Origin of the sequence: Gilliamella sp. Choc5-1, assembly GCF_001690595.1 — a bacterium.
In the GTDB taxonomy this organism is placed as follows: domain Bacteria; phylum Pseudomonadota; class Gammaproteobacteria; order Enterobacterales; family Orbaceae; genus Gilliamella; species Gilliamella apicola_M.
In genome coordinates, this window is the sequence record NZ_LZHH01000123.1 from 57672 (window position 1) to 111611 (window position 53940).

Genomic DNA, 53940 nt, shown 5'->3' on the forward strand with positions numbered 1-53940 from the left:
GGAGCTAATCATGGCTTCGATATAGGAAGGTAAAATAAATTGTTTTTTTAATAACGGCTCAGCAGCAATTTTGATCGCTTGTCGCCAATCTGAACTATCTTGCTGCAATATGATGTCATCATCAGTAAGAATATCTTTCAACATAGGCTGAATTTTCCTTTTATTGATTTTAAGATTATTGAGCGCTAAACACTTTTCTAGTTGGTTATAGATAGGAGCAGACACAATACCGCCACTTTCTTTAATTAAATCGACAAGTGAATAAAACAGATCGGTCGCATCTACTAAATGCTTTACAACCCGTTGATTAGTGCTGTGTTTAGCTAAAAAATCAGTAATAATAGGGTGATTTTTTTCTTTTAAAATCGGTTCTAACACCAATACAGGGTGACCTGAGTGCTGTAATGGAAATGTAGAAAATATCAAATCAAAATCAAGTTGATCCAACAAAACCAGATCATTACGGCCTAAAATTGCCAAAATATCGATACTAAAAAATTCCTTGAGCGTCTGAGCAAGTAAGTTAGAAGTTGCAATGCCATGATCACATAACACTACAGCTTTAAAATAATAACTACGATCTTGATTAATTGCGCTAGCAAAAGTCGAAAAATGGATAGTTAAAAATGCGATCTCATCATCTGAAATTTTATGACTCAACGTTGTTTCAAAATCGTGCATAAAAGTGGTAATAACGGCGTGAATTTCGCTGTAGTTTTGTTTAACGCTATCGAGCAATGGATTGATAATGTGAATATTATTATTTACTCTAGCGATAAGCCCAGCTAAGTGTTTGCATAGGTTCTCGTATAATTGCTCTTGTTTGGTCGAAAATGGAATTTGTGTTTTATCTTCCACATAATTAACTAGTTTTATAGCTAATAACTGGGCATTTAACCATTCGACATAATTATTAATATCCTTGGTATTAAACGCTTCTAACATATAAATGATGTATTGTTGCTCTTGCCTGCTTATCTGCAAAGCAATCTGTTGACAAGTTAAATGAATAAACTTAGCTATTTCACCCAAATCATTATTATTAAAATCAGTTCTTATCATGGTGAGATGATGATGTTGTTGGTTTCGAACAACCCAAATAGCAGTAAAAATCACAAGTTGTTGAACATAAATTTCATCATGAATTCGATTAATAGTTTGATGAGCTAATTGCAATAATTTATGAAAAAGTGATTGAGGAATATAATTAAACAATTGCTGTTGTATTAAACTTAATTCATGTAAAGGTCTATTTAGTTCCAAATTACCTGCATACTGATTAATAGCTTCATACATCATTAAACGAATAGAGCGCTCTAAACCAATGAACTGCATACCTTGCTTCGGTTGGCTAATTAACTCAATGTCATATTTCTTTAATCGAGCCTTGATTTTACGAATATCATCATCTAAAACACTTTTCGATACAAAATATACATTTTCTTTATGGCTTAAAATGGTAGGAGAAGCAGAGAAAGCAATGGACAATAACAAATCAAACTGACGTTCATCTTTATTTAAAATCGATGAGATTGGTATGCCCAATAATGCATTATAAATTAACTGTTTTTCATCTTGTGACGCATTGATTATAAAACCTTTACTACGTACTGTTGAAATTAAAGGTAACTTTTTTTGTGTTAAAAACTGATTAATTTCCTGAATTTCGTTACGAATAGTTCGCACACTAATCTGAAATTCTTCTGACAACATTTCGACAGTAACTGGATAGTCGATTGAAATAAATTTTTTAAATACTTCAATGGTTCTTGTTCGCATAGAGTTATTCACCTATTTACTTCATAGATTAAGTATAAGTGAGATAGATTTGCTTACCTAGTTGGTATTTTTGCCAATAAAAATGGCAAAAAATTGGATGATGTCTATTTGTATCATGAAAATAAACATTTTATGAAAGAGTATAAGTAGGAATATGCTTAATAAAATTACAATTTACTGAATTAGATAACTAATTGAAAGATAATAACTTTATACTTAAACGTAGGGTTTTCCTGAAACTTTTTAACAAACGATACTTATCGGCTTATTTAGCTTTTTAAAGATGAATGAAAAATTCAAGCTAATAAAAATGATATTTAATTATATATTTTTATGACGGTTTTAACCGTATTGGCTTAACACAACATATTGATTTAATATAAAATTTAAATCGTTAGATAAGTAATACGGTTATAATTATTTAAATTAAGTTATAACAAGGGATTTTTGCCGAACAATTTCAAACAAGCATACACCAGTTGCTACCGATACATTTAGTGATGACACAATACCCGCCATTGGAATGCTGACTAATTCATCACAGTGTTCTTTGGTTAAACGACGCATGCCTTCACCTTCAGCACCCATTACCAATGCAAGTGTGGTTTGTGTTGATGTTTTATAAAAATCGGTTTGATAAAGCGTCTTATCTGCTTCGCCTGCGGTACCCACAATCCAAACTTGATACTCGTCTTGCAGCATTCGCATAGTACGTGCCAAATTGGTTACTCTAACCACAGGCACGCTTTCAGCTGCGCCACAGGCAACTTTTTGTGCGGTGGAATTTAGCGGTGCGGAGCGATCTTTTGGCACAATAATAAAATCAACCCCAGCGGCATCGGCAGTACGAATGCAAGCGCCTAAATTGTGTGGATCAGTCACACCATCTAAAATTAAAATAACTGGATTTGGCTGTTGTTCCATGAGCAAAGGTATATCATTTTCTTGATAACCTCGATTCGGCGTAACCATGGCTAAAATACCTTGGTGCACGCCGTTTTTTGACTTTTCATCTAACCATTGACGATTAGCAATTTTTACAGGCAAGCCAAGTTGTTCTAATTGACGCACAACGGCAAGAAGGCGTTTATCTTCACGCCCTTTAATAATAAATACTTCAATAATTCTTTCTGGCGAACGTGCTAATAATGCTTCAATGGCGTGCAGGCCATAAACTGTTTCACTCATTTATTTGTTACTCTTTTATTTTATTAACTATTTAGTTTTATTGGTTGATTTAGATTTACTACGTTTTTTACTTTTGGCTTTCACTTCAACTTTAGCACTTGCTTTCATGCTTGATTTAGCGTTCGATTTTGCTTTTTTGGGGTACTTGATTTAGTACTTGGTTTAGTATTTTGCTTAGTATTTGGCTTCGCGCTACTTTTTTTACTGGTTGATTTTTTGCCTTTTCGTTTTATTGGTAAATCGGCAATTTGATCGTTTTTGACTTGTTTGGACTTATCTTTTGCCGTTTTACCCAGACGTTTTGGCTTATTATTACTGCCAACCAATGAAAAATCAATTTTACGTTCTTCTGGATTAACATTATCGACTTTCACTTGCACTTTATCACCCAAACGGTAAACAAAACGCGTATTTTCACCAATTAAACGATTGCGCGAACCGTCAAACGTATAATAATCATTTTCTAGCGATGATACATGTACTAAGCCATCAATAAATAGATCGTCTAATCGCACAAAGAAACCAAAGTTTACCACGCTCGAAATCGTACCGTTAAAAACCTCGCCGACATGATCTTGCATGTAATCACATTTTAGCCAATCAACTACATCACGCACCGCTTCGTCGGCACGTCGTTCGGTCATGGAACAGTGCTCGCCAAAATAGAGCATTTCGCTAGTGGTATAACGGTAGCCACCTGTTTTACTGGTTTTTTGTTGTTCATCAGCTAAAATCCATTTAATCGCACGGTGCAAAAGTAGATCAGGATAACGACGAATTGGTGAAGTAAAATGTCCATATTCCTCAAGCGCTAAACCAAAATGGCCGCGGTTTTCAGGATCATAAATAGCCTGCTTCATGGAGCGCAAAATAACCGTTTGTAGCATATCATGATCAGGACGCGTTTCAACCACGGTCATTAATTCAGCGATATCTTTAGGTTTAGGATTAGCTCCGCCCCCAAGCGACAACCCAAGTTCGCTTAAAATACTACGCAAATTATTAATGCGATCTTCATCAGGCCTGTCATGCACACGGAATAATGAAGGAATATCTGCTTTAATCACTAATTTTGCCGCAGCCACATTGGCTAAAATCATACACTCTTCAATAATTTTATGTGCCACATTTCGCTGTGCCAGTTCAATACTTTCAATACGTTTATCGGCATTAAAAACAAATTTCGGCTCTTCTGATTCAAATCCTATCGCACCACGAATAACCCGTGCTTTATCAAGCACATTATAAAGTCCATAAAGATTTTCAAGATGAGGTACCAAATCACGGTAATGCTCACGAAGTTCTTCATCGCCCTCTAAAATCTTCGCCACTTTGGTATACGTTAACCGAGCATGTGAGTTCATTACCGCTTCATAAAATTCATACCCCGTCAAACGCCCACGATTAGACACCGTCATTTCACAAACCAAACATAAGCGATCCACTTGCGGATTTAATGAACACAGCCCATTAGATAAAACTTCAGGAAGCATAGGCACCACGCGCGACGGAAAGTAAACCGACGTACCACGCAAACAAGCCTCTTTATCTAATGCTTTACTAGGGCGAACATAATAACTCACATCCGCAATCGCCACCCATAACCGATAGCCACCACCACGATTTTTTTGGCAATAAACCGCATCATCAAAATCACGGGCATCTTCACCATCAATTGTTACCAAAGGTAATTGTCGCAAATCTCTTCGCCCTTTTTTAGCGCTTTCTGGCACTTGTTCAGTGAATTTGCTTACCTCTTTTTCAACAGCCTTTGGCAATTCATAAGGGATTTCATGATTACGTAGGGCAATATCAATGGCTAAATTTGTGCCCATCATTTCGCCAAGCACTTCTTTAATCACACCCACCGCTTTTTGACGACGCTCTGGTCGCTGTTGTAACTCAACGACTACAACCGACCCCATGCGCACGGTGCGATCGGGTTTACCTGTTATTAAAATATCAAAGTTTAAACGACTATCATCAGGCACCACAAAACCAACGCCTTGCTCGATAAAATAACGGCCAACAATTTGATTACTACGCGGCTCTAAAATTCGCACTACCCTAGCTTCGGTTTTACCTCGGTATTGCGTGCCGATAGGCTGGGCTAAAATTACATCGCCTTGTAGGACTTTTTTCATCTGTTCTGGTGCTAAAAAATAGTCCTCAGGATTACCCTCTACCCGCAAAAAGCCAAAACCATCACGGTGGGCAATAACCTTACCTTTGACCATGTCGAACTTTTCGGGCAAGGCATAACACTTACGACGTGTAAACACCACCTGACCATCGCGCTCCATAGCACGCAAACGCCGGTGCAATGCCACTTTTTGCTCATCATTTTTAATATCAACAGCTTGAGCAATTTTTTCTAAACTGGCAGGCTTTGCTTCTTGTTTAAGGTAATCTAAAATAAGCTCTCGACTGGCAATTGGGGAATCATACTTCTCGGCTTCGCGGTCAAAAAATGGGTCTTTTATCATAAAGGAATATCCTGTGACTAATATTAGCGCTAGCATAACATAGAGTGGTATAAGTTAACATCAACATTCTATTTAATAAGCAAGAATCAATGGATTATTAGCTTAGTTTTAAAAGAATATTTCAGTATCTGAGTTATAGTAAAATAATAACAGTTAGAAAAAAGGAAATAAAAAACATTAATAAAATCAATGTAATTACTAATCTGTTTTTTGTAAAAAACAAGGTCTTTTTTGTTAGTGGATACAGTGGATTGGGTGCGGTGGCTTCGGAGTGATTAAGTTATAGTTACCTTTTCTAACGGATCTTTGTCGCAACCAATAAGAAGGAACACAAAGACAATAGCGATAATCAAACGTATATTCATTTCAATTTTTCATCCATGAATTCATAGTTCTTAATCGGCTTGATGGGGATTAATGTTCTGTGTTTTACTTCACATACAGAATTATTACTTGAAACAATTATAATCTGTCCTCTTTCTAAATTAAAATCTAAAAGTGGAAATGGCTCTACGAAACCTAAAGGAGAAAATTCCCTGTCCCTGTTATCCGGAGGAAATTCGTAATAAACAACTTTTTTATTATATACATACACTACGGCATCAGAATGCTCTTGATATTTTCCATATTTCCTTTTAGGTCTTTCTACTTTTTTGACATCAATATTTTGTTCTCGCATTAATATGATATACCTTCCACCAATACTGCCACTGATTAACCAAACTTCGTCCCATTTAAAATTAGTATAATCAGATAAGGTTATGGTTTTAGGGTGATTTTCTTCTATATCTTTTAATACTTTTTCTAAAGGAGTTTTGCTACAATTGGTTAGAAATAAACACATAAGTAACAATAGTATGATTTTTTTTCATTATTTAATACTTTTTTGCTTTAGAAATGCTTTTTTTCGCTTCCCATAAACCATGTTCATGATAATAATCTAAAACTTTGCTTGCTAATTCATTATCGGTTTATTTCAATTTTTTATACATGTTTTTATATATCATTGTGAGTAAAATAATTTTTTATCATTTACACTATTTAATGTTAGGCTCTAATTTATAATAAACAGATGAAGTTCCATATCTTTTGACATTAAAAATTGCTTGATTTTTTAATAATATAATGAATTCTTTGTCAAACAAATTAAAAGTAAGAGAATAATACCAATCAATACCTCTTCCTCTACAAGGTAAATGTTCATAATACACGGCTTTTTTATTATATACATATATAATTATGTAACTTGACAATTCGCCACATGTTCCACCTAGACTATGATCTAATTCTTTTACATCTATATTTTTTTGTTTCATTATTAAAGGAAAAAATTTTGACCATATATCAGCATCGACTATCCAAACTTCGTCCCATTTAAAATTAGTATAATCAGAGAGTGTTATGGTTTTAGAATTACTTTTATCTAGATAAGTTACTGCTTTTTCTAAGGGTGTTTTGTTGCAACTGGTTAATGCTACTATTGATATAAACATTAATAATAGAATGATTTTTTTCATTATTTTGTGTTCCATGCCAATTTTGTTTTATATTCTTGTTCAGAAACACCTCCCATCCCATCAATTTTATTTGACCAACTTTGCTTTCTCTCTCTCAATACGGCTTTTACTACTAAATCATTTTTAAAATAAAGATCTAAATAAGCTAACGTTTCCGGTTCAAAATCAATATTCCATCCTTCAGATTCCTTAACACAATATATTCTTTTATTATCAGTAATTATAGTTATTGTCCCTACTTTTGCTTCCAGTAATTTTTCAACAATATCTTTTGTAGTTTTTCCTTGAAACCAATTATTTTTTATCATCAAAATTGACATATCATATCTTCTATTATCAATATTTGTATCTGATGAACCCCAAATTCTAGAATCAAGAGGTTCGCCTTCTTGGCATCCTGATAATATGAAAAATAATAATAAAAGAAGTAACTTTTTCATAATTTAATGATCCAATCATTTTTATAATAACTATAACAGTTGATTTACTCATCGCCCAAATATTAAGCAGTGTAAACCTCTATTATTTTATCGTTTTGATAATATTGTTGTTCATTTTGTATTTATATCATAGAGGAGGGTTGTGTCCACTTTTTGGGATAGGATCTTTATTTCACTTCAATTAATCATTTCCATTTTTTCCTTTTTATGTATCTACGTGGTGTTTCAAGAAAGCTAATAAAAAATACATACAATATAAAAATAAAAACAGCTGACCAGAAAAAAATAATATTTGAAAAAAAACCTTCTCCTGGCTGACTTATAATTAACAGGCTATATAAAGAAATAAAATAAAAATAAGAAAGAGCTAAACGTCGTTTACGATTTAAAGTTTTGTCATTATTGTAGTCCATTGCAATATATTCCGAAAAATAGCGCCGAATAAAACACCCAACAATAGCAAAAAAATAATAGCTAATCCATATTTCAACAGCCATGCAAATCTCCTTATTTTATAATATTACCGTCTCTATCTTTTCTATATGTTGAACCATCACTACTTTCACAGCTATAATAATCTGGTGCATCATCATTACCTATTGTGATTATCAATGAACAATTCTCGACAATTTGTCCTGTATTAATAATTGTTTCTGGCTCTTTAACAACCATGCTGACTTGTTTAGTATCTTTATTAAGTATAAAAGCTTTTTTTAACTGATTAGCTAGTTCTCTAAGAGAAATAGCATCACCAAGAATTTCCACAGTTAATAATTTCTTACTCATTTGTTTGTAAGCGTTTTCTAAATCACGGCGACCATATTTAAATAATTTAAATATTGGATTACCAAACTTATTCAGTTTCGGCACTAATTTCAACTTAGCCCCTACTGACATACTTAAATCTAAACTATCATAAGCAATATCACCAATTGAAGAATCAAAACCTAAAGACTCGGCAGCATCTTTATACCAACTTCTTAAAGGTCCATCAACGTCCATACTTCTGTTGCCGTCATCAATTTCGTTCATAACACCATTAACAATGCCAGCGGTTCCTTCATATATTCCATTTCCTCCATGCGCTATCATAGGAGCTCCAATAAGACATGACCATCCCGCAGAACAAAGTGCTAACCCAGTTTGAATCATTCCTACACCACCAAAAATAGACAAACCATTTTTCACCCATACAAGACTTTGTTCCCACAAATTATTTTCTTCAGTCTTTATTTTCTTTGCACCCTCCTCATAACTCATCTCACCATTTTCTACTTTATCAACGATATTCATAGCAAAGTTATCTACATCATCAATAAAAGCTTGTTTTATTTCGCTGTAATAAAGGTGTTTTTCGCATACTTCGTGAGCGCAGTCCATTAAGCGTTTGGCGTCTCCAATCGAATTTTTGATGTGTCGTCACTCATTTCAAGTGATGAGTCACTTTGCGTATACATCAGGTTTTGAAAGATAGGTAATGAGGTTTCTGAAGAGCTAGGCATTTTAAAACTTGCGCTTTTTGCTGATGAAGAGCTTGCAATATTCACATAAGCAAAGCTTTTAGTGGCGATAATTCGATTATTTCCTATTGGGCATCCACAAGCGACAATGCAACTATCATAGGCAGCCGGTTTACCATCTACAATACAATCATATGTTCCTTCAATAATGGAACCATATCCTTTTGTACATTTAGGACAACTTGCGTAATCGCCTAAGCATGCGATACTTTGACCTTGAGAAAAACCACTATTTGATGCAGAAATCACTTTACCACCTGTTGTCGTATCATCGCCCAACACTGCTAATAATTTGTTCACTCCCTTCCCCCATTTTTTTATTAAAAATTTAATAAGAATTGATGACCATTGCGTTAATTATTCGTTCACACCTACTATGGCGTCATTAAACGCCATAATTAATTAACTTTAGAAATTAAGATTTGTGGCCGTTTTGCTCTCGCTCAATTGCACGGTAACCAATATCATGCCGATAAAAACAACCATGCCAATAGATGTCTTTGGCTTGCTGATAAGCGCGCTGTTGTGCTTCAAGTACTGTGTTGCCAAGTGCGGTTATGCACAATACTCGTCCACCATTAGTGTAGACACGCCCTTTTTCAAAGCTAGTACCCGCATGGAAGATTTTGCAATCTTCGCTTGATTCACTAGGAATACCAAGGATGACATCTTTGGTATTATATTCGCCTGGGTAGCCACCAGCTGCAAGCACCACACCTAATGCTGGTCTTGGATCCCATTTTGATTTGACGGTGTCTAATTTGCCTTCTACCGCTGCAAGGCAAAGTTCTGCCAGATCGGATTGCATTCGCATCATAATGGGTTGTGTTTCGGGATCGCCAAATCGGCAGTTGAATTCAATAACTTTGGGATTGCCGTCTTTGTCAATCATTAAGCCAGCATATAAAAAGCCGACATAGACGTTGCCTTCTTGCGCCATGCCGTTAACGGTTGGGTAGATGATCTTATCCATTACTTTTGCAAAAACCGCATCAGTTACAACAGGAGCTGGCGAATACGCGCCCATGCCACCTGTATTTAAACCTGTATCGCCATCGCCAACACGTTTATGATCTTGGCTAGTTGCCATTGGCTCTACATGTTTGCCATCAACCATGACAATAAAGCTAGCTTCTTCACCTTCTAAGAATTCTTCAATTACAACGCGATGCCCTGCATCGCCAAAGGCGTTACCTGCTAACATGTCATGCACGGCATCTTCGGCTTCTTTTAAGGTCATGGCAACAATCACCCCTTTGCCAGCAGCTAGCCCGTCAGCTTTAATGACAATTGGGACGCCTTTTTCATGAATATAGTTAATAGCTGGAGCAACTTCGGTAAAGTTTTGATATTCTGCTGTGGGGATGTTGTGGCGAGCTAAGAAGTCTTTAGTAAAGGCTTTTGATCCTTCAAGTTGTGCAGCCGCTTTGCTTGGGCCAAAGATTTTTAATCCAGCTTTTTGGAAGCTATCAACAATGCCAATCACTAATGGGGCTTCTGGGCCAACTATAGTTAAATCAATTTGTTCTTGTTGAGCAAAACTAAGCAGTCCTCCGACGTCGGTCGCTTTGATGTTGATATTTTCTAAACTAGGTTCTAGTGAAGTACCTGCATTACCTGGTGCAACAAAGACTTTAGAGACTCGCGGTGATTGTGCAATTTTCCAAGCAAGCGCATGTTCACGCCCGCCATTACCAACGACTAAAACTTTCATAAAAGATCCTTTAACGATGTCTTTTTTAATAAAAAGATAAATATAGCTAATTTATTTTTAATAATAAGCAAAATTGCCATATTATTCATATCAAAATTAATGCCTAAAATGACGCATATCTGTAAATATCATTGCAATATTGTGTTCATTTGCCGCTTGGATCACTTCGTCATCACGAATCGAGCCACCGGGCTGAATTACACACGTTACCCCCGCTGCTGCTGCTGCATCAACCCCGTCTCGAAACGGGAAAAACGCATCTGAAGCAACAACAGAACCTGCAACTTCTAGATTTTCGTCTTGCGCTTTGATTCCAGCGATTTTGGCGGAATAAACTCGACTCATCTGTCCTGCGCCAATACCAATTGTCATGTTGTTTTTGGCATAAACGATGGCATTGGATTTAACAAATTTGGCCACTTTCCAACAAAATAAAGCATCAGACAGTTCTTGCTCTGTTGGTTTGCGTTTGGTGACGACCGTAAGCTCGTTTGGCGATACCATGCCTAAATCACGATCTTGCACTAATAAACCGCCATTAACACGCTTAAAGTCTAGACTGGCTGTTGTAGAGGTTGACCATTGGCCACATTCTAGTACTCGTACATTTTTTTTCGCTTCAATAATGGCTAATGCGTCTTGATTGACAATTGGAGCGATGATAACTTCAACAAATTGTTGTTGAACAATCGTTTGAGCCGTTGCCGCATCTAATGGGCGGTTAAAGGCAATAATGCCACCAAAGGCCGATGTGGGATCGGTTTTATAGGCATTTAGATAGGCGTTTAGGATATTGTCGCTAACCGCAACACCACAAGGGTTGGCGTGTTTGACAATTACACAAGCAGGCTGTTCAAATGATTTGACACATTCAAGCGCTGCGTCGGTGTCGGCAATGTTGTTATAAGATAGTGCTTTACCTTGCAGTTGCTTTGCCGTTGCAATCGATGCTTCGTTAGCGCCTTCTTCAATATAAAAAGCCGCTTGTTGGTGGCTGTTTTCGCCATAGCGCATGTTCTGTTTTTTTATAAATTGAAGATTTAATGTGCGTGGAAATTGTCCTGCTGGTTTGTCGGTTTCGCCCATATACGGTGGTACTTGTTGCCCAAAATAGTTGGCGATCATTCCATCATATTTGGCGGTGTGTTCAAAGGCTTTAATGGCAAGATTGAAACGATATTCAAAAGAAAGGGCGTTTTGGTTATTATCCATCATATCAATGATATGTTGATAATCACTACAATCAACCACAATGGCAACATCTTTATGATTTTTAGCAGCAGAGCGCACCATGGTTGGACCGCCAATATCGATATTTTCAATGGCGTCTTCTAATGTGCAATTTGGTTTAGCAACCGTTTTAGCAAATGGATAAAGATTGACAACCACCATATCAATCGGTGCAATTTGGTGTTGTTGCATAATGTCATCATCAATACCTCGTCTTCCTAAAATAGCACCATGAATTTTGGGGTGTAGTGTTTTGACTCGCCCATTCATCATTTCAGGAAAACCAGTATAGTCGGATACTTCGGTTACGGGTATTTGGTTGTCCATAAGTAGCTTTGCGGTTCCCCCTGTTGAAAGGAGTTCTACATTTCGTTCTGATAGGGCTTTGGCGAACTCTAAAATGCCAGTTTTGTCGGACACACTAAGTAAAGCACGGCGAATGGGTCGAAACTGCTGCATAAATGGCTCCGAAGTTAATATAAAAATCAAATTATTAAGTCGCATTATATATAAATTAAGGGAAGATGTTTAGTATTAACTTGTTAATAAAGTGAATAGAGAGTTGTCAAAATTAGGGTTAATTTGGGTATATATATTGTTAATATTAGAATTAATTTTGTTGAAAAGTTTTGGAAAGCTTCCTAGTAAGCCATATCCTCAATAAAAAACTTTAATAAAATAAATAACTTTCCTGAAGTGTTTTTAATAAAAAAACAAAAATTTTTACTAAATTTAATGAAGATTTGATTTAATTATTTCTTAAAATTAGGTAAAAAATCAGGCATAAATATGCCTGATTGATAACTTTAAAAATCTAGCGAGTTCGTTAATCATCGCTATAGCCTAAACTTCTTAACGCTCGTTCATCATCTGCCCAGCCCGCTTTGACTTTGACCCAAAGTTCTAGATGGACTTTGTTGTCAAAGAATGATTGCATGTCTTTACGCGCTTCAATACCAATTTTTTTAATTTTTTCGCCTTTGTTACCAATGACCATTTTCTTTTGTCCGTCACGCTCAACTAAGATTAGTCCGTTAATGCGGTACATTCCATTACGTTCGTCAACTTTAAATTGTTCAATTTCAACCGTTACTGAATAAGGTAATTCATCACCTAAAAAACGCATAAGTTTTTCACGGATAATTTCTGATGCCATAAAGCGTTGTGAACGGTCGGTAATGTAATCTTCAGGGAAATGGTGTTCGCCTTCTGGTAAGTGTTTTTTGACGATATCTTTGATGATATCAACGCCTTCACCTTTTTCGGCGCTGATTGGCACCACATCAAGGAAGTTAACTTTTTGGCTGATTGCTTGAATATGAGGTAATAGTTGTGTTTTGTCAGTGACGTTATCGATTTTATTAATGACTAATAATACTGGACATTTGCAGTTTTTGAGTTTGTTGGCAACCATTTCATCATCGTCATTCCAATGAGTCCCTTCAACAACAAAAATCACAAGTTCAACATCCCCAATTGAGCTACTTGCCGCTCGGTTCATTAGGCGATTGATGGCTCTTTTTTCTTCAATGTGCAGCCCAGGAGTGTCGATATAGATAATTTGGTCGTTATTTTGCGTGTCAATACCGATAATACGGTGCCTTGTTGTTTGCGCTTTGCGCGAGGTAATGGAAATCTTTTGACCAAGCAATTGGTTTAATAGCGTTGATTTACCTACATTTGGTCGCCCCACAATGGCGACAAATCCACAATGTTGTGTTGTTTCTGTCATTTTATACCTAGTTGGTTGAGTGCTTCTTGTGCTGCTATTTGTTCTGCTTTTCGGCGACTTAAACCACGACCTAAATATTCGCGGTCGTCATTGTCGATTTTGCACTGAATTAAGAATTCTTGTTCGTGATTATCACCAGTGATTTCAACAATAAGATAACATGGGCGTGGTCGATGAGTCCCTTGTAAATATTCTTGTAATTTTGTTTTGGCATCTTTTTGTTTTATCCCAGGTTGAATTTGGGTTAAGCGAGTTTGGTACCACGATAAAATTAATTGACGAATTGTGTCGATGTTGCTATCTAAGTAAATGGCGCCAATAATGGCTTCAACGGCATCAGAAATAATCGATTCCCGACGAAACCCACCACTTTTTAGCTCGCCTTGTCCCAAAATAAGGTCATCGCCCAATTTAAAATCTTTGCCTATTTCGGCAAGTGTTTGACCACAAACAAGCGTGGCTCGCATTTGGCTTAGATCACCTTCATCTTGTTTGAAAAAACGGTGATATAGCTCATCAGCAATAACAAAACTTAAGATTGAATCCCCGAGGAACTCTAAACGTTCGTTATGCTTTTTATTCGCGCTTCGGTGAGTGAGCGCTAATTCAAGTAGTGATAGATCTTGAAACTGATAGCCGATCGATTGTTGAATTTGACTAAATTTTTTCATAATTATAATTTTTAATGTATCCCACCAATACGACTAAAGCGAATCCCTGTTGGCCATTCGTCTGGTTGTTTTTCAAAGCTGATCCAAATCGCAGTTGCTTTCCCCACAAAGTTACCTTCAGGTACAAAACCAAAGTATCGACTGTCACCGCTGTTGTCACGGTTGTCACCCATCATAAAGTAGTGACCTTGTGGTACCACCCAAGTGGCTGTTGGTTGATCTTTTTGGCGGTAATAATTTGGATCCTCTTGCGATCCTTGTGTAATCAAAATGTCGTGCGGTTTGTCACCTAACGTTTCTTGTTGAATGTTCATATTCAATGTTACAACACTATCTGAGTCAATAATACCTTTATCAGCATATTGCTGTAAGGTGTAAAAGCTTGGCGAAGTTTTAAATTGCTCATAAACCACTTTCCAGTTGCTTGTTTTTGGTTCGCTGTAATGCAAGTCAAGTGGCTGTGATTGCTGGCCTTTACAATCAGTATCCGTTGTTTGGCACGCTGGATAAATTACAATTTTCTTTTCTTTAACTAGATAGACGACTTTGTCACCAGGTAAACCAACCACACGTTTAATCAGATCCATTTGTGGAATATTTGGATGTTTAAACACTGCTACATCACCACGTTTAGGGCGCCCTGTTGGGATGATGACAGTGTTAGTAATAGGATCACGCAAGCCATAAGCGTATTTTTCAACCGCAATAAAATCGCCAATTAGTAACGTTTGCATCATTGAACCAGATGGGATTTGAAACGGTTCATATATGAACGAACGAATGACAAATACGACAAATAAAACAGGGAAAAACGATGCCAAATTTTCAACCCATCCTTTGGGTTTACCCACTTCGGCAAGAATCTTTCCGTCAACCTCGCCATTGCTTTGGGTGCGGATTTCTTCTACTTTACGCTGTCTTGCTGGTTTCCATTTAAATTTTTCTAAAAACCAAAAGATCCCAGTAATGAGTGTTGCTGTTGCTAATATGATGGCAAATGTTCCAGCCATTTTGTTTCCTCTTTAAATAAATCTTTTTATTGATTTGTTTTTAATTAGTTAATCTTTTCCTACATGCAAAATCGCTAAAAATGCTTCTTGTGGTAATTCAACATTACCAACTTGTTTCATGCGTTTTTTACCTTCTTTTTGCTTCTGTAAAAGTTTCTTTTTACGACTTACGTCACCCCCATAACATTTGGCTAATACGTTTTTGCGTAGTTGTTTTACGGTTGATCGAGCTATAACATGATTGCCAATAGCCGCTTGTATAGCAATATCAAACAGTTGACGAGGAATAAGATCTTTCATTTTTTCAACTAATTCCCGTCCACGATATGGTGCGTTGTCTTTGTGGGTAATTAAAGCTAATGCGTCAACACGTTCACCGTTAATTAATACATCCAATCTTACCATGTCGGCAGCTTGGAATCGTTTAAAGCTGTAGTCTAATGAGGCATACCCGCGCGAAGTTGATTTTAGTTTGTCAAAAAAGTCTAATACGACTTCGGTCATTGGTATTTCGTATGTTAAGGCTACTTGGTTTCCATGATAAACCATGTTGGTTTGCACACCACGTTTTTCAACACAGAGTGTGATGACGTTGCCTAAATAAGTTTGCGGAACTAATATGTTACATTCTGCTATTGGTTCGCGTAATTCTTGAATGTTATTTACTGCTGGTAACTTAGCAGGGCTATCAACATAAATAATGTCATTGGATGTGGTTAGCACTTCATAAACAACCGTTGGTGCAGTAGTTATAAGATCGAGGTTGTATTCACGCTCTAAACGCTCTTGGATAATTTCCATATGCAATAAACCAAGAAAACCACAGCGGAATCCAAATCCTAATGCCCCTGAATTTTCAGGTTCATAAAATAACGAGGCATCGTTTAAACTTAATTTGCCAAGCGCATCACGAAAAGCTTCATAATCGTCAGAGCTGGTTGGGAATAACCCTGCATAAACTTGTGGTTTGACCTTTTTAAAGCCTGGTAATGGTTCTTGTGCTGGAGCTTTTGCTAAAGTTAAAGTATCCCCTACTGGCGCACCTAAGATATCTTTGATAGCACAAACAACCCAACCCACTTCACCACAATGCAGGCATTGTTTATCAACTTGTTTAGGCGTAAATATACCAAGTCGATCAACGTTGTATGTCATACCTGTACTCATTACTTTGATCTTATCACCTTTGTTTAATTCACCATTTTTGATGCGAATTAATGAAACTACACCTAAGTAATTATCAAACCATGAATCAATAATAAGTGCTTGTAATGGCGCATTTGAGTCGCCTTCTGGTGGTGGAATGTCGTTGACAAGTTGTTCAAGAACATCAGTCACGCCAACGCCTGTTTTAGCTGAACAGCGAACAGCATTACTTGCATCAATGCCGACAATGTCTTCGATTTCGGCCGCAACGCGCTCTGGTTCAGCTGCGGGTAAATCAATTTTGTTTAGAACTGGTACAACTTCAAGATCCATGTCTAAAGCGGTATAGCAGTTTGCTAGTGTTTGTGCTTCAACGCCTTGCCCTGCATCGACAACTAATAATGCGCCTTCACAAGCGGCAAGCGAGCGCGATACTTCATACGAAAAGTCAACATGACCTGGTGTGTCGATAAAATTGAGCTGATAGGTTTCGCCATTTTTAGCATGATAATCAAGCGTAACACTTTGTGCTTTGATGGTGATACCTCGCTCACGCTCAAGATCCATTGAGTCGAGCACTTGGGCTTCCATTTCACGATCTGAAAGTCCACCACAAATTTGAATTATGCGGTCTGAAAGCGTTGATTTACCATGGTCAATATGGGCAATAATCGAAAAATTGCGGATATTTTTATTCATATTAATAATATTATAATGAGTATCTTGGTTATTAATGGTTAACTATCTAAAATGCTTTTGGTTATTACCAACATTGCTAATAAGTACATAGTCATAAAGGAAACATTTTACACATTTATCACTGCTAAGCATAGCGTTATCGAGAAGTTTGCACTTATTTCTGGATAATATTTTGTGCTATACGTTCAAGCGTGGTATGCGGTAAATTACCAATGATGATAATATTTTTGTGTCCCAAGTTAGTTGAATAAATAGTGCGTCCACCTTGTTGGATAATTTGATGTGATTGTTTAGCTTGTTCAGAAGAAATATTAACTGTAAATGAAAATACACCATCTGAAAACAATTTAGTTGCAATATCAGAGTTGTAAAAATTCAAATTATAAGCAGCTATTTCCTTAAACCCTTTAGGTAACCACGCTAATCGCCATTGATCAAACGCACTATCTTGCTTTTCGATCGATAATAAAACAGGATAGGTTCGATTGTTGATATAATCTAGCTGTTTTTTCTTATCAAAATTTTTATCTAGCTGGATCACTTTTATCTGATTAATAATGTTGTTATTTTGATCTAATAAATCAACTCTGATCGGCAAATAGGTTTGATCATCAATCCAGATCAGGTAGCTATAACGATCCTTTTCTTTAGCGATGATTTTTACCTGTTGTGCACTGCGATTTGCCGTTCTTGCTTTGCCTAATAGAATAAAATCGTAAAATTCGCTTAGATCATTAAAATTATTATAAATCACATCAGGAAAAGCCTCGATGATGCGTGGGCTTGTGATCGAAAACGAGGGGCTATCAGGTTGAAAGTAACTCGTTACACCATTATGCAAGATGATCTCTTTATTTGGACCTTCAAGATAGCGTAGGCAGGCATTAATGTCATTTTTGTTTGCTGCGCCTAAATGGCTATATTCAAATGTAGTTGCATATTGATCTTTATCTTCAAATAAAAAGTGAATATGGTAATTTTGTGTTTGAGCTGCATGATGCATTTTATTTAATAGCGTTAAGGCATCATCAGTATCATTAGCGTAAATGGATGCTGAAAAAAACACAAAAAACAGAGTGAAAATAAAATTTCTACTCTGTTTTATAAAATGTGGTACAAAATAATAAGGTAATTTCATTTCCAATTAGTGAGCATTTAGTCTTTTTTGTAATTCATAATCTTGTACAAGCAATCTGATTTTGTCGTATTGTCGCTCTTCAAGCTGTTGCTGATCATTTTGCTGATGAATTCCACCTACTGGCGCAATATTAACACCGACAGGAACAGTGTTTAATGTAGGGATGCCATTTGCATTATCCGTTTGGCTTTGCTGATATTGAACACCGGCAATAATGCCAAGCGTGACACATGCAGCAAGCCCAACTTGGCTGGCTTTAGCAAAAAAGTCTTTAACGTGAATCCAAATTAAGTTTTCAGTTTTTGGTTGTGTGGTTGTTTTGATATTTGGCTGATCTGTTAGATTATTGTATAAATCTTCACTTGCAATAGCTTGAGCAATTTGCTTAGAGATATCTAACGTTAATGCGCTACTATGCAACTCACCTCGCATTGCTTCTCTTACAATATGATAGCGGTGCCAGCATGATTGTAAACTTTCATTATGCGATACTTCATCAATAATATGATCGTTTGTGAATTCGCCATCCATAAGTAATGAAAGTTGCTCTTTCTGTTCAATTTGCATAGTAGATACCTTAAATTTATGACTACTTTTTATCAATTTGTTTGTAGCCATTAACCGAGTAATGGTTTTAGTTTTTCATCTATTGCTTCACGCGCTCTAAAGATACGTGATCGCACTGTTCCAACGGGTGTATCCATAATGTCAGCGATCTCTTCGTAGCTTAAGCCATCAATTTCACGCAATGTAATTGCAGTTTTTAAATCATCTGGCAGAGCTTCAATCGTTGCAAATACGGTCTTTTTTACTTCGTCTGAAAGTGCTAAATTTTCAGGATTATCAAGATCTCTTAATGAATCGGCACCTTCATAACTTTCTGCTTCGCTAGCGTCAATGTCTGATGCTGGCGGCCTTCGTCCTTGAGAGGTTAAGTAATTTTTAGCCGTATTAACTGCAATACGATACAACCATGTGTAAAAAACACTTTCACCTTTAAAAAGACTTAATGAACGATATGCCTTAATAAAAGTTTCTTGCACAACATCAGGAACTTCAGACGCTAATACATAACGAGAAACTAAATGAGCTAATTTATTTTGATAACGAACCACAAGTAAATTAAATGCGTTTTTGTCACCATTGACAACGCGATCTACGAGTACTTGGTCTGTTACTTGCTCCCCCATTAAAGGCCATTCCTTATTATGTTAATAACTGTCAATCGGCCCAAATTTGTGCACACAAACAGTTAGATTCTTAAATTTAAAAAAAGTTCCCATTATTTTAATAGAAATTTAATTATTTTACTTATTAATTGTAAATTTTTATCTTTTTTATACTAAAACACATGCTTTCCTGAAAGTTTTTGACATAATTCTATTTAAATAAGATCATTTTGATCGTTTAATTGACGGATATGATCTTGCGCTCACCTGAGTCATTATATGTGATTTGATAAAATTGAGGTAGATTAAAATTAACAGCACTGCCCGTTGTAAAAGTAAAACGATCGTCAGATAAAACATAAAAATCGTTGATATCTTTTACCATATTTTCTTTTGAACCGTTACAATTACGGTAAATTTCAACCTGATTATGTTCATTTAAGATGTAAAGATCAAAACCCGATTCGGTATCTTCAAAAATGAACTGGATGATCCCTCTATAAGCAATGCTGTCGATTTCTTTGGGTAGTTCATTGGTTTCGTCTAAAATATTTAACGGTCTACCTTGTATTTTGTTGTTTGATACGGCACCATAAAAATCGATCGCATTTTCAAATTGATGGCTAGAAACACCTAATCGTTCAAAAAATAGATACCAAGAAGATCCCCCCACCCTTAATGGCTTGACTTGTGTTGAATTGTTTTCAGTCGTGGTTAAGCGCAAATCAACACATTCATCCATAAGTTTTTTTATTTGTTGTTTGATTTCGCAACTTAAGTGTTCACTATAACAAAAAATTTCAATTGAATTAGGAAGATCAGCATTTTTGTGCATGCGATTTAATAATGCTTTAATCGCTTCAAGCACGGACAGTGATCCGCTAAAATGAAGCATACGAATTTCATTCCATGAATTTCTATAAAGAAGATCAATTGTTCCAACTAAGCTAAGTTCATCTTTACCGTAATTAAGTACGCTATTAGCCACTTCATTATCTATCTTTATGTTGGTAGTTGGATCATCTTCCAGATTTAAAATGATCGCTAAATGGCGAATTTCACATGGCCCATATAACTGTTCTTCAGTTGCAGCAGGAACATCGATGGGAAAATAATTTTTTAGATCGGCGATCAATTTATTGATTTTTGAGTTATTACGATTTTCACCATTCCGATAATAAAATTGGGTAGTATCAGCAATTAAACCATTAAAATAACACCAACCAACCAGTTTTACTAAATATTTGCTGTATTCCAAATATTGGTGACTAATAATCGAATTGAGGATAGGTTTTTGGTTATAAACATACCATCCTGCTCGATTAATGCGATCTTCTGCCACATGAATAAACGTCAAGGCATCTTCTTGCAAATTGTCGGATATATTAAGTTTTAATGTTGTTATTTTGCCTGGTAATACTTCAAAAGCAGCATAGAGTTTACGCGTTAAGATCGCAAGATCTTGAGGACTAATTAATGAGTCTAAATTATTACGACGACCAAAATTGAGTAAATTTCGATAACCTTTCATCATGGTGTGTAATAGAATTTCATGCATTTCTCGAACTTGTTCTATTTTCCAAGCTTGGCAGGCATCTAATTTGGCAATTTGTTGCTTACTCCATCCCCAATTTTTAACTAAATCACTCAAAATGGCACGACGCCAAGATGGTGATTGTGTAGGGATTGATAGTTTTCCATTCACTTTTAAATAAAAACAGTTACGAATTAGCTCAAGCCGTTCATAGTCATTAATTTCTACAAGATAGTTACTGATTCTGTCTAATAGCATGTAGTATGAATCTAGATTAGCCCCTTTGTGTTTTTGACCTTTTTGAATAAACTCTCTCATCTGATAAGCTATCGGATCATTTTTAGGATAAATCCATGAGTACGCTTCTAGTAATAGGGTTTTAAGTACTGCTTTAAAGGGGGAATCGATGCTTTTATAAAGTTGCCATAGACTTGCGCCAAAATACTCTTGTGCAGATAAGCCAGTTAGTGGCCCAAAATCAATCCAGTCATTTCGTTCAATTAAATTAAGATCAACCATAGCGTTAACGCACTGTTCATAAGTGGGATAAGTGACGTTATTTACGGTATAGTTATAAGGCACAGCAAACCATAACAAAAATTTCCCTGCTAATAAATTAGCGGAACGGTAAAATTCTTCAAGCAATAAGATATGTTGAGCGGTTCCACAGTTTTCACCCATTAAACATTCGTGATGTTGATTGATAAAACGATCTGCATCGACCACAAATAACGTTAATTTGACTTGTAAATTCGCTGCCCATTTTTCGATTAATCGGCATTTTTGCTGTAACGCTTCTTTTTGTTGATCAGTTAAATTGTTTTCAATACATATCCAAATATCAAGATCAGATTTTACTGATTGTCCAAGAGAGCAAGTACTTCCCATCGAATATAAAGCGGAGATTGCCGGTGGTAGTATTTGGGTTTGGGTTGGGTTTGTCGGTGGAATAAAATTGAATTGTTTTTTTAGTCGTTTTTTTGCGTCATTAGATAATTGATAGCAAGCAATACCTGAAAGTATATGACCTTCTATATATCCAGGTAGTTGAGGAGTATGATAATGAAAAAGCGCCGGAAGTAATAAAAATACCTGTTGGAATTCAGATGGCATACCAATAAGCGCACGCTCACGCTTTAAATTGGCAAGATCTTCGAGTTCTTTTTTAAGGTTATTGATATAATATTGCATAGCTTTAATTAGGTAAAACGAGCGTATTAGACTAACGCTTTTGTTAAATCTAGCATGTTATTCGTGTAAGGTAAATAGAACAACAATTTAAATTAAATGCTGAATAAAATTAATTATTATGATCACAATCGAAAAGATAACAAAACAGATTCAAAAAAAACAGATTATAAAATGTGTTGATAATAAAGCTGCTGTGCTATTGCCGATCGTTCATGTTGATGATCAACTCGAGCTATTGTTTCAAGTCAGATCAAAAAAGCTAAAATGGCAACCGGGGGATATCTGCTTTCCTGGTGGTCGTGTTGAATTAACGGATATTAATCCCGAACACACAGCTAAACGTGAAACCGCTGAAGAATTAGGCATTGCCTTTAATCAAATCACAATTTTAGGACAATTACCCAAATTTATTGCTACGTTAGGTATGATGATTTATCCATTTGTAGGCACAATAAATTCATTAGATGATTTGCAACTAAACCATGACGAAGTTGAGCAGATTTTTACAGTTCCTATTAAGTGGTTTATTGACAATCAACCACAATGTGCAACGATGTTTTTAGGACAGAAACCTGCCGATAATTTTCCATTTGATGTTATTACTAATCGTTCAACCAATTGGCAAAAAAGGTCTGAACATGCGGTCTATTATTATCAGTATCAAAATTGGGTTATTTGGGGATTAACAGCACAATTGCTTAAATTTTTTATTGATACAATTGGTGAATAATCATTATCAACAAAATAATTAAAAACGCACATCGAATTAACACCATTTTAAGCAATTAATGCTAGGTGTTCTACTGTTTCATTAAAAGAACTTGAGGATTATTACTGAACGTCTTATAAAGGTAGCTAGTTGTTTTACTATTCATTCCTGCCAAAACAACTATATGTCTTAACGCTTTTAACAAGTAGACAAGGACAAGACATTCTGGAGCTCCACAAGTTAGAATAATCTCGAAGCAATACCATTAAATCTGCAAATTAAATAGGCGTTAAACAATGATTTTCTATTTTAATAATTCAAAAGTGAAGGACTCAATCATGAAACGTTTTACTAAATCTTCTATAGCTTTAGCTGTGTTATTCTCTTTACCTATTGCTAATGTTTATGCAGCTCAACCATTAACTTCTAAAGAAAGCCGCCACTTAATACCATTGAAAGAAATCTCAGTAACTGGCAGCTATTTACAAGCGGATAATGCTGCTGATGATATTTCACGTGCCGCAGATGAAGCAGGTGCCCAATATTATTATATTACAGCAATGGAAACCCCTGCCAATGGGACTTCTTCAGATCGTGCTATTGTTTATGCCAATATTTATAAATCTAATGCACAAATAGCTGTCGAGCAAAATCCAACCACTTATAATGGTATTGTTTCCTATAACCGCTCAAAAGCCCTTTACTATTTACCATTTGAAGTTGTTAAATTTAAAGGCAATTACAACAATACTTCTGAAATTACTGAAGCAGCAAGTAAATTAGCCGCTGAAAAAAATGCCTACGCGTTTTATATCGATTCTATTTCATCAGTTGGTAGTCAAGACCAAGCTCAAGATGTCGATGTTTTATTATATAAACAAGATGCCCCGGTAAGAGATTACATCGTCACAACCGCAATACAAGGCCAAGATGCCTATGAAATCAGTAGTGAAGCATTTAAACGTATGACACCATACAAGACTATTAGCTTCCATGGTGTCTTTAATGATACTTCTGAAATCAGCGAAGCTGCACAAAAACATGCTGTTGCTAATGGTGCACATTTTTATTATGTAAAAGAAGTATCAAACAACCCTGCAAGCACAGCGCAAACTATTTTTGTTAATTTATATAAATAATAACTCGTTATCCATGATTTTCCACGTGCTACATAGACTATGCACGTGGAAAGTTCTTTTTATACTAGCCTTTCCTTAAATAAAAGCACCAACTACTTATTATCTCAAATCATCAAAATAAAAATTTGCATCAATAAAGTTATAACTTATAAAAGTTTTGATGAGCATAAAAGACATTGACTGTTTAAAAAAAACACACATAAAATCAATATCTTTATAGTAGTTTTTGATAATAAACGGGTCTTTTTTGAAAAAAGGCACATTGTCACCCTAGTCACAAGTAACTGGTATGGTTTTAAGATTAAATCCTGCCTCTTTATAATACTTATACCTTACCCTTGCTAATGCTTTTAAATCCTCGCCAACAGGTACAAAATCAATAATATCACGATAGACATTAGCAAATTCAGGAAATTGCTCTTGTAAATTAATTAGTAGCGGCCTACTACCGCTACTGCGTTTTTGTGGCCAGCTGATTTCAACAGGTGATCCGCCTTTCATACCTTCACCAGCTAAGTTATGTGGCACAAAGCTGTCGGTACTCAGTTGCCATAGATATTCGTCGATTCGCTCAGCTTGTGCTTGATCTTGACAAGCAACTTGTACACGCAAATTAGCTTGCCATGCTTCGGCGATTTTTTGGCATGCAAGTTTTTCATAATATAGCATGCCTGATTCGTTGGCTTCTGTTTGGTTTTCAAGTAGATAAAAGATCACTTTTTTCATAAATGTTGGCTCGATTTATTGATCAAGTAAGTATTGAATCAACATAGCAACAGGACGCCCTGTTGCGCCTTTTTGTGCGCCCGATTTCCATGCAGTGCCTGCAATATCTAAATGCGCCCATTGATATTTTTCAGTAAAACAAGACAGGAAACAAGCAGCAGTAATTGTGCCACCATCACGCCCACCAGCGTTAACAATATCAGCGCATGTCGATTTGATCTGCTCTTGGAATTGATCGTCGATCGGCAGCGCCCATGCTTTGTCTTCCGCTTTTTGTGATGCGCTAACTAATTGTGCGACTAACTTATCGTTGTTACCCATAACTCCTGTATAATGATGACCAAGCGCCACAATACAAGCGCCTGTTAAAGTAGCTATGTCGATAACGGTTTTGGGATTATAACGCTCAACATAGGTTAAAGCGTCACACAATACAAGCCGCCCTTCGGCATCAGTGTTAATCACTTCAACCGTAGTGCCTGACATGGTAGTTAATATATCACCAGGACGGTAGCTATTACCGTCAGGCATGTTTTCACAACCTGCCATAACACCTACAACATTGATCGGTAATTTAAGTTCAGCAACGGCTTGCATAACACCATAAACCGTTGCCGCACCACACATGTCGTATTTCATTTCATCCATGCCAGCAGCAGGTTTGATAGATATACCACCCGAATCAAACGTTAGCCCTTTGCCAACTAAAACATAAGGTTGGGATTTTTTATCTTTGGCGCCTTGGTATTCAATAATTGTCATGATCGATTCGTTTTGCGATCCACGCCCAACGGCTAAATAGGCATTCATGTTTAATTTTTCCAGTTCGCTTTCGCCAAGGCAGGTGACTTTGAGCGATGTATGTAGTTTTCCTAGCTGTTTGCCTTGTTCAGCTAAATATTTTGCATTACAAACATTCGATGGCATGTTAGCAATGGTCTTGGTTGCGGTAATGGCATTAGCAATAATTTCACCTTGTAACAAGTTGCTAGTTAATTCATCAATATTGCTTTTATTACCCGTTAATAATGTCACTTTTGCTAAGCTTGGTGCTGGGGTTTTGGTGGTTTTAAATTCGTCAAACCGATATGTTATGTCACTCACTATTTGTGGCAACTGTTTGGCAATTTGTAGGCTATTGCTTTGATTGACAGCTAGCAAATCCCACGCAATACTTTTAATCTTTTTGGCAAGCAGTTCTTTGATAACGACTTGAATCACTTTTTTGGCTTGCGTTACCCCAAAGTCGTTGGCTTTTCCACAGCCAACAAATAGGAGTTTTTGTTTTATATCGCTATTAGTTTGATACAATAGCGTGGTTTTACCCAATTCATGGCTAATATCGCCTGACTTGATAAGCTGACTTACTAGGCCGTTAGTTAAGTTGTCGATATCTTTAACAATATCTGACTGGCTTTTTCCTGAATCAATTGAAATAACTAAACACTCTGTTTTTTGTTTGGTTATAATAGTGCTGTTTTTTATTTGAAATTCCATGATGTTTCCATTTATGCGTTGATGGGAATAATGAATATTCTATCGGTTCATTATGGGATAGCAACAAAAAGATAACTAAAACTTAGCAAATCAGATTATAATAATCAGATTTTGTACCAACATGTATAGGTAAAATGTGATAATTCGTCGATATTTAGTTAAAGAGACATTGAAAACCCAAGGAGCAATATTATTTATTTTGTTGCTGATTTTCTTTTCTCAAAAATTAATTAGAATTTTATCAAATGCAATTGATGGCTCTATCCCTCGTGATTTGATTATGCCATTGTTGGTGTTGGGCGTGTCGAACATGGCGGATCTGATTTTACCGTTAAGCCTATTTCTTGGCGTACTGGTGACTTTTGGGCGACTTTATGCTGACAGTGAAATGGTGGCAATGCATGCTTGTGGTGTTAAAAAGAGTTTAACTTATCAGGTGGTGCTGTTTCTTTGTATTTTAACTTGCCTATTAACGACGTTAAATTCATTGTGGTTTGGGCCTTGGTCTAGTATTAAGCAAGATCAATTGCTTGCCAATGCAAAAATCAATCCAAGTTTAGCTGGACTGTTAGCGGGGCAATTTCAACAAACGCCCGATGGCAATTCAATGCTTTATATTGGTAATGTAAATGATAATAATTTAGAAAATGTTTTTATCGCGCAAATCAACCCAAAAACCAATCAGCGACCTTCGATTATTATTGCCAATAAAGGTAAGACAGGACACGATAATGAAGGTAATCAAATCATTACTCTTGAAGATGCCAACCGCTATGAAGGCACTGCGCAACTTAAGGATTTTCGAATTTCTAACTTTCATAATTATTTAGGTATTATCAAACCCAAAGCAATAGATACAAATGAAGATACCGATAAAATCGATGTTCAGCAGCTAGGATTACAGGCACTTGCTGATATGGATACGCCTAAAGCCAATGCCGAATTTTATTGGCGATTAACGCTAATTATTTCCGTGCCGTTAATGGCATTTTTGGTTATTCCATTGAGTATATCTAATCCTCGCCAAGGACGTCTTGCACAAGTTTTTCCTGCATTGTTGCTTTATTTGGTTTACTTTTTATCAGCCAGTTCGATTAAAGCTAATGCGGGTAAAGGTCGGTTAGATCCTGAACTTTGGTTTTACGTTTTGAATATCGGGTACTTTTTATTAGCACTAGTGCTAAATTGTTGGGATAGCCTATTTATGCGCAAACTTCGCTTAAAATATTCGGCATCTTAAGGAGATATGCGTGTTTTCGATTTTAGACCGTTACATAGGTAAAACTATTTTAAGCACCATTGGTGTTAGTCTTTTTTTGTTGATTAGCTTATCAGGAATTATCCGTTTTATTGATCAGCTTCGAAAAATCAAAGTGGATTATGATGCGTTTTCTGTCGGTATTTATACCCTGTTGATGGTGCCAAAAGATTTAGAAGTGTTCTTCCCGATGGCGGCATTATTAGGTGCTTTGATTGGGTTAGGAATACTCGCGTCACACAGTGAACTAACCGTGATGGAAACCTCAGGCTTTAGCCGTTTTAAAATTGCCTTTGCGGTAATGAAAACAGCCATACCTTTAGTATTGATTACTATGGCAATTGGTGAATGGATTGCCCCTGTAAGTGAACAAACTGCGCGTAATATGCGTTCTGAAAAACTGTACGGTAATTCGCTAATGGTTGAGCAAGGTAGTCTTTGGGCAAAAGATGGGAATGATTATATCTTTATTGGCCATGTAAATAACGATAATTCAATTTCAAATGTGTATATCTATTCGGTCGATCAAAATAAATTACAATCCATTACCCACGCCGCTTATGGTGTTTATGAAAATAACGCTTGGACTTTGTCACAAATCGAAAAAAATAATTTAACAAACCCCAATAAAGTAGTAGGTATCAATATGGTCTCTATCCTTTGGCAAACCAACATCACACCTGATAAACTCAGCATTGTTGCATTTGATCCTGATTCGTTGTCAGCCTCTGGGCTTTATCAATATTCACAATATCTAAAAAGTTCAGGGCAAGATACCAAGTATTACGATTTACTGTTTTGGAAAAAGCTTATAAAGCCTGTTTCGGTGGCGGTGATGATGCTATTAGCTCTATCGTTTATTTTTGGCCCACTGCGCAGCGTGTCGATGGGGATTCGTGTGGTTATTGGCATTAGCTTTGGTTTCTTGTTTTATATTGCCGATAATTTGTTTGCCCAAGTTAGTATTGTAATGGGCATTTACCCATTGGTTGGATCGCTTATCACAAGTTTTGTGTTTTTATTAATTAGTTATATTTTATTTAAGCGAAAAAACTAAGCTCAAACAAACTAAATTCAAACGAAAAGCTAAGCTAACGGTGTTTTTATCAATCCTATCATCTTTGTTAAGATGATAGGATTTTTATTTATGAATTAAATAATAAGGGGGTTATTTATGATTTATCAAATAGCTTTAAATACTGCCCATACCCAGCATCTTCAAGTTCATCTTTCGGAATAAACCGTAATGCGGCCGAATTGATGCAATAGCGTAATCCACCAAGCTCTTTAGGACCATCATTAAATACATGGCCAAGATGTGAATTTGCGCAAGCCGATCGAACCTCGGTACGGCGCATACCAAAGCTAGTATCTTTTTTTTCAACAATGTTGGCCTTTTCTATCGGTTTTGAAAAACTTGGCCAACCACAGCCTGAATCAAATTTATCTAATGAAGTAAATAGTGGTTCGCCCGATACGATATCAACATAGATACCTTCCCTGTGATTAGCATAAAATTGGTTATCAAAGGGAGGTTCAGTGCCATTTCGTTGCGTAATATGATATTGCATAGGTGTTAATACTGACAGCGCTTTTTCTTTCATTGTATTATCCATAAGCCACCCTATATTATGTTATTTGTTTTAATTATGCTGATTAATTACGTTTTAACATTGACTGTAATACTTTATCTTTAATCCAAACATAATGAAATAAAGCGCCGGCTATATGTACAATAAGTAAAGCTATCAATAAATAGGCACTGACTTGGTGGGTTTGATGAAATAACTGATAAGCTTTATTTGGCATATCAATAGCTGGAATAGAGATGACACCAAAAAAATTCAGTGGACGGCTACTCATTAAATAGCCAGAAAGCGGTACAATAATTAGTAAAATGTAAATAAAACCTTGTACCGATTTTGACAAAATTCGTTGTCGTTTTTGTGATTTTGGCAACACATCAGGCACGCCATCTTGTTTAATGACAATAAAGCGCCAAAGTGTTATGCCAAAAATCAGCACACCAAATGATTTATGGAATAAATAAATATTAAACATACCACCTAAATAGGATGATAAAGTTACTTTAAAAAAAACCAATAAATAAGTGCACACAATCAATACTAATGTTAACCAATGGATCCATTTTTGTTTACTACTGTATTGTGGGTAGTTTTGCATAATTAAGTCATCCTTCTATTTGTTTTTTGACCAATGCTCAGATAAAAAATGAGATCGTCCTGATAATTGGTAATATTGTTGATAATGTTGTGGCTGTTTAAGGTAATAATTTTGATGATAATCTTCAGCTAAATAAAAAGTAGATGCTGGTTCAATAGCCACCTTAATTGGCTTATCAAAATGACCACTGTCTTGTAAAGCTTGTTTAGATGCTAATGCCAATTTATGTTGAAATTCGTTATGGTAAAAAATAGCAGGACGATAAGAATCCCCCCTATCAGCAAATTGACCTTCTGAATCAGTAGGATCAATTTGATGCCAAAAGATATCAAGGAGCTTTTTATAACCAATTATGTTAGGATCGAATGTAATTTGTATCGCTTCGGTATGTCCTGTATTACCGGCACAAACTTGTTGATAAGTCGGATTGACAACATCTCCTCCTGTATATCCCGACACCACATTAATCACCCCCTCATACTGATCAAACGGTTTTACCATACACCAAAAACAACCGCCTGCAAATGTTGCTTGTTCATATTGTTGCATAATAACCTCCTGAGTTTATGAGTTTATAACTTTATGATTTCATAATATTTAAAAATTGCTCCGTCTGTTGCCTAACACATACTTTATGATTCACATTAAAATGTTATGTCGTTAGCTAGCATATTACTTGAAAATGAATAAAAAAACACCATGTTGTTTAACAACTATTTTCATTATAGAGGAATTGATTATGGCTAGTGGATGGGCATCTGACGATGCTGTTAATCAACAAATCGATAGTACCATTGCCGATGCAATTACAAATGCAAGGCGACAACTCCATCACGGCATAGCAAGCGCACATTTTTGCGTTGAATGTGGCGATCTTATTGCCGAAGCACGAAGGCAAGCCTTACCAGGTGTGCAATACTGTTTAAGTTGTCAGCAAGAAATTGATAAGCAAACGGCTAAAGCATTTAGCTTATATAATCGTCGCGGTAGTAAAGATAGCCAACTTCGTTAATAGCGGGTTGTATCTATAAATTGGGTGGTAACTAACCACCCAATTTAAGAATGTTACGTTTAATGTAGAACATAATAACTATTTTTTACCTTCAACAACTGAATCATAAGGGTAAATAATCAATTTATCATCAAACCATTCGGCGCAAAAAATATCTTCTATTTTTTCGTAGCCTTGTTTGCTGATCTCGCGTTTAACCCAATCTTCATCTTTCTCAAGTTGCTCAAGATTATCATGACTAATGCCACCATTTTCGATAATAAGCAAGGCGATATCTTTTTCACCTTTTTTAATAACCGTTAAAGAGCCATTTAGTTCATACCATACTTCTTTTAATTCACCAAATGAAGGAATACCTTGAACATTAACTAACGTTTCAAAATCCCTTACTGGTAAGTTTGCTTTAATAAAATTTTCGGTTATTAAATGACCATTTTTAACTAATTGGATTGGTTTACCATCAATTGTGTCACGCAAACGTGAGTTTTTGGATTTGATAAATCGAATTAAAACAAGCAAACCCGCCCAAATTGCAACTAATCCAGCGGCTTCCCAAGGTGATACTGTCGGGCTAAGTAATGCTCCCCCGACTAGCGCACCAATGACCATACTACCGACCTGATCAAGCTGTGACATTGGTGCAATTTGACTTTTTCCTGATAATTTCACATAAATAAGTAAAATAAATAAAGCTAATAAAAACTTTGGTGCCATTTCTAATAAATACATTTTTTCCTCCAAGCCAAACATCATATGTTGAACGACAAGCGCAAATACAAAGTTCAATAATACTTTTGATTTGCAACGGGTAACAATTTATCTAAAAATCGGTATAACTTTTGTTTTAATTAAGCTTTAACTAAATGTTAATAAAATATAAATTATTTTTAGTATTGCTTAAATATCAATGGTAAGACGAATTAGAAAAGTGAATATCATTATTCTACTCCAAATTTTTGCCAAGAAAATGGGACTTAACAAATTAATTGTAAAATTATTTGCTCCTAAAAGCAGAAAAATTGGCCTATAAATAAAATAGATAATATTTTAAGAATGTATTTTCTGATAAAAAAGTTTGTTAGCAAGTTTGGAATTTTGGGATCTTGTGTGATGTAGAATAACAAAAAGTGTCAAAACTTATCGACTTGAAGCTTTCTGTAAGAAAGCTTCGCTCTTTGATAAATAGTCCACAATTAGAATATAAGTTCTACATGGACTAAGAATTAAGGTGTGACACAAACCCCATAGTCCCTAAAATTCTTTCCGTAGCTGTGCACAGCACCACTATATGAGTATACATTGAACAGTTGGATATCTGTAGCATCACTCGTCAAATAACCAGCGTTAACGTTAGCGAAATTGCTACCTGGATAGCTGCCCATAGCGCCCCACTCAGTGAATAACCCCGCACCTATTTGACGCTGATAATGATTACCCTCCGAGGAAGGTGTAGCTCCAACAGAGCCTTGGCACTGGCGGGTTACATTTGGACCAGAACAGACTGCATTAGTTAAGTCTTTTACCTGTGGAAGACGATAGCCCAAGCCATTGCACCAACTTGCTAGCCCTGAAGGATCATCGATTATAGAACCTCGATTCACAAACCACTTTTGTAACTGAAATCCATATTTTAATACAGCATTACCGCTGTTATCTTTTCCTACTAACTCAAACGTTTGCGGTAAATTTGGTACAGTAATGCCGGCAGGACTAACATCATTCCATCGATCTTTTGCTTCGGGACCGGTTAGAGTAATGCGCACACTAGTACTTGTTGCATTTGTTATAGTAGCAGTTATCCCTCCGGCCGTGACTGGTGACCATATTAATTGACTTGCATCAGTGCCTGCTATGTCTAAATCAAAATATAATCCATTAGCCCCCGTGGTCGGAAAATGATTATCGTATGATGCAGAACCGGTTGACTGTAGGATAAATCCTTTATCTGCATTCCATATAGTATCGGGCCCAGCAAAATCTACTCTCCAATTATTGTCAAATTTACTGCCATATCGTAGGCTTGGTCTTACAAAACAGATAGTAGGCAATACCTTCGGATTGATGTAATAAACTTCCTTACCTCCTGTGAAAGTGCTAATGTTTGGTATACCGTAACGAGTACTTAAACTTCCCCCTAAACTACTTAACTCTACTTTATAAGGTGCATTACAAATACTTAAAGGATCGTTACGCTTTACTGTTTTGTTATTTTTATCTGTGATGGTCAGTGTTACATTTCCTGATGCGGTTATACCACCGACATCCAATCCATCGCCATCGTCATCTCCCCAATAGTTATTACTCGTTATTAAATCATTTAAATTGATTGAGTTGGTTGAGGTGGGTATTATCATTTCAACATTAGCGAAAGTATCGTTTTCATTCGGTAGTTCTATCGGGTTTGAAGGTGATGATTCATTAGTTGTTGGCGTGATAGTGGCGTCATCGGATAATACGATACTTAATAAGCCATCAGTTGTAGTTACTTTAGTTTTACCCCCATCAAACGTTAAATACGGTTCAGTGCCTTGAATAACATTCATGGTACTGGCTGATAATGCTTGTAACCCCAATGAATATGGTAATAGTAACAGTGGCATTAACCTTAACAGAATTTTTGATGATAATTTGAAAGGCGATCTTGAAGATATAAACGGAACTGGTGTAAAAATTTTTCTAATGTGATACTGCATTATATTTAACCTAATAATTAACTTATATTTATATTTATATTTATATTTACTAACTTAGTTTATAAGTTGATTTTTAAAATCCGCGAGAGTGTAACTTTTTATAAACATTTTTGCTACCCTTTAGCTAAAAATATTTTGAATATAAGTAAAATTAATTTCAAGAAAACAGCAAGTTATTTATACTCGATGATTAAAATAATCGGCTAAAAACTCATAAAATGTTTCCCAAAAATGGTTTTGTGGGCGGATTGTATTATAAAAGCATAGAAATAACATAACATTTTGTTTTTTTGTGTTTTTAATAGCTAAATGTTGACTGATTATGCTATATATCCATTAAAGTTCGTATCACACTTTGAGCTTTCCTATTTGTTTGTGCGAGCAAGTCGGTTTTGTAAATTTTTGTTCAATACGATTGAGCAGTAAGTTTTAACAAATAGATACTGCAAAATTTCAATTTATCACCAAACGGTATATAATCCTGAATATTTTTTACAAAAAACAGAATCTGAAAATTAAACAATTTTTTAAATTTCCCATAGATAGTAAGTACACAGCTTACATAAAAAATCATATTGGCTATTTAATATTGTTTTATTATTCAAAGGGTTTTGTGTTATTTGAAGTTTTATCAAGTCTTTCGCTGTTATAAGTAGCTTTTCAAATACTGTAAACAACACTGGCATTTTCTGCATCTCATTATTTTTTTTTAAAGATAGAAACTTCTTTCTACTCATTTTTATAAAAAACCCAATCTACATCACAATTTTTCACATTAGTGATTTACTTTGAGAATATGTGAATATAAATTTAAATGAACATTTGTGATTAACAAAGAGAATTTGTGAGAGGTGTTAAATGAATATTATTTTGGCTGGACACGGAAAATTTGCGTATGAAATGAAAAATAGCATTGAAATGATTGCAGGAAAATACACTAATTTGCATGCAATAACTTTTGAACCAGGGGATAGTATCGATAACCTGAAAGATAAATATCTAAAAATTATTAACCAATCAGAATCGAAACAGTTCATTATTATCACTGACATATTCTCAGGTAGCCCTTATAACGCTGCCACCATTCTAGCTATGCAATTAGGTAATATCGAAGTAATTAGTGGGTTATCTATGCCACTTTGCCTTGAGTTACTAAATCTCGATTTCTCTTTTATCAACACTGAAAACGTATTTGAACAACTCGATGAAGTTAAATTAGATTTTATTAAATCTTTCAAGTTGTTGTCTAAAAATGTCTCTACAGAGGAGGAGTTATAAATGATCATAAATTTAGTTCGCATTGACGATAGATTGATTCATGGACAAGTTACTACCGTTTGGACAAAAGAAGCCAAAGCAGAAAGAATTATTATTGTTAGTGATGAGGTTGCTAATGATGAAATACGTTCAACATTAGTTAAACAAGCAGCACCTCCTGGAATTAAAGTGTCGGTGATTAGTATTGATAAAGCCGCTGCGGTCTATAAAAACCCTAAATATGCCACTGACACTGTTTTTTATCTTTTTACCAATCCAACCGATGTTTTGCGATTAATCAATGCAGGTGTTCCTATTAAAGAAGTCAACATAGGAGGCATGTCATTTAAAGAAGGGAAAAAACAAATTACCAAAGCGGTTTCTGTTGATGAAAACGATATATCTGCATTCAAAAAAATGCATGAAATGGGTATCAACTTATGCTTAAAAGTCGTCATTACTGATCCAAATGTCGATTTTATTAAACTTCTTTAACAAAATTTTCCATATTAACCAACACAACAAAAGAAGAGTAGGAGGAAAACATGGACATTTCAATACTTCAAATCATGTTCATTTTTATTTTCTCGTGTATCGCAGGAATGGGAAGTGTACTTGATGAATTTCAAACACATCGTCCATTAATTGCATGTACCGTAGTAGGCCTAATATTAGGTGACGTAAAAACAGGTATCATTTTAGGCGGTACACTTGAGCTCATAGCATTGGGTTGGATGAATATAGGGGCAGCCCAATCTCCAGATTCCGCATTGGCTAGTGTGATATCGACAATATTGGTTGTTGTAGGAAGACAAGATATCCAAACAGGGATAGCTATAGCTCTTCCTGTTGCAGCAGCAGGACAAATATTAACTGTTTTTGCAAGAACTATTACAGTTATATTTCAGCATGAAGCCGATAAAGCCGCAGAAAAGGTTCAATTTCGAAAAATTGAGTTGCTTCATTTTAGTGCGCTTTTTGTACAAGCATTAAGAGTTTCAATCCCTGCCACGCTTGTTGCAATTTACGTTGACGCAAACACCGTTCAATCTTTATTAAATATGCTACCTGATATTGTCACTGGTGGGCTTTCAGTGGCCGGTGGATTTATTGTTGTTGTCGGTTATGCAATGGTATTAAACATGATGATTGTTAAATACTTAGCGCCATTTTTCTATTTAGGTTTTGTCTTAGGTGGATATCTAAATTTTAGCTTACTTTCATTCGGTATTTTAGGGGTAATTTTGGCCATTATTTATGTTCAATTAAATCCAAAATTCAATGTAATAAAAAACAATGACAAATATGTAAATTCGATGGCAAATACCAATCAAATGATCAGCGATGATGAATTAGAAGACTAATCTATAGGAATTTTATTATGAAAGATATGTTAAAAACTGTTCAAAAAAAAGATGTAATTAGCACCTTTATTCGTTCTAATTTTCAACAAGCTTCTTTTAATTATGAACGTATTCATGCGCTTGCTTTTTGTGTCGATATGATTCCAACAATTAAACGAGTTTATCATACTAAAGATGAACAGCGCCAAGCGTTAAAAAGACATTTATCCTTTTTCAACACAACCCCTGCAATGTGTGGCCCTGTGCTTGGTGTCACCATAGCGATGGAAGAAGCAAAAGCAAATGGCGCGCCCATTAATGATGGAACAATTAATAGCCTAAAAATTGGATTAATGGGTCCTTTAGCTGGAGTAGGCGATCCGCTTGTATGGGGAACATTGCGCCCTATCACTGCGGCACTTGGTGCATCTTTAGCTCTCACTGGCAATGTCGCCGGTCCATTATTATTTTTTATTTTGTTTAATTTAGTTAGACTTGCCATGAAATGGTATGGGTTAACCTATGGGTTATCAAAAGGAATCGGTATTGTTAAAGATCTTTCGGGTAGTATCTTGCCTAAACTGACAGAAGGTGCTTCCATTCTTGGCTTATTTATTATGGGAGTATTGGTGACCAAATGGACCTCAATAAATGTACCTTTAGTGGTATCTAAAACTACCGATACAAATGGTAATGAAATCATTATGACAGTACAAGGTATACTCAACGATCTCGTACCTGGTTTACTCCCGCTAGCATTAACATTGTTAATGATGAAATTACTCAGAAAAAAGGCCAGCCCAATTATCTTAATTTTTGCTTTATTTACTGTAGGTATTATTGGTTATGGGTTAGGTATTCTTGCTTAAAACGCAAACAAAAAACATTAAAACAATTTGTTATAAATATTTCTTCTTACAACTATCAGTATAACTGGGTAAGCAATATTTAGTATAAATTTGTATCAAATTTAATTTATTAAAGAGGAATATATGAAAACTCAAGCCGTTAGATTATATGGGAAAAATGATCTTCAATTAGAATCTTTTGAACTTCCACCAATCACTGACGATGAAGTGTTGGTATCTGTTATTGTTGACAGTATGTGCATGTCTTCACTAAAGCTAGTAAATCAAGGAGAAAACCATAAAAAAACACCACCAGATTTAAAAAACAATCCAATCATTATTGGGCATGAGTGCTGCGGTGATATTTTGCAAGTAGGTAAAAATTGGCAACATAAATTTAAAGAAGGGCAAAAATATGTCATACAAGCTAATTTACAGCTAGCTAATAGCCCTTATTGTGTTGGTTACTCGTATCCTAATACAGGTGGATGTGCAACCTACATGATAGTTAATCACGACGTATTAAAGCAAGATTGTTTAATTCCTTATGATGGAAAAACTTATTTTGAAGGAGCTTTAATCGAACCTTTATCCTGTATCATTGGTGCTTTTAATGCTAACTATCATTTAAAACCAAATAGTTATGATCATATTATGGGGATAAAACCTAATGGAGAATTGCTCATATTAGGGGGAACAGGTCCTATGGGGATGCTTGCAATAGACTATGCTTTAAATGGGCCAATCAAACCGAATAAAGTGGTTGTCACAGGGCGAAATAAAGAAAAAATAGCACATCTGGAAACATTATACCAATCACGCAATGGGGTTGAACTTGAATTTGTTGATATATCTGATAATGAAGATCAATTGCCTCTATTGAAAAGTAAAGCTTCAAAAAATAGTTTTGATGATATCTTTATTTTTTTACCATCAAAAGAGTTAATTCATTTAGCATCACAATTATTGGCATTTGACGGTTGTCTAAATTTCTTTGCAGGCCCACAAGATAAAAATTTTGAAGCCGAAATTAATTTTTATAATGTACATTATAATTTTACACATATTGTAGGAACATCAGGAGGAAATACTGATGACATGCGCTTAGCTGTTAAACTAATTGAATCTGGAAAGGTTGATGTTGCTAAGATTGTTTCACATATAATGGGAATTGATCAAGCCTGCGAAATAACTCAATTACAAGATAAAATTAAAGGTGGAAAAAAACTAGTCTACACTCACAAACGGTTTGGACTTAAAAGTTTAGAATCTCTAACAGATAGTGCTGATGATGTAGCATTGAAGAAAATATTAAATAAAAGTCATGGTATTTGGTCAAAAGAAGCCGAAGATTTAGTATTAAATGATTTTCCTGATATTGAGTCTTAATTTTGATATACTTTAACAACATCAAGATGCCATAATAAGAGTTATTATCAATGGTATCTTGATATTCTTAAAAACAAATAGTAATTTTTAATAACAATGACTGATAAAATAAAATAGCCATGATCAATAATAATGTTGGTAACTACGATTTTGAGCAACACAAATTATTAATAAAAATAGCTCAACTCTATTATGAAGAAAATAAAACTCAATCTGAAATAGCTAAAATCGTCAATATACACAGATCAAGCATTAGTCGAATGCTAAAAGTTATACGTGAACTAGGCATTGTTTCTATCTCAATTAATTACGATTTACTACCTAATATTGCATTAGAAGAAAAAATTGTTAATAAATTTAATTTAAAACAAGTTATTGTTGTACCTGTCAATCAAAATATTAATAATGACAGCAAGAATCAAATTGTCTGTAATGTTGCTGCAAATGTATTAATAAAAAATATTCATGATAACGATGTCATTGGCATTTCATGGGGAAGAACCGTTAATTATATTGTTAGCAATTTAAAAAATGACAATACTAAGTTGAACAATGTTACCGTTGTCCCCATGATTGGTGGGCCGTCTGGCAAAATTGAAACAAAATATCACGTTAATAATATCGCTTATAACCTTTCGAACAAATTAAATAGCCAAGCAATACTAATTGATTATCCTGCTATTGTTGATACCGAACAATTAAAAATAGAAATAGGGAAAACTCAGCACATGAAAGAGCTAGAAAATTGGTGGAGTAAGATCACAGTAGCTTTATTTAGTATCGGTTGCCCAGCTATATCTAAAAGCTCTATTTGGTATGGTTTTTACGGAGAATTATTCCAAACGATTGCCAATAAAAAAATTGTCGGGGATATTCTATCGCACTTTTTTGATAACAAAGGAACTGAGTTAAAGACACCATTTTGTAATCAAATTATTGGCGTCACATTAGATAATCTAAAAAAAATTCCTCTAAAAATATGTGCAAGTGGTGACTTCGAAAAAATAGACAGTTTAAAAGCGGCATTAAATGCAAATTATATCGATATATTAGTAGTTAGTGATGAAATTGCCACTCAATTAATCGACTAAGTTTTAAACAAAATAAATACCTTACCTTTATTGAAAGCATATACAGAAATTCCTCGCGTTGTTTACAGTAATTTAAGAAAATACTGTAATGTGCGCAAATTATACTAGAATTTCTACAGATATATTGAATTTATTAAATTGAATAATTTTATAAAAAAGCAGCTATATTAAAGCTGCCTTAGAATAACAATTTAAACTAATGTATTGTTTTATTAGAAATTAACTTCGGTACCAACAAAATAACGTCGACCTTCTAAGGTTTTACCAAAGTCTTCGTTACTCACATCTTTATCAAATAAATTATAAACACCTGCATAAATCTTAGCTTGTTTATGTAGTTGATAAGATGCACCGATGTCCCAGAAAGTATAGCCCGGATATTCAACTTTTGTACCATTACGGTTGTTTGATGATTCCATACCATAATAAGCCATTTTAACCCATAAATCCCATTGCTGCGAGGCATACCAATCAAGTTGGGTGTTGAATTTTTGTTTAGGTGTACGGTTTAAAGATCGTCCTTTGTATTGACCGCTTTTTTGTTCAGTTTTGGTCCAAGAATAGTTAGATGTGAATAAGAAATCAGTAAATAAAGGCGTTTTGAATGAAAGCTCAAGACCTTTAAGATCGGCTTTACCTACATTTTCACGGCCCTGTATAAAGTCAAACTTTTTACTATAACCATTCAATAAGCACTTGCTTCCTTTTTTACGATTACAAATATAATATGATTGAATTTTGTCTTTATATTTTGTGTAAAATGCAGTTGCAGAAGCATCAATACCATAATCATTGGTATAACCTATACCAATTTCGAAATTATTTGTTTTTTCTGGTTTTAAAGCTGGATTTCCAATGATTAGACCATCAGAATATCCGCCACCAGTGACTTGCCCCCAATCTGTCACAACATAACGTAATTGTGGTGTAGCATAACCAGTAGAATAACCACCTTTTAACGTAAAGTTATCATCAATATTCCACACACTGTAAACCCTTGGGTTCCAGTTGCTGCCATAATTTTCATCTTTGTTATAACGTAATCCTAATGTTAAACTCCAATTTTCTAAAATACGTAACTCATCTTCTCCAAATAACGCATAATTCCAACGATCAATTTTAGATAATGTCGTTTTTAGTTGATTTCCTTTGTCATGCAACTCTTGATAATTGTATTTTCCGCCTAAAGTCAGCATGTTAATACTAAAAGGAATAGTAACACGTGTATCTACATCCGTATTGCGAATTTTCATGTTCCTTTTTGGGTTATTATTTCCTTCATAAGAGACAAATGAAGTTGTAGAAACATCACCAAACAAACCATTATGTGTTAAAGCAAACGTATTTCGTCTATTATCTCTATTAAAATCACTTCTAGATTTATCTCTTGTTTTTCCTGCAGTTGCATTACTATTTTGTAAAGCTCGTCCAAAATCGAGATCAAATTTTTGTGTGTCTGTAGCATTTAAAGATAATTTACCATTTATACTGCGTAATTTTTGTCCTGCATGACCACTTAAAAATTTATCTTCATTGCGCTTAGAATACTGTCCATAAAGCTGAATACCTAAGATATCATCAATCAATGGGCCTAAAGCTGAAAAACTACCAGTATAAGTGTTTTTTTCTGCCGAGCGATATGGTATGACCGATTCTAACCGCAAACCGCCATGCCATTTGTCTGATACTTTTTTGGTGATGATATTAATAACACCACCCATTGCATCAGAACCATATAACGATGACATGGGCCCTCTTACCACTTCAATACGCTCAATAGCGGTTAATGGTGGCAACCAACCCTGCTCAAATCCTGAATTATCGCTATTTGGTCTTGTTTCACGGGTGCTAATTTTTTTACCATCAACTAATATTAAGGTATATTTAGCATCCATCCCGCGAATACTAATATCCGTAGAATCCCCTCCTCCTGTAATATTTACACCGGGGATATCTTTTAACGCATCAGTCACATCACGATAAGGTTTATTTTCTATCTCTTTAGGCGTAATGACCGAAATAGTTGCTGGTGCTTCTTTTACTTGCTGAGAAAAGCCCGATGCAGTCACAACCATGGTGTCAGTATCCGAATTGCTAGCCGCTATAGCAGCACTTGATAATGACAACAAAATGCCCGTATTGATGACATGCTTTGTCAATTTAAACTTCTTTTTTGTTTTCATTTATTATAACCCCATTATTTATAATGATATTTATTGTTTTAAATGCTATAGCACATTACACTATATGAGAATGATTATCAATATCTTTAAAAATTATTTAGTGCTGGACTTTTTTATTTTTTCAAATAATAATGATTATCATTTGTAAATAACATGAGAGAATCAATATGAACAATAAGAAAAAGTTACTTTTGAGTAGTATTGCCGTCATTGTGCTAGGCTTAACCGGATGCCAATCATCAACCATGAATATAACTGCAGATGATCAAACCGTAGTTGTTCCTAAAGCACCTAAAAAAGTAGTGGTAATGAATTATGGTGCATTAGATACGTTAGATGCATTAGGTAAAGGTTCGATCGTTACAGCTATTCCACGATCTGTAACACCCTCTTACTTACAACAATTTAATAAGGCCTCAATTGTCGATACTGGCAATATGAAAGAGCCTGATATTAATGCAATTAAACAAACTAAACCCGATCTGATTATTATTGATGGTCGCCAAGCAAGTAAAACCGAAGATTTATCAAAAATTGCTCCTGTTATTAATTTAAGTGTTGATGCTAAAAATTACGTTGCATCAACCAAAAATCATATTCAAGCACTAGCAAAAATTACAGGAACAGAAAGCAAAGCAGATAATATTATCCAAGCATTAGATAAAAAAATTCAAAGTGCACAAACCTTGGCTCAAGCCAGTGCTAAAAAGGCTATTGTTGCTATTCATAATGATGGAAAGATGATCCTTATCAATTCAAGCTCAAGTGCTGCATTGATTCACGATGTACTAGACGTTAAACGAGCGGTACCAGTCACCGTTATGCCTGCAAATAACTTAATAGGTAAACCAAAACCAATTTTTGTTGATGATAATTACATTAAATCGGTAAAACCTGATATTATTTTTGTTGTTGATCGTAGCAAAGCAATCGGCAATCAAGGTATGGCTGAGCACTTTTTTTCACAAAAAGTATTAAACAAAAGCAAAACACAGGTTGTTTATTTAACCCCTGATCTTTGGTATCTATCAGGTGGTGGTGCTGAAAGCATAAATCGTCAAATAGACGAAGTCACTAATGCATTAAAATAGGATCAGCTTAGTTAATAAGTTTATCTTCCTATTCTTTTTGAAAGGCCTTTATTGCAAATAAAGGCTTTATTTTATGTTGTTCAACAACATTCAACCAATAAGCCTTTTTATTCAAATTTACTCGTTATATCCTAAGTCATTGCTGACATCTAACAGCTACGTTAAAACATTATTAATATAAATTTCAAATTATAAAATCGATGTATCAACTATAATGAAATGTGATAAAATGGCGACTTCATTTTGATTTGTAAATAACAATTAATAACACTATTATAAATACTATGAATATGTCACCCCCTACAATTGGATTTGTGAGCCTTGGCTGTCCTAAAAACTTAGTTGATTCTGAACGAATTTTAACCGAACTGCGCACACAGGGATATCAAGTGGTATCTAGCTATGACAATGCCGATTTGGTTATTGTTAATACTTGTGGATTTATTGACAGTGCCGTGCAAGAATCGCTCGAAGCGATTGGTGAAGCATTGAATGAAAACGGTAAAGTCATTGTCACTGGTTGTCTTGGCGCAAAAGAAGATCAAATTAGAACTGTTCACCCAAAAGTTCTTGAAATATCAGGCCCACATAGCTATGAAGCAGTTTTAAGCCATGTGAATAAATATGCCCCTAAACCCGAATATAATCCTTTTACTAGTTTAGTTCCAAGTCAAGGGGTTAAATTAACACCAAAACATTATGCTTATCTTAAAATTTCGGAAGGCTGTAATCATCGCTGTACCTTTTGTATTATCCCTTCTTTGCGTGGTGATATGGTTAGCCGACCAATCGGCAATGTTTTAGATGAAGCAAAACGACTAGCCGACAGTGGCGTTAAAGAATTATTGGTTATTGCTCAAGATACTTCGGCTTATGGTGTCGATATCAAAAACCGTACTAATTTTTGGAATGGGACACCATTAAAAACCGATATCCAAACCCTTTGCGAACAATTAGCTAACTTAGGTATTTGGGTCAGATTGCATTATATGTACCCTTACCCTAGTGTTGATAATCTTATTCCATTAATGGCCGATGGTAAAATCTTGCCTTATTTAGATGTGCCATTACAGCATGCAAGCCCTGCAGTTTTAAAATCAATGAAACGACCAGGTACTATTGAAAGAACCTTAGAACGCATCCATAAATGGCGAGAAATATGCCCTGATATTACGCTACGTTCAACTTTTATTGTTGGTTACCCTGGCGAAACAGAACAAGATTTTGAATTACTGCTCGACTTTTTATCACAAGCGCAATTAGATCGCGTTGGCTGCTTTCCATACAGTCCTATAGAAGGTGCTGAAGCCAATAAACTTGCTGATCAAATTCCTGAAGCAATCAAACAAGAACGTTTTGATCGCTTTATGCAATTACAACAAAAAATCTCAACGCAAAAATTACAAGCTAAAATAGGCAGAACTTTAGCTGTTATTATTGACGAAGTTGATGATGAAGGTGCAATAGGTCGTAGCATGGCTGATGCCCCTGAAATTGATGGCGTTGTTTATCTAAACGAAGAAAACCAAGTCAAAGTCGGTGATATTGTTCAGGTTAACATTGAGCATTCCGATGAGTACGATCTATGGGGAACGGTTAAACGTTAATTAACACCATGAAACAACATTATAAACATGAAGTAAAAAATCTGGTTAAATTGGCAGTTCCGGTGCTAATTGCGCAAGTATCGCAAACCGCAATCACTTTTGTCGATACCATTATGGCAGGAAATTATAGTAAAACCGCCCTGTCTGGAGTGGCTATTGCGGTTTCAATTTGGTTACCAACAATTTTATTTGGTCAAGGATTACTAACCGTTTTAACCCCCATTATTTCAAATTTAAACGGTGCAGCTAAACGGGATCAAGTCGCTGGGCACACGCGGCAAGGCGTGGTGATAGCGCTATTCTTATCTGTCATTATGATGTTAATTTTGTATAATTCTGACAAAATAATCGGTTTAAGAAGCTCAGCAGATCACCCAATTGATCCTGAAATGTTCGAGGTGGCTGTGTCATTTTTGCGAGCTATTATGTGGGGAATCCCAGCATTTTTATTATTTTTAGTTTATCGTAATCAATGCGAGGGGTTATCTAATACTAAGCCGGCAATGGTTATTATTTTTATTGCCCTACTTGCTAACATTCCAATCAATTATATATTAATTTATGGAAAATTAGGCCTTCCTGCTTTTGGTGGTGTGGGTTGTGGTATTACTGCATCAATTATATTTTGGTTGATGTTTATTTTAATTCGTATATACACATTAACTTCCCCAACCCAACGCGATATTAGACAAACACCAATCACCAAATTAATTGATTTTGCAATAATCAAAAAAGTGATCCTACTAGGTACTCCGCTTGCACTAGCTTATTTTTTTGAAATGAGCCTATTTGCGGTGATCGCTTTATTAATTGCACCACTAGGACCAATAACCGTTGCTGCTCACCAAATTATTTTTACTATCAGCAGTTTAACCTTCGCCATACCGTTATCTCTTGGTGTGGCAACTAGCATTCGCGTTGGTTATTTACTGGGTAACAACAAGCCAGAATTAGCTAAGCAAACCGCATATATCAGTTTGGCTATATCCTTGGCTTTAGCTTTTATTGTCGCCTTAATTTTAGTTATTTTTAAAACGCCAATAATTACGCTATTTACCAGTGAAGCAACCGTTATTACCATTTGTTTACAGCTTATTATCTTATTAGCTATCTATCAAGCATCTGACTATTTGCAAGTGGTGGCAAGTAATGTACTTCGTGGTTACAAAGATACCCAAAGCATCTTTTTTATCACGCTTATTTCATATTGGGTTGTAGGATTACCTGTTGGTTACATACTAGGATTGACTGGTTTTATTACTGAACCAATGGGAGCTGCAGGTTTTTGGATAGGAATTATTTTAGGACTTGCTGTAGCAGCGTTTTTATTAATAGCTAGAATGATCTATATACAAAAACAACCAACGGCGGTAATTTTAAAACGAGCTTCTCGATAATAAAATTTTTAATCTAAATTTCATACAAAATATTTTAGATTAAAAAATCAATCACAACATAAGTGTTAGGTGTATTTCAATTGTGGCTAACACTTTTTATATATGATTTATAATCAAAGTATTACCTTTTGTATTACATTCTCATGTTTGGTCAAATAACAAAAAAAGCCATCAATAGTTCAATATTGATGGCTTTATTTGATTCAAAAATTGGCTATTTTAATAAGCTATTTGCCTGAGCAATAACATTTTCGACAGTAAAGCCAAATTCTTTGAATAGTTGATCAGCTGGACCAGATTCGCCAAAGCTGGTCATACCAATTACTTTGCCATTAAGCCCTACATATTTATACCAGTAATCACCAATACCTGCTTCAATAGCAATTCTTGCTGATACTGATGATGGTAATACTGACTCTTTATAAACTTGATCTTGTTTATCAAACGCATCAGTTGATGGCATTGACACTACGCGTACTTTTTTGCCGGCTTGAGTTAATTGTTGATATGCTTCAACAGCAAGCTCAACTTCTGAACCTGTAGCGATGATAATCAATTCAGGTGTACCTGTGCAATCATTTAAGATATAACCACCACGATATACATCAGCTAATTGATGGGCTGTGCGATCTTGTTGTTTAAGGTTTTGTCTTGAAAAGATCAATGCCGTTGGGCCATCTTTACGTTCAATCGCATATTGCCAAGCAATTGCCGATTCGACTTGGTCGCAAGGACGCCAAGTGCTGACATTTGGTGTCATCCGTAAGCTCGCCATTTGCTCGACGGGTTGATGCGTTGGCCCATCTTCACCCAAACCAATTGAATCGTGTGTGTAGACAAATAATGAACGGATTTTCATTAACGCAGCCATACGAATAGCATTGCGTGCGTACTCCATAAACATTAAGAATGTTGCACCATAAGGAATAAATCCGCCATGTAAGGCAATACCGTTCATGATTGCTGACATACCAAACTCACGCACACCATAATGGATATAGTTACCATCAGCATTAGCTAAAATTTCTTTAGAGCCTGACCACATGGTTAAGTTACTTGGTGCTAAATCTGCTGAACCACCTAAAAACTCAGGTAATGCAGGAGCAAAGGCTTCAATTGAATTTTGTGATGCTTTACGAGTAGCAATTGTTGCTGGATTAGCTTGTAGTTTATTGACCACATCGTTAGCAATGTGTGACCAGTCTGCAGGCAGATCACCATTAACGCGACGTTTAAATTCTTTAGCTAAATCAGGGTAAGCCTTAGCATAAGCGTCAAAACGAGCATTCCATTCATCTTCGCGCTGTTTGCCTTTTGCTTTGGCATCCCAAGCATCATAATAATCTTTAGGAATATCAAACGCTGGGTGATTCCAACCTAGAGCTTTACGGGTTGCTTCGATTTCGGCATCGCCTAATGGTGCGCCGTGGCTTTCATGACTGCCTGCTTTATTTGGTGAGCCAAAACCAATTACCGTTTTACACATTAATAATGATGGTTTGTCACCTACTGCTTGCGCTTGTTCAATCGCTTGTTTTAAGGCTTTAGCGTCATGCCCATCAATACCACGAATAACATGCCAACCATAAGATTCAAAACGTTTTGCGGTATCATCAGTAAACCAACCTTCTACCTCACCGTCGATTGAAATTCCATTATCGTCATAAAATGCAATTAGTTTACCTAGCTTTAGCGTGCCTGCTAATGAACACACTTCGTGTGATATCCCTTCCATCATACAACCATCGCCCATAAACACATAAGTATGGTGATCAACAATAGTATGACCTGCTTTATTAAATTGTGCCGCTAATGTTCTTTCTGCAATTGCCATACCTACAGCATTAGCAATACCTTGCCCAAGTGGACCTGTGGTTGTTTCGACACCTGGCACATAACCATATTCAGGGTGACCTGCAGTTTTTGAATGCAACTGACGAAAATTTTTAAGATCATCAATCGTCACATCATAACCTGTTAAATGCAATAGGCTATAAATCAACATAGAAGCATGACCATTTGATAAAACAAAACGGTCACGATCAGCCCATTTAGGATTGGTTGGATTGTGTTTTAAAAAGCCACGCCAAAGTACTTCGGCCATATCAGCCATACCCATTGGCGCACCAGGATGGCCTGATTTTGCTTTTTGCACGCCATCCATGCTTAATGCCCTTATCGCATTCGCCAGTTCGCGGTGAGATAGTGTGGTTGCATTCATGTCATCATCTCCAAAAAAATTTTGAGTTTAAATTTGTTAATACCTGCAAGGTTAACATCACTTGCAAAATCGTTATTTAAATTAACGAAAGAAAATAGCATAAAAATGGGGAGCATACTCCCCAATTGTTTTATACGATTATAACAATGCGCTAATCATGTCTTCTAATTTGCCTTGGTCAACGGCAAAAGCACGAATCCCTTCGGCTAATTTTTCAACTGCCATAGCATCGCTATTATGTTGCCATCTAAATTCGACCTCAGTCATAGGGGCAGGACGAGCCACCACAGATTGATTTGGGTTAAGTTTTTGTACAACAGGAGCATTTGATTGTTGCATTTCGGCCAGTAAGTTAGGCGAAATTGTCAATCTATCACACCCTGCTAATGCCAAAATTTGATCGACTTTACGGAAGCTTGCCCCCATCACAATGGTTTTATAGCCGTGTTGTTTGTAATAGTTAAAGATATTACGAACTGAAACAACACCAGGGTCTTCATCAGCGACATAAGGATCGATTGGCTTTTTAGCTTGATACCAATCATAAATGCGACCAACAAAAGGAGAAATTAAAAAGGCATTCACTTCAGCACATGCACGAGCCTGAGCGAACGAAAACAATAACGTTAAATTACAATTGATACCTTCTTGTTCAAGCACTTCTGCTGCTTTAATACCTTCCCACGTTGATGCAATTTTAATTAAAATTCGAGACTTATCAATGCCCTTTTCTTTATAAAGCGCAATGATTTTACGGGCTTTTTCAATACAGCCTTGTTTATCAAAAGACATGCGGGCATCAACTTCGGTCGAAATTCGCCCCGGAACACTTTTTAAAATCTCGGCGCCAATATTAACCGCAACCTGATCGCATGCATTAACTAATTGTTCTTCTTTGCTACCACCTAATTTTTTAGCGGTTTGCACGGCAGAATCAATTAAATAACGATATTGAGTGAGTTGTGCTGCTTTTAAAACAAGAGAAGGGTTAGTTGTTGCATCTTCAGGGGAAAACTGCTTAATCGAATCGATATCACCAGTATCAGCTACCACTACGGTTAGTTTTTTAAACTCATCTAATTGACTCATACTATTTGTCCTCATACAGCATTTTATTACAATGGCAGTATAATAACATTTATTCAATAATAAAACGACTTTGTCATTTAGTAAGATCTAACCGTATAGTTAGTAATAAACAAATAGCTAAAAACATGAATAAGGTTAACTAGCATAAGGCTTTTTCGCAATAAAATCGCTCATTGAACGATTTATTACTGCTTTTTTTATTGTGTAAATAAACTCAATTATGTGAACTGAATCACAAAACAAAATTGGTATTGATTGTCTATGAGAAACAGTAAAATAATTAGCACCAAATATATTCAATGTTACGGCTTAAGTCACAACTTGAACAAGAATAACACTGATTTGTTTGGCAAAATAGCGGTTGATTTTGCTCTACTAACTTTATTGTCCCCTTCTTAATCCAAAAAGCCAACATTTGAGTAACAGCACTTTCTGGTAAGTGGAAATGACGTGCAATATCTTGCAAAGATGCACGACCTTTTAACTGCACATAATCACGAATTGATGTTATTAACATGGCTATCATTAAAATCGCAGGCGTTACCTACGTATTTTTCATCTATATGATGTTTTACACATTAACCTAGCAAATTTACTGACAGCATGTTGCTTTTTTATTGTCAGATAAATTAGGCACTATACCTTGATTAAAAGATAAATATCGCCCAAAAGCACGCATGGACAATAAAGCAACAACAATAAATGTACCACATCCCAACAACCACCAAACTGCCACAGGCGAATGCCCAAGCAATGTAAATTGATAATAAACGGTTGCCATTAACCACGCTATACTAAAAGTCCAGATGGCTACAAACACAGTCCATTTAAAACCAGCCTCACGATAAACGGCACCTAATGCTGCAGCACAAGGTGTATAAAGTAAAATAAAAATCAAATAACTCATCGCAGCAGAAGATGAGCCAAATGCATATTTCATTTGTGATACGGTTGTCGAATCCACCGCTAAATCAGACTGTAGTGAATCAACATCTTGCGAAGCAGTTGAAAACCCTAACGGATCTAAAACCGCATCAGGCAAACTAACAAAATTTTTAGGAATTGTGGCTAGTGCATCGTAAATGTCTTGCGACAAACTCCATGGTTTAGCTTGTTCACTATCATCATTCATTGAATAAAGCGAATTCAATGTTGCAATAACCGATTCTTTAGCAAAAATGCCTGTAAAAATTCCCACTGTTGCAGGCCAATTGTCGTGTTTAATGCCCATCGGTGCAAAAGCCGGTGTGATGGTTTGACTGACAACAGAAAGCATAGAATTTTGTGAACTTTCATGCTTAAACGAACCATCACTGCCCCATGAATTAAGCACACTTAACACCGTCACCATTAACACAATAGCCTTACCAGATCTAAAAATAAACGACTTTAAACGCTGCCAAGTCAAACTTAATAAACTACGCAACGTTGGAATACGATAAACAGGCATTTCCATAATAAATGGCGTAAGAGGACCTTTTAATAACGTAAATTTAAGAACAAACCCAGTAACCATTGCCACTGCAATACCCAATAAATATAAAGCAAACACCACGATAGCCGCATTTTTAGGGAAGAATATTGCCGCAAATAAAGCATACACAGGCAACCTTGCCCCACAAGACATAAAAGGGATCATACAAATTGACATAATACGATCGCGTGTACTTTCTAACGTTCGAGTGCCCATAATCGCTGGCACGCCACAGCCAAACCCGACTAACATGGGTACAAATGCCTTACCCGGTAAACCAACACTGCGCATGACACGATCAACCACCATTGCGGCACGCACTAAGTACCCAGAGTCTTCTAAAAATGACAACCCAAAAAACATTGCACCAATAACGGGAATAAAAGTCGAAACTGTTTGAATACCCCGACCAACGCCATTGGCTAAAATTGCTGTAATCCAATTTGGAGCATTGATAGCATGAAGAAGTTCAGCCGTGCCATCAACAAAAATCGAGCCACAAAGCACATCAAAAAAATCAACAAACACAGACCCAACATTAATTGCCAACATAAACATGGCATACATGGCTAATAAAAAGAAGGGAACGCCCGTCAAACGTCCTAATGTTACATTATCCAACCAATCAGAAAACCGTCTATTGAGCTCACGCGGTTTATCGATCACTTTTTTACAAATTGTATCAATGGTGTCATAACGAGCGCTAGCTAGTGCCACATCAATTTCGTTATCACACCATGTTGCGAGCGATAATCGACAATTTGCTAATATATTACGATCCGATTGTGGCAAATTACCACAAGAATCATCCAATAACACATCCATTAACTGCCAGCGATTAAACTGACGCACCACACTCTTTTTTGGCAGTTCTTCAATATAGCGATTAATCACCGCTTGCACTTCATCACCCAGTAAATCTATCGACGGTTTTGCAACTTGTGGATGGTTTGCCAATTTTTCAATATGTTGATAAAAGCTTGCCAATCCTATTTTTTTGCTAGATGATATCGCAACAACCGGACAACCAAGCAACGTTGATAATCGATCAACATTAACCTGTTCCCCCATGGCTTTAAGTGCATCGCACATATTCAAAACCACAATCATTGGCAGTTGTAAGTCAATTAGCTGGCAAGTTAAATATAAACTACGCTGTAAATTCGTAGCATCGATTATATTGATAATAATGCTATCACGTTCAGACAACACAAACTGACGAGCTATAAGCTCATCTTGCGACACGCAAAGGGGATCACGCTCGATCGAATAGGTACCAGGTAAATCAACAACCTCATATTGCTTATGTTGATAAGAAAAAACGCCCGTTTTACGCTCAACCGTTACTCCCGACCAATTCCCCACGCGCTGCTTTGCACCAGTCAACAAATTAAATAGTGTTGTTTTACCACAGTTAGGATTACCAATTAACGCTACCTTCACGCATTCACCTCCATCACTTCAATAGCTTGAGCTTCTTTACGACGTAAACAAAGCGAAAAGCCTCGCATTTTAATTTCAATCGGATCACCAAGTGGTGCTATTCGCACAGCCAAAACCTTGCAGCCGGGTGTAATCCCCATAGCCAGTAACTTTCGACGAAAAGGCAATGATTCGGGTAACAATCGAGTAATCACCGCCTCGTGCCCTAAAGGTAATTGATTAAGAGTAAAAGATGACATTATGCTTCCTAAAAATGACGATAATATTGATAAAAGCAATCGTATAAAATTAAATATGCTTATTTTAAAAAATATCAACGTCATTTTTAGTTTAAAAATGCGAATTATTCTCAATAACAATAAATAATAAGTAAAAAAATCGCAAAAATGATTAAACCTTAGATATGCTGTAGAAATTTCTCTCGTTGTTTACAATAATTTGAGAAACACTGTAATAAATATCCATAAAAAAACAAAACTAAAGCCCTATCACAGACAAGCGATAGAGTGCTGATATCAAAAAGAAAAATAACCGTTACTAATTAGGTAAAATGCTTTATAGCCAGTCGCTAGACCTCTTAGAACGTGCTAAAAAGCCAGATTGAAGCTGTCTGTTCTTTTAACCTGCTAGAATGAAAGCTATAAAAAACTGCCTGTCAAAATGCGATGTCTATCTAGAGCATGCTATTTATAACCTAAAAAAACTCATTTAACATTAAATAACATCACTCCTCTGAATATAAAACACTAATAAAAGTGTAATTTTTTAGGTAAACGGTGTAATCACTATTAGATATTTACTCGACTGTTCTTTTTTTAGGTTAAATTTTTGTAAAAAATATTCCGGAGTCTATACCGTCTGGAGATTAAAAAATGAAAAGAGTTATATGAACTTTGAATTGCGATGTGGCATAATTGTAAATACCCCATTTTTAGCAATACAACAAGCATCTAAAAAATGGACAATGCCGATTAAAAATTGGAAAAGTGCGATGAATCGATTTATGATAGAATTTGGTAATTGGGTTCACGGTCACCTTTAACGGGTAAATACACAAAATTTGGGATGGGATTGTTTTTTTTATTAATTTAGATTTATATTTAAAAAAATACGCATTATTATTTGATATCTGTTGGATTATTATATCTATTTCCATTGGAACAATACTCTTTCTTTACCAGCTCCAATACTTTTTCTTGAAATCTTTATCAAAGGTATTTCCCCTGTATTTTTCGTATGTGTTCCTCCGCACGGTATTTTATAATCACCACATATCCAATATCTTACATCAGGATATTTGGGATCTACCTCAATTGGAGTGGGAATATTATCAAGGATAATTGAATTAGCTTTTTCTTCTATTATTTTTATCTCTTCCTGGGAAAATCTATAATCCGTAAGAAAATCAAGACGACCACCCTGTGGTTTTATATGGCATCCGAGTATATGGGTCACAATATCGCTCTTAAGCAAGTCTATAGCCATATACATAACATGAGTAGCTGAATGACTTTGAGTTAATAAATTTCTTCTGTCTGTATTTATTGTAATGATTACTTCATCTCCAGTAGTAAATTTATTTAATAAATATAAATCTTCAGAAAATATTTTATGAATTATTTTACCTCCAATTTTACAATCAGGATAATTAATGTTGGAATGGCAACACATTTTCAAACAAAAAAATTAAGGGGTAAGTGTTTTTTAAATTCAACGGGAGGCAAGTAGCCTAACGAAGAATGTAATCGTTTATGATTATACCAATAAGCATAAGCCGAAAAAGCGCGTTGTAACTCAGCCGTTGAGTTGAAACGTTGGCCTTTTACAAATTCCGTTTTAATTGTTTTAAATGTCGCTTCCGCTACCGCATTGTCATAAGGACATCCTTTCTTGCTTAATGAATGCGTGATATTAAATGTCTTAAAACAATCCGCTAATAACCGATTATCAAACTCTTTACCTCGGTCTGAATGAAATAAATCTAATTTCGATAATGGCAGTTTAATTTGGCTTAATGCCGACATAACAAGCTCTGCTGTTTTATGTTGACCAACATGGTAACCGACAATCTGCCTATCGGATAAGTTCACTAAAACACATAAATAGTTCCAACGTTGCTTAACTT

49 protein-coding genes (1 of these 49 cut by a window edge) are annotated in these 53940 nt (G+C 35.6%); 15 read left to right on the forward strand and 34 right to left on the reverse strand.

Going from position 1 to position 53940, the window contains the following annotated elements:
* The 19 genes from A9G35_RS12295 to A9G35_RS12385 form a co-directional block, all read right to left on the reverse strand.
* A protein-coding gene (locus tag A9G35_RS12295; RefSeq protein ID WP_065637112.1) for a BglG family transcription antiterminator crosses the window boundary here: on the reverse strand, nucleotides 1–1779 show its 5' portion. 312 nt of this gene lie to the left of the window's left edge; the window shows 1779 of its 2091 coding nt (coding positions 1–1779); its start codon is at nucleotides 1777–1779; the stop codon falls past the left edge of the window.
* Between the two features lie 426 nt (nucleotides 1780–2205).
* A complete protein-coding gene (rlmB, locus tag A9G35_RS12300) occupies nucleotides 2206–2967 on the reverse strand; it encodes a 23S rRNA (guanosine(2251)-2'-O)-methyltransferase RlmB (protein WP_065637113.1) in 762 nt (253 codons plus the stop codon).
* Nucleotides 2968–3071: 104 nt separating this feature from the next.
* Nucleotides 3072–5453, reverse strand: a complete 2382-nt coding sequence (gene rnr, locus A9G35_RS12305; RefSeq protein ID WP_218057284.1) for a ribonuclease R — start codon at nucleotides 5451–5453, stop codon at nucleotides 3072–3074.
* Nucleotides 5454–5814: 361 nt separating this feature from the next.
* Nucleotides 5815–6297: a hypothetical protein gene (locus A9G35_RS12310; RefSeq protein ID WP_065637114.1), complete on the reverse strand. Its 483-nt coding sequence runs from the start codon at nucleotides 6295–6297 to the stop codon at nucleotides 5815–5817.
* Between the two features lie 193 nt (nucleotides 6298–6490).
* Nucleotides 6491–6970: a hypothetical protein gene (locus A9G35_RS12315; protein WP_141673881.1), complete on the reverse strand. Its 480-nt coding sequence runs from the start codon at nucleotides 6968–6970 to the stop codon at nucleotides 6491–6493.
* Nucleotides 6970–7410: a hypothetical protein gene (locus tag A9G35_RS12320; RefSeq protein ID WP_065637116.1), complete on the reverse strand. Its 441-nt coding sequence runs from the start codon at nucleotides 7408–7410 to the stop codon at nucleotides 6970–6972. Before A9G35_RS12320 ends, A9G35_RS12315 begins: the two co-directional genes overlap by 1 nt.
* A gap of 185 nt (nucleotides 7411–7595) precedes the next feature.
* Nucleotides 7596–7907 carry a hypothetical protein gene (locus A9G35_RS12325; RefSeq protein WP_065637117.1) on the reverse strand — a complete coding sequence of 104 codons (312 nt, stop codon included), beginning with the start codon at nucleotides 7905–7907 and terminating at the stop codon, nucleotides 7596–7598.
* 10 nt (nucleotides 7908–7917) lie between these two features.
* Complete coding sequence (locus A9G35_RS12330) at nucleotides 7918–8790, reverse strand: DUF4225 domain-containing protein (RefSeq protein WP_065637118.1); 873 nt, start codon at nucleotides 8788–8790, stop codon at nucleotides 7918–7920.
* Complete coding sequence (locus tag A9G35_RS12335) at nucleotides 8790–9230, reverse strand: PAAR domain-containing protein (RefSeq protein WP_065637119.1); 441 nt, start codon at nucleotides 9228–9230, stop codon at nucleotides 8790–8792. The genes A9G35_RS12330 and A9G35_RS12335 overlap by 1 nt, the downstream gene beginning before the upstream one ends.
* A gap of 115 nt (nucleotides 9231–9345) precedes the next feature.
* The gene (purD, locus tag A9G35_RS12340; RefSeq protein WP_065637120.1) at nucleotides 9346–10644 is read right to left on the reverse strand and encodes a phosphoribosylamine--glycine ligase; all 1299 of its coding nucleotides are present in this window, start codon (nucleotides 10642–10644) and stop codon (nucleotides 9346–9348) included.
* 96 nt (nucleotides 10645–10740) lie between these two features.
* Complete coding sequence (purH, locus tag A9G35_RS12345) at nucleotides 10741–12333, reverse strand: bifunctional phosphoribosylaminoimidazolecarboxamide formyltransferase/IMP cyclohydrolase (RefSeq protein ID WP_065637121.1); 1593 nt, start codon at nucleotides 12331–12333, stop codon at nucleotides 10741–10743.
* Nucleotides 12334–12700: 367 nt separating this feature from the next.
* The gene (era, locus tag A9G35_RS12350) at nucleotides 12701–13606 is read right to left on the reverse strand and encodes a GTPase Era (RefSeq protein WP_065637122.1); all 906 of its coding nucleotides are present in this window, start codon (nucleotides 13604–13606) and stop codon (nucleotides 12701–12703) included.
* Nucleotides 13603–14277 (reverse strand): ribonuclease III, encoded by a 675-nt coding sequence (gene rnc, locus A9G35_RS12355; protein ID WP_065637123.1) that lies wholly within the window; start codon nucleotides 14275–14277, stop codon nucleotides 13603–13605. Before rnc ends, era begins: the two co-directional genes overlap by 4 nt.
* Nucleotides 14278–14288: 11 nt before the next feature.
* Nucleotides 14289–15287, reverse strand: a complete 999-nt coding sequence (lepB, locus tag A9G35_RS12360; RefSeq protein WP_065637124.1) for a signal peptidase I — start codon at nucleotides 15285–15287, stop codon at nucleotides 14289–14291.
* A 48-nt stretch (nucleotides 15288–15335) separates the two neighbouring features.
* Nucleotides 15336–17132 carry a translation elongation factor 4 gene (gene lepA / locus A9G35_RS12365; RefSeq protein WP_065637125.1) on the reverse strand — a complete coding sequence of 599 codons (1797 nt, stop codon included), beginning with the start codon at nucleotides 17130–17132 and terminating at the stop codon, nucleotides 15336–15338.
* 154 nt (nucleotides 17133–17286) lie between these two features.
* Nucleotides 17287–18198: a MucB/RseB C-terminal domain-containing protein gene (locus A9G35_RS12370; RefSeq protein ID WP_218057285.1), complete on the reverse strand. Its 912-nt coding sequence runs from the start codon at nucleotides 18196–18198 to the stop codon at nucleotides 17287–17289.
* A gap of 78 nt (nucleotides 18199–18276) precedes the next feature.
* Nucleotides 18277–18837, reverse strand: a complete 561-nt coding sequence (locus tag A9G35_RS12375; RefSeq protein WP_065637127.1) for an RseA family anti-sigma factor — start codon at nucleotides 18835–18837, stop codon at nucleotides 18277–18279.
* A gap of 50 nt (nucleotides 18838–18887) precedes the next feature.
* The gene (rpoE, locus tag A9G35_RS12380; protein ID WP_065637128.1) at nucleotides 18888–19460 is read right to left on the reverse strand and encodes an RNA polymerase sigma factor RpoE; all 573 of its coding nucleotides are present in this window, start codon (nucleotides 19458–19460) and stop codon (nucleotides 18888–18890) included.
* A 217-nt stretch (nucleotides 19461–19677) separates the two neighbouring features.
* Nucleotides 19678–22164 (reverse strand): class I adenylate cyclase, encoded by a 2487-nt coding sequence (locus tag A9G35_RS12385; protein WP_065637129.1) that lies wholly within the window; start codon nucleotides 22162–22164, stop codon nucleotides 19678–19680.
* A gap of 118 nt (nucleotides 22165–22282) precedes the next feature.
* Here A9G35_RS12385 and A9G35_RS12390 point away from each other — a divergent pair, with 118 nt between their 5' ends.
* Both A9G35_RS12390 and A9G35_RS12395 read left to right on the forward strand, forming a co-directional pair.
* Nucleotides 22283–22894 carry an NUDIX hydrolase gene (locus A9G35_RS12390; protein WP_081300224.1) on the forward strand — a complete coding sequence of 204 codons (612 nt, stop codon included), beginning with the start codon at nucleotides 22283–22285 and terminating at the stop codon, nucleotides 22892–22894.
* A gap of 317 nt (nucleotides 22895–23211) precedes the next feature.
* Nucleotides 23212–24012 carry a YdgH/BhsA/McbA-like domain containing protein gene (locus A9G35_RS12395; RefSeq protein WP_065637130.1) on the forward strand — a complete coding sequence of 267 codons (801 nt, stop codon included), beginning with the start codon at nucleotides 23212–23214 and terminating at the stop codon, nucleotides 24010–24012.
* A 270-nt stretch (nucleotides 24013–24282) separates the two neighbouring features.
* Here A9G35_RS12395 and A9G35_RS12400 read toward each other — a convergent pair whose 3' ends face one another.
* Nucleotides 24283–24738, reverse strand: a complete 456-nt coding sequence (locus A9G35_RS12400) for a DNA polymerase III subunit chi (RefSeq protein WP_065637131.1) — start codon at nucleotides 24736–24738, stop codon at nucleotides 24283–24285.
* 15 nt (nucleotides 24739–24753) lie between these two features.
* Entirely contained in the window at nucleotides 24754–26235 is a 1482-nt protein-coding gene (locus A9G35_RS12405; RefSeq protein WP_065637132.1) for a leucyl aminopeptidase, read from the reverse strand.
* 136 nt (nucleotides 26236–26371) lie between these two features.
* On the opposite strand from A9G35_RS12405, the gene lptF reads away from it, so the two are divergent.
* Both lptF and lptG read left to right on the forward strand, forming a co-directional pair.
* Nucleotides 26372–27475 carry an LPS export ABC transporter permease LptF gene (gene lptF, locus A9G35_RS12410; protein ID WP_065637133.1) on the forward strand — a complete coding sequence of 368 codons (1104 nt, stop codon included), beginning with the start codon at nucleotides 26372–26374 and terminating at the stop codon, nucleotides 27473–27475.
* A 10-nt stretch (nucleotides 27476–27485) separates the two neighbouring features.
* Nucleotides 27486–28550: an LPS export ABC transporter permease LptG gene (gene lptG / locus A9G35_RS12415; RefSeq protein WP_065637134.1), complete on the forward strand. Its 1065-nt coding sequence runs from the start codon at nucleotides 27486–27488 to the stop codon at nucleotides 28548–28550.
* 115 nt (nucleotides 28551–28665) lie between these two features.
* Here the strand turns inward: lptG and msrB are convergent, their stop codons facing one another.
* From msrB to msrA, 3 genes are read right to left on the reverse strand one after another with little or no spacing between them, the layout of a single operon-like run.
* On the reverse strand, nucleotides 28666–29097 hold the full coding sequence (msrB, locus tag A9G35_RS12420; RefSeq protein WP_065637135.1) for a peptide-methionine (R)-S-oxide reductase MsrB: 432 nt from the start codon (nucleotides 29095–29097) through the stop codon (nucleotides 28666–28668).
* Nucleotides 29098–29149: 52 nt separating this feature from the next.
* On the reverse strand, nucleotides 29150–29677 hold the full coding sequence (locus tag A9G35_RS12425; RefSeq protein ID WP_065637136.1) for a cytochrome b: 528 nt from the start codon (nucleotides 29675–29677) through the stop codon (nucleotides 29150–29152).
* Between the two features lie 15 nt (nucleotides 29678–29692).
* Complete coding sequence (gene msrA / locus A9G35_RS12430; RefSeq protein ID WP_176701436.1) at nucleotides 29693–30226, reverse strand: peptide-methionine (S)-S-oxide reductase MsrA; 534 nt, start codon at nucleotides 30224–30226, stop codon at nucleotides 29693–29695.
* A gap of 190 nt (nucleotides 30227–30416) precedes the next feature.
* On the opposite strand from msrA, the gene A9G35_RS12435 reads away from it, so the two are divergent.
* Complete coding sequence (locus tag A9G35_RS12435; RefSeq protein ID WP_065637138.1) at nucleotides 30417–30689, forward strand: DksA/TraR family C4-type zinc finger protein; 273 nt, start codon at nucleotides 30417–30419, stop codon at nucleotides 30687–30689.
* Nucleotides 30690–30767: 78 nt separating this feature from the next.
* Here A9G35_RS12435 and A9G35_RS12440 read toward each other — a convergent pair whose 3' ends face one another.
* Nucleotides 30768–31418, reverse strand: coding sequence for a DUF421 domain-containing protein (locus A9G35_RS12440; RefSeq protein WP_065637139.1), 651 nt, complete (start codon nucleotides 31416–31418; stop codon nucleotides 30768–30770).
* A gap of 494 nt (nucleotides 31419–31912) precedes the next feature.
* Nucleotides 31913–33289: a hypothetical protein gene (locus A9G35_RS12445; protein ID WP_065637140.1), complete on the reverse strand. Its 1377-nt coding sequence runs from the start codon at nucleotides 33287–33289 to the stop codon at nucleotides 31913–31915.
* 951 nt (nucleotides 33290–34240) lie between these two features.
* Here A9G35_RS12445 and A9G35_RS12455 point away from each other — a divergent pair.
* The 6 genes from A9G35_RS12455 to A9G35_RS12480 all read left to right on the forward strand — a co-directional run bounded on the left by A9G35_RS12455 (nucleotide 34241) and on the right by A9G35_RS12480 (nucleotide 39310).
* Nucleotides 34241–34660, forward strand: coding sequence for a PTS sugar transporter subunit IIA (locus A9G35_RS12455; protein ID WP_065637142.1), 420 nt, complete (start codon nucleotides 34241–34243; stop codon nucleotides 34658–34660).
* Entirely contained in the window at nucleotides 34661–35134 is a 474-nt protein-coding gene (locus A9G35_RS12460) for a mannose/fructose/sorbose PTS transporter subunit IIB (protein ID WP_065637143.1), read from the forward strand.
* A gap of 50 nt (nucleotides 35135–35184) precedes the next feature.
* Nucleotides 35185–36003 (forward strand): PTS mannose/fructose/sorbose transporter subunit IIC, encoded by an 819-nt coding sequence (locus A9G35_RS12465; protein WP_065637144.1) that lies wholly within the window; start codon nucleotides 35185–35187, stop codon nucleotides 36001–36003.
* A gap of 17 nt (nucleotides 36004–36020) precedes the next feature.
* Entirely contained in the window at nucleotides 36021–36851 is an 831-nt protein-coding gene (locus A9G35_RS12470) for a mannose/fructose/sorbose PTS transporter subunit IID (RefSeq protein ID WP_065637145.1), read from the forward strand.
* Between the two features lie 123 nt (nucleotides 36852–36974).
* Nucleotides 36975–38219: a zinc-binding dehydrogenase gene (locus tag A9G35_RS12475; RefSeq protein ID WP_065637146.1), complete on the forward strand. Its 1245-nt coding sequence runs from the start codon at nucleotides 36975–36977 to the stop codon at nucleotides 38217–38219.
* 119 nt (nucleotides 38220–38338) lie between these two features.
* Nucleotides 38339–39310 (forward strand): sugar-binding transcriptional regulator, encoded by a 972-nt coding sequence (locus tag A9G35_RS12480; RefSeq protein WP_065637147.1) that lies wholly within the window; start codon nucleotides 38339–38341, stop codon nucleotides 39308–39310.
* Nucleotides 39311–39522: 212 nt separating this feature from the next.
* On the opposite strand, the gene A9G35_RS12485 is transcribed toward A9G35_RS12480, so the two are convergent.
* Nucleotides 39523–41493, reverse strand: a complete 1971-nt coding sequence (locus A9G35_RS12485) for a TonB-dependent receptor domain-containing protein (RefSeq protein ID WP_081300227.1) — start codon at nucleotides 41491–41493, stop codon at nucleotides 39523–39525.
* Between the two features lie 167 nt (nucleotides 41494–41660).
* Here A9G35_RS12485 and A9G35_RS12490 point away from each other — a divergent pair, with 167 nt between their 5' ends.
* From A9G35_RS12490 to A9G35_RS12500, 3 genes are all read left to right on the forward strand, one after another.
* Entirely contained in the window at nucleotides 41661–42584 is a 924-nt protein-coding gene (locus tag A9G35_RS12490; protein ID WP_065637148.1) for a siderophore ABC transporter substrate-binding protein, read from the forward strand.
* A 290-nt stretch (nucleotides 42585–42874) separates the two neighbouring features.
* Nucleotides 42875–44191, forward strand: a complete 1317-nt coding sequence (gene rimO, locus A9G35_RS12495; RefSeq protein WP_065637149.1) for a 30S ribosomal protein S12 methylthiotransferase RimO — start codon at nucleotides 42875–42877, stop codon at nucleotides 44189–44191.
* An 8-nt stretch (nucleotides 44192–44199) separates the two neighbouring features.
* Nucleotides 44200–45588 carry an MATE family efflux transporter gene (locus A9G35_RS12500; protein WP_065637150.1) on the forward strand — a complete coding sequence of 463 codons (1389 nt, stop codon included), beginning with the start codon at nucleotides 44200–44202 and terminating at the stop codon, nucleotides 45586–45588.
* Between the two features lie 214 nt (nucleotides 45589–45802).
* Here A9G35_RS12500 and tkt read toward each other — a convergent pair whose 3' ends face one another.
* The 5 genes from tkt to A9G35_RS12525 form a co-directional block, all read right to left on the reverse strand.
* On the reverse strand, nucleotides 45803–47809 hold the full coding sequence (gene tkt, locus A9G35_RS12505; RefSeq protein ID WP_065637151.1) for a transketolase: 2007 nt from the start codon (nucleotides 47807–47809) through the stop codon (nucleotides 45803–45805).
* 138 nt (nucleotides 47810–47947) lie between these two features.
* Nucleotides 47948–48898, reverse strand: a complete 951-nt coding sequence (gene tal, locus A9G35_RS12510; RefSeq protein ID WP_065637152.1) for a transaldolase — start codon at nucleotides 48896–48898, stop codon at nucleotides 47948–47950.
* A gap of 280 nt (nucleotides 48899–49178) precedes the next feature.
* Nucleotides 49179–49415: a FeoC-like transcriptional regulator gene (locus A9G35_RS12515; RefSeq protein WP_065637160.1), complete on the reverse strand. Its 237-nt coding sequence runs from the start codon at nucleotides 49413–49415 to the stop codon at nucleotides 49179–49181.
* 75 nt (nucleotides 49416–49490) lie between these two features.
* Complete coding sequence (gene feoB, locus A9G35_RS12520; protein ID WP_065637153.1) at nucleotides 49491–51815, reverse strand: Fe(2+) transporter permease subunit FeoB; 2325 nt, start codon at nucleotides 51813–51815, stop codon at nucleotides 49491–49493.
* Complete coding sequence (locus A9G35_RS12525) at nucleotides 51812–52054, reverse strand: FeoA family protein (protein WP_081300229.1); 243 nt, start codon at nucleotides 52052–52054, stop codon at nucleotides 51812–51814. Before A9G35_RS12525 ends, feoB begins: the two co-directional genes overlap by 4 nt.
* Before the next feature lie 647 nt (nucleotides 52055–52701).
* On the opposite strand from A9G35_RS12525, the gene A9G35_RS13590 reads away from it, so the two are divergent.
* On the forward strand, nucleotides 52702–52857 hold the full coding sequence (locus A9G35_RS13590) for a hypothetical protein (RefSeq protein ID WP_176701434.1): 156 nt from the start codon (nucleotides 52702–52704) through the stop codon (nucleotides 52855–52857).
* 104 nt (nucleotides 52858–52961) lie between these two features.
* Here A9G35_RS13590 and A9G35_RS12530 read toward each other — a convergent pair whose 3' ends face one another.
* Both A9G35_RS12530 and A9G35_RS12535 read right to left on the reverse strand, forming a co-directional pair.
* Nucleotides 52962–53486, reverse strand: coding sequence for a hypothetical protein (locus A9G35_RS12530; RefSeq protein WP_065637155.1), 525 nt, complete (start codon nucleotides 53484–53486; stop codon nucleotides 52962–52964).
* A 2-nt stretch (nucleotides 53487–53488) separates the two neighbouring features.
* The coding region (locus A9G35_RS12535) for an integrase core domain-containing protein (RefSeq protein WP_141673717.1) at nucleotides 53489–53940 on the reverse strand (452 nt) is incomplete at its 5' end.

Coding starts and splice junctions, on each gene's coding strand:
- rnc (WP_065637123.1), bottom strand. CDS start 14,277: ATGAAAAAATTTAGTCAAATTCAACAATCGATCGGCTATCAGTTTCAA.
- rnr (WP_218057284.1), bottom strand. CDS start 5,453: ATGATAAAAGACCCATTTTTTGACCGCGAAGCCGAGAAGTATGATTCC.
- A9G35_RS12315 (WP_141673881.1), bottom strand. CDS start 6,970: ATGAAAAAAATCATTCTATTATTAATGTTTATATCAATAGTAGCATTA.
- A9G35_RS12485 (WP_081300227.1), bottom strand. CDS start 41,493: ATGAAAACAAAAAAGAAGTTTAAATTGACAAAGCATGTCATCAATACG.
- era (WP_065637122.1), bottom strand. CDS start 13,606: ATGACAGAAACAACACAACATTGTGGATTTGTCGCCATTGTGGGGCGA.
- A9G35_RS12310 (WP_065637114.1), bottom strand. CDS start 6,297: ATGTGTTTATTTCTAACCAATTGTAGCAAAACTCCTTTAGAAAAAGTA.
- A9G35_RS12390 (WP_081300224.1), top strand. CDS start 22,283: ATGATCACAATCGAAAAGATAACAAAACAGATTCAAAAAAAACAGATT.
- A9G35_RS12445 (WP_065637140.1), bottom strand. CDS start 33,289: ATGCCACTGTTACTATTACCATATTCATTGGGGTTACAAGCATTATCA.
- A9G35_RS12400 (WP_065637131.1), bottom strand. CDS start 24,738: ATGAAAAAAGTGATCTTTTATCTACTTGAAAACCAAACAGAAGCCAAC.
- tal (WP_065637152.1), bottom strand. CDS start 48,898: ATGAGTCAATTAGATGAGTTTAAAAAACTAACCGTAGTGGTAGCTGAT.
- lepB (WP_065637124.1), bottom strand. CDS start 15,287: ATGGCTGGAACATTTGCCATCATATTAGCAACAGCAACACTCATTACT.
- A9G35_RS12375 (WP_065637127.1), bottom strand. CDS start 18,837: ATGCAAATTGAACAGAAAGAGCAACTTTCATTACTTATGGATGGCGAA.
- msrB (WP_065637135.1), bottom strand. CDS start 29,097: ATGAAAGAAAAAGCGCTGTCAGTATTAACACCTATGCAATATCATATT.
- rlmB (WP_065637113.1), bottom strand. CDS start 2,967: ATGAGTGAAACAGTTTATGGCCTGCACGCCATTGAAGCATTATTAGCA.
- A9G35_RS12465 (WP_065637144.1), top strand. CDS start 35,185: ATGGACATTTCAATACTTCAAATCATGTTCATTTTTATTTTCTCGTGT.
- A9G35_RS12425 (WP_065637136.1), bottom strand. CDS start 29,677: ATGCAAAACTACCCACAATACAGTAGTAAACAAAAATGGATCCATTGG.
- A9G35_RS12395 (WP_065637130.1), top strand. CDS start 23,212: ATGAAACGTTTTACTAAATCTTCTATAGCTTTAGCTGTGTTATTCTCT.
- A9G35_RS12475 (WP_065637146.1), top strand. CDS start 36,975: ATGAAAACTCAAGCCGTTAGATTATATGGGAAAAATGATCTTCAATTA.
- A9G35_RS12460 (WP_065637143.1), top strand. CDS start 34,661: ATGATCATAAATTTAGTTCGCATTGACGATAGATTGATTCATGGACAA.
- purD (WP_065637120.1), bottom strand. CDS start 10,644: ATGAAAGTTTTAGTCGTTGGTAATGGCGGGCGTGAACATGCGCTTGCT.
- A9G35_RS12325 (WP_065637117.1), bottom strand. CDS start 7,907: ATGGCTGTTGAAATATGGATTAGCTATTATTTTTTTGCTATTGTTGGG.
- A9G35_RS12500 (WP_065637150.1), top strand. CDS start 44,200: ATGAAACAACATTATAAACATGAAGTAAAAAATCTGGTTAAATTGGCA.
- A9G35_RS12405 (WP_065637132.1), bottom strand. CDS start 26,235: ATGGAATTTCAAATAAAAAACAGCACTATTATAACCAAACAAAAAACA.
- A9G35_RS12530 (WP_065637155.1), bottom strand. CDS start 53,486: ATGTGTTGCCATTCCAACATTAATTATCCTGATTGTAAAATTGGAGGT.
- A9G35_RS12490 (WP_065637148.1), top strand. CDS start 41,661: ATGAACAATAAGAAAAAGTTACTTTTGAGTAGTATTGCCGTCATTGTG.
- rpoE (WP_065637128.1), bottom strand. CDS start 19,460: ATGGGGGAGCAAGTAACAGACCAAGTACTCGTAGATCGCGTTGTCAAT.
- A9G35_RS12440 (WP_065637139.1), bottom strand. CDS start 31,418: ATGTATTTATTAGAAATGGCACCAAAGTTTTTATTAGCTTTATTTATT.
- A9G35_RS12320 (WP_065637116.1), bottom strand. CDS start 7,410: ATGAAAAAGTTACTTCTTTTATTATTATTTTTCATATTATCAGGATGC.
- A9G35_RS12330 (WP_065637118.1), bottom strand. CDS start 8,790: ATGGACTGCGCTCACGAAGTATGCGAAAAACACCTTTATTACAGCGAA.
- A9G35_RS12455 (WP_065637142.1), top strand. CDS start 34,241: ATGAATATTATTTTGGCTGGACACGGAAAATTTGCGTATGAAATGAAA.
- lepA (WP_065637125.1), bottom strand. CDS start 17,132: ATGAATAAAAATATCCGCAATTTTTCGATTATTGCCCATATTGACCAT.
- A9G35_RS12515 (WP_065637160.1), bottom strand. CDS start 49,415: ATGTTAATAACATCAATTCGTGATTATGTGCAGTTAAAAGGTCGTGCA.
- A9G35_RS13590 (WP_176701434.1), top strand. CDS start 52,702: ATGAACTTTGAATTGCGATGTGGCATAATTGTAAATACCCCATTTTTA.
- A9G35_RS12385 (WP_065637129.1), bottom strand. CDS start 22,164: ATGCAATATTATATCAATAACCTTAAAAAAGAACTCGAAGATCTTGCC.
- tkt (WP_065637151.1), bottom strand. CDS start 47,809: ATGAATGCAACCACACTATCTCACCGCGAACTGGCGAATGCGATAAGG.
- A9G35_RS12525 (WP_081300229.1), bottom strand. CDS start 52,054: ATGTCATCTTTTACTCTTAATCAATTACCTTTAGGGCACGAGGCGGTG.
- purH (WP_065637121.1), bottom strand. CDS start 12,333: ATGCAGCAGTTTCGACCCATTCGCCGTGCTTTACTTAGTGTGTCCGAC.
- msrA (WP_176701436.1), bottom strand. CDS start 30,226: ATGCAACAATATGAACAAGCAACATTTGCAGGCGGTTGTTTTTGGTGT.
- A9G35_RS12435 (WP_065637138.1), top strand. CDS start 30,417: ATGGCTAGTGGATGGGCATCTGACGATGCTGTTAATCAACAAATCGAT.
- rimO (WP_065637149.1), top strand. CDS start 42,875: ATGTCACCCCCTACAATTGGATTTGTGAGCCTTGGCTGTCCTAAAAAC.
- A9G35_RS12470 (WP_065637145.1), top strand. CDS start 36,021: ATGAAAGATATGTTAAAAACTGTTCAAAAAAAAGATGTAATTAGCACC.
- A9G35_RS12480 (WP_065637147.1), top strand. CDS start 38,339: ATGATCAATAATAATGTTGGTAACTACGATTTTGAGCAACACAAATTA.